General features: G+C 69.1%; 56 protein-coding genes, 1 tRNA gene and 11 pseudogenes (2 of these 68 running past the window's edge). 36 read left to right on the top strand and 32 right to left on the bottom strand.

The features are described from left to right. Window positions 1-71, top strand: a protein-coding gene (locus IE241_RS05275) for an IS5 family transposase (protein WP_190020350.1); it begins 747 nt to the left of the window's first position. Within the gene, window positions 1-71 belong to an annotated coding region that runs on past the window's edge; the region does not span the whole gene. A 193-nt stretch (window positions 72-264) separates the two neighbouring features. Here IE241_RS05275 and IE241_RS05270 read toward each other — a convergent pair. After that, the gene (locus IE241_RS05270) at window positions 265-1,503 is read right to left on the bottom strand and encodes a hypothetical protein (RefSeq protein WP_229898757.1); all 1,239 of its coding nucleotides are present in this window, start codon (window positions 1,501-1,503) and stop codon (window positions 265-267) included. A 327-nt stretch (window positions 1,504-1,830) separates the two neighbouring features. Here IE241_RS05270 and IE241_RS05265 point away from each other — a divergent pair, with 327 nt between their 5' ends. The 3 genes and pseudogenes from IE241_RS05265 to IE241_RS05255 all read left to right on the top strand — a co-directional run. Next, the gene (locus tag IE241_RS05265) at window positions 1,831-2,181 is read left to right on the top strand and encodes a hypothetical protein (protein WP_190020349.1); all 351 of its coding nucleotides are present in this window, start codon (window positions 1,831-1,833) and stop codon (window positions 2,179-2,181) included. A gap of 49 nt (window positions 2,182-2,230) precedes the next feature. Further along, window positions 2,231-2,362 (top strand): Tn3 family transposase, encoded by a 132-nt coding sequence (locus tag IE241_RS05260; protein ID WP_190020348.1) that lies wholly within the window; start codon window positions 2,231-2,233, stop codon window positions 2,360-2,362. A 12-nt stretch (window positions 2,363-2,374) separates the two neighbouring features. Next, window positions 2,375-2,704, top strand: a pseudogene (locus tag IE241_RS05255) (Tn3 family transposase); the annotation flags it as partial. A gap of 169 nt (window positions 2,705-2,873) precedes the next feature. Here the strand turns inward: IE241_RS05255 and IE241_RS05250 are convergent. Further along, a complete protein-coding gene (locus IE241_RS05250) occupies window positions 2,874-3,848 on the bottom strand; it encodes a LysR family transcriptional regulator (protein ID WP_190020347.1) in 975 nt (324 codons plus the stop codon). 110 nt (window positions 3,849-3,958) lie between these two features. Between IE241_RS05250 and IE241_RS05245 the strand changes: the two genes are divergently transcribed. After that, window positions 3,959-4,585 carry a LysE family translocator gene (locus tag IE241_RS05245; RefSeq protein ID WP_190020346.1) on the top strand — a complete coding sequence of 209 codons (627 nt, stop codon included), beginning with the start codon at window positions 3,959-3,961 and terminating at the stop codon, window positions 4,583-4,585. Between the two features lie 73 nt (window positions 4,586-4,658). Beyond that, window positions 4,659-5,364, top strand: a pseudogene (locus tag IE241_RS05240) (alpha/beta fold hydrolase); the annotation flags it as partial. Window positions 5,365-5,553: 189 nt separating this feature from the next. Here the strand turns inward: IE241_RS05240 and IE241_RS05235 are convergent. Beyond that, entirely contained in the window at window positions 5,554-5,976 is a 423-nt protein-coding gene (locus IE241_RS05235; protein ID WP_229898756.1) for a DUF4190 domain-containing protein, read from the bottom strand. A 624-nt stretch (window positions 5,977-6,600) separates the two neighbouring features. Here IE241_RS05235 and IE241_RS34030 point away from each other — a divergent pair. After that, window positions 6,601-8,046 (top strand): NHL repeat-containing protein, encoded by a 1,446-nt coding sequence (locus IE241_RS34030; protein WP_229898755.1) that lies wholly within the window; start codon window positions 6,601-6,603, stop codon window positions 8,044-8,046. 93 nt (window positions 8,047-8,139) lie between these two features. Here the strand turns inward: IE241_RS34030 and IE241_RS34025 are convergent. Both IE241_RS34025 and IE241_RS05225 read right to left on the bottom strand, forming a co-directional pair. Further along, window positions 8,140-8,403: pseudogene (locus IE241_RS34025) on the bottom strand (transposase); the annotation flags it as partial. Window positions 8,404-8,724: 321 nt separating this feature from the next. Continuing rightward, window positions 8,725-8,907 carry a DUF6192 family protein gene (locus IE241_RS05225; RefSeq protein WP_190020344.1) on the bottom strand — a complete coding sequence of 61 codons (183 nt, stop codon included), beginning with the start codon at window positions 8,905-8,907 and terminating at the stop codon, window positions 8,725-8,727. A 15-nt stretch (window positions 8,908-8,922) separates the two neighbouring features. Here IE241_RS05225 and IE241_RS34900 point away from each other — a divergent pair. Together IE241_RS34900 and IE241_RS34020 are read left to right on the top strand one after the other, a co-directional pair. Continuing rightward, window positions 8,923-9,054, top strand: a pseudogene (locus IE241_RS34900) (hypothetical protein); the annotation flags it as partial. 49 nt (window positions 9,055-9,103) lie between these two features. Beyond that, window positions 9,104-9,274 (top strand): winged helix-turn-helix transcriptional regulator, encoded by a 171-nt coding sequence (locus IE241_RS34020; RefSeq protein ID WP_229898754.1) that lies wholly within the window; start codon window positions 9,104-9,106, stop codon window positions 9,272-9,274. A 185-nt stretch (window positions 9,275-9,459) separates the two neighbouring features. Here IE241_RS34020 and IE241_RS34015 read toward each other — a convergent pair whose 3' ends face one another. The 4 genes and pseudogenes from IE241_RS34015 to IE241_RS05200 form a co-directional block, all read right to left on the bottom strand. Continuing rightward, a complete protein-coding gene (locus IE241_RS34015; protein ID WP_268254348.1) occupies window positions 9,460-9,636 on the bottom strand; it encodes a transposase family protein in 177 nt (58 codons plus the stop codon). A 102-nt stretch (window positions 9,637-9,738) separates the two neighbouring features. Next, a complete protein-coding gene (locus IE241_RS05210) occupies window positions 9,739-9,960 on the bottom strand; it encodes a helix-turn-helix domain-containing protein (RefSeq protein WP_190020343.1) in 222 nt (73 codons plus the stop codon). After that, window positions 9,960-10,451, bottom strand: coding sequence for a DUF2975 domain-containing protein (locus tag IE241_RS05205; protein WP_190020342.1), 492 nt, complete (start codon window positions 10,449-10,451; stop codon window positions 9,960-9,962). Before IE241_RS05205 ends, IE241_RS05210 begins: the two co-directional genes overlap by 1 nt. A 189-nt stretch (window positions 10,452-10,640) precedes the next feature. Next, window positions 10,641-11,427: pseudogene (locus tag IE241_RS05200) on the bottom strand (IS5 family transposase). A gap of 26 nt (window positions 11,428-11,453) precedes the next feature. On the opposite strand from IE241_RS05200, the pseudogene IE241_RS34895 reads away from it, so the two are divergent. Beyond that, window positions 11,454-11,732: pseudogene (locus IE241_RS34895) on the top strand (transposase family protein); the annotation flags it as partial. Window positions 11,733-11,751: 19 nt separating this feature from the next. Here IE241_RS34895 and IE241_RS05190 read toward each other — a convergent pair. Further along, a pseudogene (locus IE241_RS05190) lies at window positions 11,752-11,964 on the bottom strand (diaminopimelate epimerase); the annotation flags it as partial. A gap of 219 nt (window positions 11,965-12,183) precedes the next feature. Here IE241_RS05190 and IE241_RS05185 point away from each other — a divergent pair. Both IE241_RS05185 and IE241_RS05180 read left to right on the top strand, forming a co-directional pair. After that, window positions 12,184-13,329: an eCIS core domain-containing protein gene (locus IE241_RS05185; protein WP_268254339.1), complete on the top strand. Its 1,146-nt coding sequence runs from the start codon at window positions 12,184-12,186 to the stop codon at window positions 13,327-13,329. Then, entirely contained in the window at window positions 13,326-14,351 is a 1,026-nt protein-coding gene (locus tag IE241_RS05180; RefSeq protein ID WP_190020340.1) for a hypothetical protein, read from the top strand. Before IE241_RS05185 ends, IE241_RS05180 begins: the two co-directional genes overlap by 4 nt. 267 nt (window positions 14,352-14,618) lie before the next feature. Here IE241_RS05180 and IE241_RS05175 read toward each other — a convergent pair whose 3' ends face one another. Next, window positions 14,619-15,611 carry a GlxA family transcriptional regulator gene (locus IE241_RS05175; protein ID WP_190020339.1) on the bottom strand — a complete coding sequence of 331 codons (993 nt, stop codon included), beginning with the start codon at window positions 15,609-15,611 and terminating at the stop codon, window positions 14,619-14,621. A 52-nt stretch (window positions 15,612-15,663) separates the two neighbouring features. Here IE241_RS05175 and IE241_RS05170 point away from each other — a divergent pair, with 52 nt between their 5' ends. Then, window positions 15,664-16,059 (top strand): cupin domain-containing protein, encoded by a 396-nt coding sequence (locus IE241_RS05170; protein WP_190020338.1) that lies wholly within the window; start codon window positions 15,664-15,666, stop codon window positions 16,057-16,059. Between the two features lie 608 nt (window positions 16,060-16,667). Here IE241_RS05170 and IE241_RS05165 read toward each other — a convergent pair. The 3 genes from IE241_RS05165 to IE241_RS05155 form a co-directional block, all read right to left on the bottom strand. Further along, window positions 16,668-17,006: a thioredoxin family protein gene (locus tag IE241_RS05165; protein ID WP_190020474.1), complete on the bottom strand. Its 339-nt coding sequence runs from the start codon at window positions 17,004-17,006 to the stop codon at window positions 16,668-16,670. An 80-nt stretch (window positions 17,007-17,086) separates the two neighbouring features. Continuing rightward, window positions 17,087-17,311, bottom strand: coding sequence for a hypothetical protein (locus IE241_RS05160; RefSeq protein ID WP_190020337.1), 225 nt, complete (start codon window positions 17,309-17,311; stop codon window positions 17,087-17,089). Between the two features lie 243 nt (window positions 17,312-17,554). Next, window positions 17,555-18,397 (bottom strand): MerR family transcriptional regulator, encoded by an 843-nt coding sequence (locus IE241_RS05155; protein ID WP_190020336.1) that lies wholly within the window; start codon window positions 18,395-18,397, stop codon window positions 17,555-17,557. A gap of 207 nt (window positions 18,398-18,604) precedes the next feature. On the opposite strand from IE241_RS05155, the gene trxA reads away from it, so the two are divergent. Next, on the top strand, window positions 18,605-18,931 hold the full coding sequence (gene trxA, locus IE241_RS05150; RefSeq protein WP_190020335.1) for a thioredoxin: 327 nt from the start codon (window positions 18,605-18,607) through the stop codon (window positions 18,929-18,931). Window positions 18,932-18,965: 34 nt separating this feature from the next. Here trxA and IE241_RS05145 read toward each other — a convergent pair whose 3' ends face one another. After that, complete coding sequence (locus IE241_RS05145) at window positions 18,966-19,847, bottom strand: IS5 family transposase (RefSeq protein ID WP_190020473.1); 882 nt, start codon at window positions 19,845-19,847, stop codon at window positions 18,966-18,968. A 64-nt stretch (window positions 19,848-19,911) separates the two neighbouring features. Between IE241_RS05145 and IE241_RS34585 the strand changes: the two genes are divergently transcribed. From IE241_RS34585 to IE241_RS05130, 3 genes are all read left to right on the top strand, one after another. Beyond that, window positions 19,912-20,712: a transposase gene (locus IE241_RS34585; protein WP_268254347.1), complete on the top strand. Its 801-nt coding sequence runs from the start codon at window positions 19,912-19,914 to the stop codon at window positions 20,710-20,712. A gap of 534 nt (window positions 20,713-21,246) precedes the next feature. Beyond that, window positions 21,247-22,083 (top strand): esterase/lipase family protein, encoded by an 837-nt coding sequence (locus IE241_RS05135; RefSeq protein ID WP_229898752.1) that lies wholly within the window; start codon window positions 21,247-21,249, stop codon window positions 22,081-22,083. Window positions 22,084-22,621: 538 nt separating this feature from the next. Continuing rightward, window positions 22,622-23,498, top strand: a protein-coding gene (locus tag IE241_RS05130) for an IS5 family transposase (RefSeq protein WP_229898806.1) whose coding sequence is annotated in 2 segments (ribosomal slippage) — window positions 22,622-23,014 and window positions 23,016-23,498 — 876 coding nt in all. Because the reading frame shifts where the segments join, the coding sequence is not laid out codon by codon here. Between the two features lie 27 nt (window positions 23,499-23,525). On the opposite strand, the gene IE241_RS05125 is transcribed toward IE241_RS05130, so the two are convergent. Beyond that, on the bottom strand, window positions 23,526-24,425 hold the full coding sequence (locus tag IE241_RS05125; RefSeq protein WP_229898751.1) for an aminoglycoside phosphotransferase family protein: 900 nt from the start codon (window positions 24,423-24,425) through the stop codon (window positions 23,526-23,528). Window positions 24,426-24,498: 73 nt separating this feature from the next. Next, window positions 24,499-25,272, bottom strand: a complete 774-nt coding sequence (locus IE241_RS05120; RefSeq protein ID WP_190020333.1) for a glycosyltransferase family 2 protein — start codon at window positions 25,270-25,272, stop codon at window positions 24,499-24,501. Between the two features lie 89 nt (window positions 25,273-25,361). Here IE241_RS05120 and IE241_RS05115 point away from each other — a divergent pair. Together IE241_RS05115 and IE241_RS05110 are read left to right on the top strand one after the other, a co-directional pair. Further along, window positions 25,362-25,603: pseudogene (locus IE241_RS05115) on the top strand (UDP-N-acetylmuramate--L-alanine ligase); the annotation flags it as partial. A 146-nt stretch (window positions 25,604-25,749) separates the two neighbouring features. Then, window positions 25,750-25,823 (top strand) — tRNA-Met (locus tag IE241_RS05110). 171 nt (window positions 25,824-25,994) lie between these two features. On the opposite strand, the gene IE241_RS05105 is transcribed toward IE241_RS05110, so the two are convergent. Next, window positions 25,995-26,201: a DUF397 domain-containing protein gene (locus IE241_RS05105; RefSeq protein WP_229898750.1), complete on the bottom strand. Its 207-nt coding sequence runs from the start codon at window positions 26,199-26,201 to the stop codon at window positions 25,995-25,997. Window positions 26,202-26,393: 192 nt separating this feature from the next. Here IE241_RS05105 and IE241_RS05100 point away from each other — a divergent pair, with 192 nt between their 5' ends. Further along, on the top strand, window positions 26,394-26,849 hold the full coding sequence (locus IE241_RS05100; protein WP_229898749.1) for an HIT family protein: 456 nt from the start codon (window positions 26,394-26,396) through the stop codon (window positions 26,847-26,849). Between the two features lie 334 nt (window positions 26,850-27,183). Here IE241_RS05100 and IE241_RS05095 read toward each other — a convergent pair whose 3' ends face one another. Further along, on the bottom strand, window positions 27,184-27,489 hold the full coding sequence (locus IE241_RS05095; protein WP_190020332.1) for a DUF1330 domain-containing protein: 306 nt from the start codon (window positions 27,487-27,489) through the stop codon (window positions 27,184-27,186). Window positions 27,490-27,677: 188 nt separating this feature from the next. On the opposite strand from IE241_RS05095, the gene IE241_RS05090 reads away from it, so the two are divergent. Then, on the top strand, window positions 27,678-28,580 hold the full coding sequence (locus IE241_RS05090) for a LysR family transcriptional regulator (protein ID WP_190020331.1): 903 nt from the start codon (window positions 27,678-27,680) through the stop codon (window positions 28,578-28,580). A 399-nt stretch (window positions 28,581-28,979) separates the two neighbouring features. On the opposite strand, the gene IE241_RS34000 is transcribed toward IE241_RS05090, so the two are convergent. Beyond that, window positions 28,980-29,312, bottom strand: coding sequence for a hypothetical protein (locus IE241_RS34000; protein WP_229898748.1), 333 nt, complete (start codon window positions 29,310-29,312; stop codon window positions 28,980-28,982). A 780-nt stretch (window positions 29,313-30,092) separates the two neighbouring features. Next, complete coding sequence (locus IE241_RS05080; protein WP_190020330.1) at window positions 30,093-31,121, bottom strand: DUF6624 domain-containing protein; 1,029 nt, start codon at window positions 31,119-31,121, stop codon at window positions 30,093-30,095. 362 nt (window positions 31,122-31,483) lie between these two features. Between IE241_RS05080 and IE241_RS05075 the strand changes: the two genes are divergently transcribed. Further along, window positions 31,484-31,975: a hypothetical protein gene (locus tag IE241_RS05075; protein ID WP_190020329.1), complete on the top strand. Its 492-nt coding sequence runs from the start codon at window positions 31,484-31,486 to the stop codon at window positions 31,973-31,975. Next, window positions 31,941-32,354, top strand: a pseudogene (locus IE241_RS05070) (transposase); the annotation flags it as partial. The gene IE241_RS05075 and the pseudogene IE241_RS05070, both read left to right, overlap by 35 nt. A 35-nt stretch (window positions 32,355-32,389) precedes the next feature. Here IE241_RS05070 and IE241_RS05065 read toward each other — a convergent pair. Together IE241_RS05065 and IE241_RS05060 are read right to left on the bottom strand one after the other, a co-directional pair. Next, window positions 32,390-32,602: a DUF4287 domain-containing protein gene (locus IE241_RS05065; protein ID WP_190020327.1), complete on the bottom strand. Its 213-nt coding sequence runs from the start codon at window positions 32,600-32,602 to the stop codon at window positions 32,390-32,392. Between the two features lie 33 nt (window positions 32,603-32,635). Beyond that, window positions 32,636-33,274 (bottom strand): dihydrofolate reductase family protein, encoded by a 639-nt coding sequence (locus IE241_RS05060; protein ID WP_229898747.1) that lies wholly within the window; start codon window positions 33,272-33,274, stop codon window positions 32,636-32,638. A 92-nt stretch (window positions 33,275-33,366) separates the two neighbouring features. Here IE241_RS05060 and IE241_RS05055 point away from each other — a divergent pair, with 92 nt between their 5' ends. Then, window positions 33,367-34,011: a TetR/AcrR family transcriptional regulator gene (locus IE241_RS05055; RefSeq protein WP_190020326.1), complete on the top strand. Its 645-nt coding sequence runs from the start codon at window positions 33,367-33,369 to the stop codon at window positions 34,009-34,011. Window positions 34,012-34,187: 176 nt separating this feature from the next. Here the strand turns inward: IE241_RS05055 and IE241_RS05050 are convergent, their stop codons facing one another. The 7 genes from IE241_RS05050 to IE241_RS05020 all read right to left on the bottom strand — a co-directional run bounded on the left by IE241_RS05050 (window position 34,188) and on the right by IE241_RS05020 (window position 40,216). Beyond that, on the bottom strand, window positions 34,188-35,492 hold the full coding sequence (locus tag IE241_RS05050) for a glycosyltransferase (RefSeq protein ID WP_190020325.1): 1,305 nt from the start codon (window positions 35,490-35,492) through the stop codon (window positions 34,188-34,190). Window positions 35,493-35,609: 117 nt separating this feature from the next. After that, complete coding sequence (locus tag IE241_RS05045) at window positions 35,610-36,548, bottom strand: alpha/beta fold hydrolase (RefSeq protein ID WP_190020324.1); 939 nt, start codon at window positions 36,546-36,548, stop codon at window positions 35,610-35,612. Further along, window positions 36,545-36,790, bottom strand: a complete 246-nt coding sequence (locus IE241_RS05040; RefSeq protein WP_190020323.1) for an acyl carrier protein — start codon at window positions 36,788-36,790, stop codon at window positions 36,545-36,547. The genes IE241_RS05045 and IE241_RS05040 overlap by 4 nt, the downstream gene beginning before the upstream one ends. A 97-nt stretch (window positions 36,791-36,887) precedes the next feature. Continuing rightward, entirely contained in the window at window positions 36,888-37,901 is a 1,014-nt protein-coding gene (locus IE241_RS05035; protein ID WP_190020322.1) for a 3-oxoacyl-ACP synthase III family protein, read from the bottom strand. 85 nt (window positions 37,902-37,986) lie between these two features. Next, window positions 37,987-38,862: an alpha/beta fold hydrolase gene (locus IE241_RS05030; RefSeq protein ID WP_190020321.1), complete on the bottom strand. Its 876-nt coding sequence runs from the start codon at window positions 38,860-38,862 to the stop codon at window positions 37,987-37,989. A 45-nt stretch (window positions 38,863-38,907) separates the two neighbouring features. Beyond that, complete coding sequence (locus IE241_RS05025) at window positions 38,908-39,192, bottom strand: acyl carrier protein (protein WP_190020320.1); 285 nt, start codon at window positions 39,190-39,192, stop codon at window positions 38,908-38,910. Between the two features lie 10 nt (window positions 39,193-39,202). Beyond that, window positions 39,203-40,216, bottom strand: coding sequence for a beta-ketoacyl-ACP synthase III (locus IE241_RS05020; protein WP_190020319.1), 1,014 nt, complete (start codon window positions 40,214-40,216; stop codon window positions 39,203-39,205). Between the two features lie 388 nt (window positions 40,217-40,604). On the opposite strand from IE241_RS05020, the gene IE241_RS05015 reads away from it, so the two are divergent. Beyond that, window positions 40,605-41,327 (top strand): cytochrome P450, encoded by a 723-nt coding sequence (locus tag IE241_RS05015; RefSeq protein WP_190020318.1) that lies wholly within the window; start codon window positions 40,605-40,607, stop codon window positions 41,325-41,327. 334 nt (window positions 41,328-41,661) lie between these two features. After that, on the top strand, window positions 41,662-43,293 hold the full coding sequence (gene glsA, locus IE241_RS05010) for a glutaminase A (protein WP_190020317.1): 1,632 nt from the start codon (window positions 41,662-41,664) through the stop codon (window positions 43,291-43,293). 203 nt (window positions 43,294-43,496) lie between these two features. Here the strand turns inward: glsA and IE241_RS05005 are convergent, their stop codons facing one another. After that, complete coding sequence (locus IE241_RS05005; RefSeq protein WP_190020316.1) at window positions 43,497-44,336, bottom strand: SDR family oxidoreductase; 840 nt, start codon at window positions 44,334-44,336, stop codon at window positions 43,497-43,499. 91 nt (window positions 44,337-44,427) lie between these two features. Here IE241_RS05005 and IE241_RS05000 point away from each other — a divergent pair, with 91 nt between their 5' ends. The 4 genes from IE241_RS05000 (at window position 44,428) to IE241_RS04985 (ending at window position 48,193) form a co-directional block, all read left to right on the top strand. After that, complete coding sequence (locus tag IE241_RS05000) at window positions 44,428-44,799, top strand: winged helix-turn-helix transcriptional regulator (protein ID WP_190020315.1); 372 nt, start codon at window positions 44,428-44,430, stop codon at window positions 44,797-44,799. 243 nt (window positions 44,800-45,042) lie between these two features. After that, window positions 45,043-45,453: a hypothetical protein gene (locus tag IE241_RS04995; protein ID WP_190020314.1), complete on the top strand. Its 411-nt coding sequence runs from the start codon at window positions 45,043-45,045 to the stop codon at window positions 45,451-45,453. Continuing rightward, complete coding sequence (locus IE241_RS04990) at window positions 45,450-47,327, top strand: GMC oxidoreductase (RefSeq protein WP_190020313.1); 1,878 nt, start codon at window positions 45,450-45,452, stop codon at window positions 47,325-47,327. Before IE241_RS04995 ends, IE241_RS04990 begins: the two co-directional genes overlap by 4 nt. After that, window positions 47,324-48,193, top strand: coding sequence for a hypothetical protein (locus tag IE241_RS04985; RefSeq protein ID WP_190020312.1), 870 nt, complete (start codon window positions 47,324-47,326; stop codon window positions 48,191-48,193). The genes IE241_RS04990 and IE241_RS04985 overlap by 4 nt, the downstream gene beginning before the upstream one ends. Before the next feature lie 54 nt (window positions 48,194-48,247). Here the strand turns inward: IE241_RS04985 and IE241_RS04980 are convergent. After that, a pseudogene (locus tag IE241_RS04980) lies at window positions 48,248-48,603 on the bottom strand (sugar phosphate isomerase family); the annotation flags it as partial. 183 nt (window positions 48,604-48,786) lie between these two features. Between IE241_RS04980 and IE241_RS04975 the strand changes: the two are divergent. The 6 genes and pseudogenes from IE241_RS04975 to IE241_RS04950 all read left to right on the top strand — a co-directional run. Beyond that, complete coding sequence (locus IE241_RS04975; RefSeq protein ID WP_190020311.1) at window positions 48,787-50,109, top strand: RICIN domain-containing protein; 1,323 nt, start codon at window positions 48,787-48,789, stop codon at window positions 50,107-50,109. 32 nt (window positions 50,110-50,141) lie between these two features. After that, window positions 50,142-50,554 (top strand): annotated as a pseudogene (locus IE241_RS04970) (alpha/beta fold hydrolase). A 300-nt stretch (window positions 50,555-50,854) separates the two neighbouring features. Further along, complete coding sequence (gene gnd, locus IE241_RS04965) at window positions 50,855-52,315, top strand: NADP-dependent phosphogluconate dehydrogenase (RefSeq protein WP_190020310.1); 1,461 nt, start codon at window positions 50,855-50,857, stop codon at window positions 52,313-52,315. A 259-nt stretch (window positions 52,316-52,574) separates the two neighbouring features. Next, window positions 52,575-53,084 carry a DUF6643 family protein gene (locus tag IE241_RS04960; protein WP_190020309.1) on the top strand — a complete coding sequence of 170 codons (510 nt, stop codon included), beginning with the start codon at window positions 52,575-52,577 and terminating at the stop codon, window positions 53,082-53,084. 138 nt (window positions 53,085-53,222) lie between these two features. Beyond that, window positions 53,223-54,056, top strand: coding sequence for an MOSC domain-containing protein (locus tag IE241_RS04955; RefSeq protein ID WP_190020308.1), 834 nt, complete (start codon window positions 53,223-53,225; stop codon window positions 54,054-54,056). A 154-nt stretch (window positions 54,057-54,210) separates the two neighbouring features. Then, on the top strand, window positions 54,211-54,850 hold the 5' portion of the coding sequence (locus IE241_RS04950) for an Rv1733c family protein (protein ID WP_444545142.1). Its footprint extends 11 nt past the window's final position; the window shows 640 of its 651 coding nt (coding positions 1-640); it begins with the start codon at window positions 54,211-54,213; its stop codon lies off the right edge, out of view.

Raw genomic sequence — 54,850 nt, 5'->3', positions numbered from 1 at the left:
ACTACCTGGCCTTCCTCGGGCTCGCCGCCGCCATCTGCTGTTACAAGCGCCTCGTCCGCCTCACCACATAGGACACGGTCTAAGCCCTCGGCTGATCCACCACTGATCGACCCGTGCCGACGGCCCCATCTTATGCAACAGGGGGCGTTCGGCCACGGGCACCGGTCCCCAAGGCTGGGCTCGGGGCAGAGACGCGGAAAGCCCCGCACGGAACCGGTAGGCCGGAGGTTCACGTGCGGGGCCGCGCTCACGGGGTGGGGGCCGTCAGACTGCGGTCAGGGTGTACGTACCCGTACCGTCCTGCCTGCCGCTGGAGTACTGGCGGATCAACTCCCCGTCCGCGTACCGGTCATGGCCCATCATGGAGCCGGTGTACTTGTTCTGCACGCCGATCTTCGAGCTGCCGGGTACGTCGCGGTAGATGTAGAACCGCTGGAGGTCGTCCTCCCCGCAGTTGGCCGTCGTCAGGTAGGCCTGCTCCTGGTTGGCGATGTTCGCCGGGATGGTCGCGCATCCGCCGTTGCCCCAGTTCCACAGGGACGCCTCGATGACCCCGTTGCGCTCCGTCACGTTGCACAGCCGCCAGTTGTCCAGGTGGGCGCTGAAGAAGGTGGATTCGCGCAGGCGGATGCCGTCGTTGGCCAGGAGCGGTGCGCTCCAGTTCAGGGGCTTGCCGGGGACGTCGATCTTGTAGACGGCGGATTGGCAGTTCAGGGCGGCCTGCGTGGCGGGGGCCGGGCTCCCGGTGGCCTTCACGCTCTTCTCAGCCTTGGCGGCATTCTCGGCCTCGTACCTGGCCTTGGCGGCCTCGGCCTTCGCCGAGGGGACGGGCCCGGCCGGGTGCTTCGCGGTGGCGGTGGCGGAGCCGCAGTCGAGGAGGTCCTGCGCCTTGCGCATGATGCTGCTGGCGGGGACCTTGTCCTCGCAGCGCACCGCGCCTTCTTCGAGGGTGGTGTAGGTGGTGTAGCTGCCGGTGTCGGCCCCTTCGATCCACTTCAGCGCCCAACTGCCGTCGCCCTGTTGGATGCGGTTGCAGTTGAGGCTGCCGTACGTACCGGTGACCTTCTTGGTGCCCTTGTAGAGGCCGTAATAGCCGGGATTGCCGAAGTTCCACGTGACGGACGTCGACGTGCTGCTGGTGGAGGTGTAGCTCACCTGCACGTTCAGGCCCAGGCTCGCGCCGACTTTGCCGAGGGTCTCGACGGCGAAGCCGCCTTCGACGTTGCCGGTGAGGCCGACGGACACCGAGATGGTCGTCTGGACGCTGGTGTTGACGGTCTGGGTACCGGTCGAGCCGCTGGTGACGTACCAGCCTTTGAAGTGGGTGATCGTCGGGGTCACCTCGGACGTTTTGATAACCGGGTGCCGCGTGCCGAGGTCGGCCGCCGTACAGGACTGGCCTGCCTGGGGCGCCTGCGCGGTGGCGGCGGGTGCGGCGGCGGCCGGCGAGGTCGCGAGGCCTACGGCGGTGATGGAGCAGGCGGCCGAGGCGGTCATGGCCATGAGTGCTCTGCCTATGCGGCTGGCGGGTCTTATCGGGCGCATCGTTGCGCTTCCCCCCTGTGGGTGGTGTGTGTTCGGTCAACGGGTGAACGTAGCGGCCACGCGGGTGGGGGTGTGAGCCTGCAACGGGTCAAAAATGATCGTGGAGGGGCTTATTCCGATCTGGCACGCGCACACACCGCGCCGCTTCGATCCGGGGTCACGAAAACGAGCCGGCCGCCTGCTGGCGGCGATAGCCTCGCTCGCCCTCACCGCAGCCCTCCTCGCCGGGGGCGCCCAACCGGCCGCCGCCGCACCCGCCAAGGCCGCCCCCAAGCGCTACGGCGCGTGCACAGCCACCGCCCTCGGCTCCGGCTCCGGCTCCGGTCCCACGGCACGGCATGGACCTGCACCGAGGTAGAGCCCGGCGCCCCCGCCAGCCGGGCTCGTGCCACCGCCACCGCCCGCAGCAGCCCGGCGGACCTGTGCGGCAAGCTGACCGACAACCAGGTCGAATCCACCCGCCACGCGTACTGCACACGGAGTCTGATCAGGTACAGGACCATCAACGACAAGAGGGAGGAGACCGGCCACGCCCTGGTCATGGTCGTGGCCGCCTCCCGGCTCAGCTCTTCGGCGGGCGATCACCCGTCACCGGGCGGAGATCCGTACGGCGTTCGGCTTCCAGGAGCCCACTGAGGAGGTCCAGGAGAAGCCGGCGGAGTGGCTGACGGCGGAGCTGTGCCCGGTGGAGCTGTCCCGGGAGCGCCTGGTCGAGGCGGTGGTGGCCCCGGTGCGGACCTCGTTCGTCTGCGACTACCTGGCCGACGTCGAGATGCGCCAGGAGATCGGCGAGGGCCTGCAGGTGGTCGAGAACTGAAACTCGGCGAACCAGGACCTGTTCTACGACAAGGACGGCGACCTGACCGGGGCGGACAAGGAGAGCCAGGAAGTCAGCATGCTGGCGCTGCACCTGCTGCACCTGCTGCAGTCGGCGCTGGTCTACGTCAACTCCCTGCTGATGCAGCAGGTGCTGGCCGATCCGCAGTGGGCGGACCGGCTCACCGACGCCGATCGCCAGCGCCTGTCGCCGCTGTTCTGGACTCACGTGAACCCGTACGGCCGGTTCGGGCTCGACATGAACAGCCGTCTCGAGCTCGCCCTCGCCACGCCCGTCCCGGGCCGGCGGACGGAAGAACCGCAGCACGCAGCCGCCGGGTGAAGCGTAGACGACGCGGCGGAGTGATTGAATCCGGCTGCCGTGGCTTCGACCACCCCGGGACTCCGGCTACGGCGGGGCCGACGCCGAGCCGGCTGCCGGCGTCGATGGTCGGTCGGAGCGGTGCCGTCTGCTCCGGACCAGGCGGTATCGATTCAGAACCGGGAGCTTTTCAGGCTCCGTACGGTGAGTTCGATGGGCGTTGTTTTTCTTGCAGGGGAGCCTCCCAGGTGGCGGTGATGTCGCGGGCGACATCGCGTAGAAGGTCGATGAGCATGTCTGCGAGTGGTGTGAGGCTGGCGTCTGTTTTGGTCACGGCGTAGAGCTGGCGATAGGGCCTGGGGTGGGCCAGTTCGCGGTGGGTGGTGCCAGGCGCATGGGTCAGGGCCAGGCGCGAGACCAGGGCCACTGCGCTGCCTGTGCCGACGAGAGCCTGGGCGACATCGTAGGACTCGGTCTCGAACCGCACCGTGGGAGTGAAGCCGGCCTCGCGGGCCGCGTCGTGGAACTGTCCGCGGGCGGCATGGCCGGCCAGGATGGAAACCCACGATTCGTCGCGCAGTTGTTCCAGGTGAAGTTCGGTGTCCGCGGGCTGCCCGGTGGCCAGTGGATGGTCATCGGGGAGAACCACGACCATCGGGTCCAACAGGAGCGAGTGGGCCCGTATGTGTGGGGGCGGCGCGAGCGGCGTGCCCCAGGACGCGACGATGGCCACGTCGAGGCGCCCCGCGCTGATCTCGTCCGCTCCGCGTCCGGACACCACGTCTACGACCGAGACGTCGGCGTCCGGATGACGGTGCCGCAGGGCCGTCAGGGCGGGTGGCAGCAGGTGCAGGGCAGCCGCCTGGAACGTTCCGATCCGCAACCGTAGGGAGAGGTGGCCGAGCAGTGCGGCCAGTTCCGCCTCGGCCTTGTCCGACGCCTCCTCCACGGTTCGACCGTGGGCGGCCAGCAGCGCACCGGCCACGGTGAGCGTTGCCCCACGAGGACCACGGATGACCAGGGGCACCTGCCAGTCGCGCTCGGCCTTGACCACCTGCTGTGTGACCGCCGCGGGCGTGAGTCGGAGGGCGTGAGCCGCCGCCGTCAAGGAGCCGTGCCGCTCGATCAACGCGAGAAGCCGGAGCTGTCCCGGGTCCACCACCATTCACTAATCCTAACGCTGCACCCTTCTCTTTTAACTTCTCTTATGAGTACGGGAGAGGAAGCCTGGTGGTGCACCCATCGGCCGCAATCCCCGGAAGGGGTTCTTTTCCCATGCCCACGCATGTGCCCGTTTTCATCGCCACCACCTTGCTGCTGGCGATGCTGCCAGGCGCGAGTGCAGCCCTGATGATCCGGCAGGTTCTGGAAGGCGGCCAACGTACGCTCCAAGGCACGCTCGCGGGCAACGCCACCGGCTTCCTGCTGTGGTCCACGGCCGCCGCAGCCGGTCTGTCCGCCGTCCTGCTGGCCAGCCCCACCGCGTACACGGCGCTCCGGATCGCAGGCGGCATCGTGCTGGTGTACCTCGGGGTGAAGACGCTTCGGACCACGATCAACACCACCGTCTCCACCACCCCGACCGACAAGGGCGAGCGCCGCACCGGCTTCGCGAGCGGATATCTCATCGGCCTGAGCACCAACCTCGGCAACCCCAAGGCGGGCGTGTTCGCCATCTCGGTGCTGCCCCAGTTCGTGACCGCGAAGGGCCCGGTGTTCCTGTCGACCGTCGCCCTGGGAGTCGTGTGGGCGCTCGTCAGCGCCTCCTGGTACATGTTGCTCACCTGGGCCGTCAGCCGAGGGCGCGACCTGGTGTCGAAGCCGACCGTCCTGCGGGGACTCAGCGTGACCACCGGCGTCGTCCTGCTGGGGCTGGGCGCTGCGGTGGCAGCAGGTATCTGAGGGCCGGGCCGGTACTTCTTCCAGCGCCCGACCGCGCGGGCCATCTGCCGCCCTTGTGTACCGGCAGCCATGAAACAACCACCACTGGTGGGATGTGGTTCGTGCCGACTTCCATCCCGCGCGCAGTACCCTCACGCTCGACTACCGCGGCACCGGCGACAGCGACAAGCCCGACACCCTTACAGCACCGAACTGTTCGCCCAGGACGTCATCGCCATCAACGCCGTCATCGACGAACTCGGCATCGACCGGGCCGACGTCTACGGCACGTCCATGGGCGGACGGGTGGCCCAGCAACTCGCGGGCCGCCACCCCCACCGGGTGGGCGCCCTGGTTCTCGGCTGCACCTCACCCGGCGGCCCGCACAGCGTCGAACGCGAGACCGACGTCCGCCAAGCCCTGGCGCAACCTCAGCCCGGAGCCGCGCGACAGGTCCTGCTGGAGCTGATGTACGCCCCTCGATGGCTCGCCTCCCATCCCGGCCCACACCACACCCTCGGCAATCCCGGCATGCCCGCCCGCGCTCGGCGCCGGCACCTCACGGCCAGTAACCGGCACAACGCTTGGGACCTCCTGCCGGACATCAGCGCACCCACCCTGGTCGTCCACGGGAGCGGCGACCTGCTCAACCCCACCGCCAGCGCCCCCTGCTCGCCGGCCGCATCCCCGACGCCCGACTGCACCTGATTCCCGGAGCCCGGCACGCCTACTTCGAGGAGTTCCGCACCCACGCCAGCCCCCTCGTCCTGGACTTCCTCACTACCGCGCACAAGCCGTAGGAACAGCCCAGTCGAGAGCGATTCGGGCGCCAACGCCGCAAGGGAAGCCGCCGCGAGGCCGGCGGCGAGCAGGGCGGCCATGCGGGTGTCTCTGTTTCGCACGGTGATGCTCGCCCTTGTCGAGGAGGTCGAGAAGAATGAGGAGATCGAGGAGAGTGGGCAGCCGATTCACCGGCGAGGGAAGGCCGGTCAGGTGCCGGTCAGGTGCTGGCGGACGCACTGCGTGTAGTGATGGAAGCTGTCGGGCTGGTAGCACTCCTGCGTCTTGTTCGCGTACCAGACCATGAAGACGGCGACCAGCCCGGACACCACGATCGCGAGGGACGACGTCACCAAGGCGGTGACGGCCTTGCCCCGGCCGACGCCAGTCCGCTTGGCCGTCATCAGCGCGGCGATGCCCAGGATCAGGCCGATCACGGCGAGCGGGCCGCCGATGAAGACGACCGAGGTACACAGGCCCATGATGCCCAGTGTCATGGCGGCCGTGGCCAGGCTGTTCTTCGGCGCTGTCAGGCCCGGCTCCATTCCGTTCGGTGCCGTCCGAGTCCGTACGGCCTGGTCCTGAGCGGACACCGTGTGGTTCAGCGGCGTCTCGGTTCCCTGGGCGTTCATCAGCCTGTCCTTCCGTCCCGTCAACTGGTAAGACCCCGATTCTGGTTTTCGGGGCCCACGGACACATCGCGGGAAGGCGGGAGAATCCGCTCCCCCGATCGGGGGAGACCGCCGGTGGGCCGTTCGGTCATACTTCCCTGGCCATGTTCAGAGGAGTCCGGCCGCTGCTGCGCGGCTCCACGTATTCAGGTGCGCTCTTCGCCTATTGCGGCGCGCCGGCGATCCTTCCCTTGCTGCCTTATGCACCACTACCGGCGGTGGCGGGGCCATGGACAACGTGGACGGCGGGGCCTTCAAGCTGAAGGTTCCCCCGGGGGGCTGCCGGTGACACAGGGGAAAGGAAGGGATGAACCGCTTACCCCCTCCTCATGTCCCCTGCTCGCTCTGGCTGGACAGCTGCGCCCATACACCTCACACACACCCGGAGCCGCACTCTGACACAACATTCACAGCGGCATGTGTTATGGATATGCCACACAGAGGGCCGCAAGGCGCGGAGGAATCACTTCGCCAACAGTCACCTGAGAAATACCTGAACGCGCACCTCACGGCGCGTGTTCAAGCCAATCTTCCAACGGCCGCTTGCACGGTAGCCATGCCGGGCCGATAGTGGACACTTCATTCTTGAGCGGCATCTCGAAGGAGTGGTCCAGAATGCCGGGCGTTGGCGAACCCGTGGAATACCCACTCCTCAATGGCATCTCTGATCCGCAGTTCGTCACCGTCGGACCGGATGGATACCTTTGGGTGACGACCGAGTGGAGCGGGCTCGTCCAGGTGAATCCGACAAGCCTTGCCAACCAACTCGCGGTCACCGACGAAGTCCCCACGCCCTGCATCGGAATCATTCCGGACCCCCGCCCGACGCGAACGGACGGGAGGAAGGCCGTATGGTTCACCTGCGTCTCCGATTGGGCCGGAGACTCGGTCGTCCAATACGACATCGTGAACCAGAGGCGACTCTCCGGGGTCAAGCTTGCCTACGAATCCTGGGTTCAGACCCTCACGTGGCTGCTGATCGACACGGGTGCCGCCGGGACACCCGCGTATTCCTATTGGATCATATTCGTCGAGCCCCTGCATACTGTGGCCGGATACTATGACGCGGAAGACGAGTCCGGCACTCCCGGCACGTATCCGTTTCCGGACGCCCAGCAGAACCCGGTCTACGACACGTGGCTCTGGTCCGTGGCCGTCACCGCTCCGGCGAACGCGAAATCACCCGGCGATTGCACCTATTGGGTGACGGGTCAGGCCAGCGCGGGAGACTATCCGCGGAAGACGAACAGCCTTTACAGGTATACCCCCGCCAAGGACGAGCAGCCTGAGCCCATTCCGCTCCCCGGGGGAAGCGGCCAGAAGCCGGTTCACGTCGTCGCCAGCCCCAATGGGGACGCGATATGGGTGGGCACCGAACATCCAAGCCAGATCTGTCGGTACGACATAGCCCTCCGCAGCTGGACGCAGCGGTTCGTCTCCGGATTCGGCGCGCCTCGACAAATGATGCTGGGCACGGACGGAAATCTCTGGGTAGCGACCAGCAAGGGAATCTCACGCTTCCGTACGGACAAGAGCATTACCGAGCTCCCGGGCCCGTCACTGCCGAACGGCGGCGACGCCATGGGGCTGTGCGTGGACAAGCACGGCAAATGGGTCTGGTACACCAACCCGACCAACAAGTCGATCGGGCAGTACCCGATTCCCGATGACCCCGAAAGTCCCTGCGGGAAAACCCAGTTCGTGTCCCAACTGGTGACGGAGACAACGCCGGGGCAGCACACCGACATGTCGGGCGTGGTTCAGTACATCAGCAACGGCCTGCCCATCCCCGGTGTGCCGCTCACCTGCCGTGTGGTCTCCGACGGAGGCACGACGTTCAGCGACGGAACGACAGAGACCCTCCTGACCACGGACGCCCGGGGCCGGGCGGCGCTCCCTGCGCTGCGGGCCGGCCGGGAGGAGAACCGGGTGGTGCTGAAGGTCGGCCATGGGGACTCGGAGCCTCCCACCGCGATCTCCCTCTGCGTGCGGCCCGATCCGGGCAAGGATGCTGAAGCGAACGAATCGTGACCTCTCCGGGGAATGGAGGATCATCGCGACCGTGCAGGGGTTGAGCCCGTCGTGGAGACGGACCCTCTGGTGAAGCTCGCTGTGGATACGGGCCAGGACACCGCGCTCGCGCCAGCGCTGGAAGAATCCGAATACCGTGTCGCCAGGGAACGCTGCAGTCGGGGGGGATTGATCGCCATTTGCAGCCGTTGTCGTTGGCGTGCGGATGGCGTCGGCGATGTTGCGCCGCGGGTACTTCTCCGGCCTTCCGGCCGGCGGTGGCAGCAAGGGCTCCAGGTTGGCCCATTCGGCGTCCGTTGTGTCGCTCGGGTAGTGCCGGGGCCAGACAGCCGCAACCGCAGGGACCTTGGTACGGATCAGGAATGCGGTGCAGCTCGGCCCGGAAGGTCGCCCGTTCGTAGGTGATCCAGACCTCGGGCTCCTCGGACAGCTGGAAGCTCTCGGCCCGGCTGTAGGTCATGGGTGGGAGCTCGGCCTTGACCGCGACCTTCCGCCGGAACCGGATGGCCGTCCACACCTGCGCCGGGGTCCGCCGGGTGGCCTTCACCAGCTGCTTCAACGTGAGCCGGGCAGGGCGGGCCTCCAGCAGGCCTTGTGCACCGCCTTCCCGTGCTCATGAGCGGGCTGTCCCGCCCGCCGCTTCATGGCTACTGGCCCCGCAGCGACTCGACCAGGGCCTCATCCAGGTTCCACCCTGCCCGTGGAGACCGCCGTCTCGATCCAGTCGGCCGTCACCCTGGCCTTCTCCACCTGCCGCGTCACGAGAGCGAGCTGCGACTCGGTGAACTCCCGGCCGCGCAGCTTCGGCACCAGCCGGCTCGCCCCGGCCACAAACCCCTGACAGACCCCGATCAAGTCCATGAACTCCATCGCCCGGTGGAAGCCCCGCGCTATCCGGGCCGGATCACAATCCGGCCCCTCGTCCTCGCCTTCGAGCTCGGGCTCTTCCCATCAGTCCTCGACAAGGCCACTCGGTTCAACGAAATCAAGCGCCGTCTTGAGGGCGTGACCCAGCGGGTCTTGACCCAGACCCTGCGCCGCCTGGAGCGGAACCGGGATGGTCGTGCGCCGCGTGCTGCCGACCTCGCCGGTCGGGGTCGAGTACTCTCTCACCCCGATCGGCGAATCCCTGCGGGAGCCGTTCGGCCGGTTGCACGACTGGACGGTCAACAACGCGGATGAGATCCGGGCGCACCAATTGGACTATGACCAACGCGTTCAGAGCTGAGAAGGCGTGCCCGAGAACCCCATCGTCCTGAGCTGACTCGCTCCGGGCACCGCTTCGGCGTCCGGGTCCCCCAAACCTGCGGTCCCGATGCCGGCATCTCACGCTGCGGCCAGCGCTTTCCCCCGGGCCTCGAACCCACTCGACATCGATGAAGCCACTCTCGCGGTTGTCGACGTCGATGTGGGTTATGAGGCATCGGCATAGGCGAGATGGGTGCCGCAGACGGTGCAGCGGAAGAGCCGCTCACCCACAGCCGGCAGGGAGGTCGCTCCGGCCGGAACCGCGCACGCGGTCAGCGCAAGCGTGACGACCAGAGCATGCCGTACGCCGCGCGGATCGCGAGGGTCGGGCACCTCGGCCAGACGTTCCAGCAGGCCTGGGATGTCCCCGGGTGCAGCCCCGGGATGCTCGCGGAGTTGGTCAAAGGCAAGCGGGATCAGCGATGACGCGTCGGCAGGCGCGGTTCATTCGCCCGCGGTGTCCTCGGCCTCCCAGCGAAGCAGGTCGCCCGGCTGGCACTTGAGCACCTCGCAGAGCGCAGCGAGCGTCGCAAAGCGCACCGCCTTGGCGCGGCCGTTCTTGAGTACCGCCAGGTTGGCGGGCGTGATCCCTATGCGGTCTGCGAGTTCACCCACGGACATCTTCCGCCGGGCCAGCATCACGTCGATGTCGACGGCGATCGGCATCAGATCACCTCGTCCAACTCGGCCTGCATCTGAGTCGCTTCGACATCGCGGGCGACGGCCTGGGCGAGCAGCATCCGCAGCACGAGCACGATGAGCGCGACTCCCAGGATGGCCACGCCGATCCCGCCCATGATGAGGGTGACGCCCGGATCGTCCCGCTGGCCGGGCGCATTCAGGGCCGTGACCGCGAACCACACGAGAGCAGCCGCAACGATCGCGCCGATGATGACGTCCACGTACCGGAAGGCGGCGTGGGAGAACACGGTTCCGCGTCGCACCATCGTCACCAGTCGCCATATGCAGACCAGGGCGACCTGGGCCGTCCCGATGCCCAGGATCGTGATCACGCGCAGCGGGGTCAGCGGGAGCGACCCGTCCTCCGGGTCACTCCCGCTGACCAACGCCCACACCATCAATGCCTGTACGAACACGGTGCCGGTGAGCACCACCACGAGCACGGCGCGCAGCGCGCGCACTGCCAGCTTTCCCATGACCCATCCTTACATCGAGATACGATGGGAATCTATCGAATTTCGATAGATGACGCAAAGGCTGGGTCGGAGGGCAGGCGTCTGTTTCACACCATGGCGCCATGGCGCCGCCCCTCTCCCGCGGCATGGTGCGATGCGAAGGTTTTCGATCTTGCCGAAGTCGACCTCGTTTAGGCCGTTTCTTTTGGATCAGTGTGCTGACCAGAGGAAGCTGCCTGCGAGGTAGACGGTTGCGGTCTTGTCGTAGCGGGTGGTGATGCCGCGCCATTGCTTGAGACGGTTGATGCAGCGTTCGACGGTGTTGCGTTGCTTGTAGGCCTCGCGGTCGAAGGCGGGTGGCCGGCCGCCGTAGCTGCCGCGTCGCCGGCGATGGGCCTGCTGGTCGGCGGGGATGGGGATCACGGCCTTGATCCCGCGCCGTCGCAGGTGATCGCGGATCGCGCGCGACGGATACGCCTTGTCGGCCAGGGCCGCCTCCGGCCTGACGCGCGGCCTTCCGACGGGCCGCGGCACCAGGATCGCGGCCATGCCCTGTCCGAAGGCGAGTGCGTCGCCGGCCTGTCCGGGCGTGAGGACGAAGTGCAGCGGGCGGCAGCGGCCGTCAGCGGCCAGATGGATTTTGGTCGTCAGTCCGCCGCGGGACCGCCCGAGGGCGTGATCGCCTGGCTCGTCGGCCGGGGCCCCGTTTTGCGGGCCCGGCCGCGTGCTGGTGCACACGCACGATGGTCGAGTCGACTGCGCCCACCCACTCCAGGTCCTCATCCGCGTCAGCCTGGGCGAGCAGAGCGGTGAAAACACGTTCCCAGGTGCCGTCGATCGCCCAGTTCCGCAGCCGCGCGTAAGCGCCCTTCCACGAGCCGTACTTCTCCGGCAGATGGACCCACTGCGACCTGGTCCGGAACTTCCAGGCGATCGCGTCGATCACCCCACGGTGATCACGCCACCGACCACCCCGTTTCGGGCTCCGGGCCGGCAGGCCGGCTCGAAAGCGAGCAGGCCTGCCGACCCGTCGATGCCGCGGACCGGTTGTGGTTCGTGGACGGCACCTTGATCCCCGTGCATGACCTAACGGTCGGCGCCTCGAGCCGCAACTACCGCTTCTCAGCGAACGTGCAGGTCATCATCGATGCCGACACGAAACTGGTGGTCGTCACCGCCCGGCTGGCTCCGGGCAACAAGGCCGACACCCACGTCTGGCGGAACTCAGGGCTGCCCGCCCAGTGCCAGGGCGTCATGGCTCGCGGCGTCGGCGCTTACGTCAACACCGGACTCATGGTCCCGCTGGCAACATGACCAGAACCACCGGAAACCAGCCCTGACCTGCCAGGCCGCTGTCGACGAGGTAGCGGGTGAAGACGCGGATGCCGTTGCCGCACATGGCCGCGCGACTGCCGTCGAGGTTGCGGTAGTCCATGAACCACCCAGCCTCATCGGCCATCGCGGCGGCCTCGGGGTCGGCGGCGGACCGTACGGCGCGCAGGCGGCCGTCGGGGGCGGGTAGGGGAGCTCGGCGTCGTCGACGTAGCCGAGGGCGTCGGGGAGGTAGGCGGTGACGGCGGGGCGAGGACGTGTGCGTGGTGGCACTTCTGCTCGCGGGTGTTCCTGGTAACTCCTCTGGAGCAGTCTTCCGCCGCGATCACCGTGGGGACGGCACCGTCCGTGAGCATTTCCGCGGCTCTGCAGCGCCGTGCTCCACCGAGCACGACGCTCGCGGGCGCCGCAGACTTGGGTGATGACGGAATTCGCTCGCCTCCGTGGTGCCGCGGCACGCGCCACGGACCCCGCGCGCACGCTGCTGCCGACCTTCACAGCCAGAAGGCCGTATGGAGGCGGAGCGCCTCTGCGCCCCACTGTCCGGGCGGCTATGGAGCACCGGCTGGGGTACGACTTCGGCGCGGTACGGGTGCACACGGACCCCGCGTCGGCGGCGGAGATGCAACGCCTTCGAGCGGCTGCATGCACGATGGGCACGCATATCGCCTTCGCGCCCGGAACCTATGAACCCCACACGCGAAAGGGCGCCGCCCTCCTTTTGCACGAGCTGGTGCACGTGGTGCAGAACACCTCCGCGCCGGCCGTCGAGGACACACCACTGTTGAGTCATCCCGGGGATGCCTCAGAGCGTCAGGCTCACGAAGTCACCGACCGCTTCATGAAGGGCATGGCCCAGCCGTCGTTCCATCCGGTTCGGCCTGCGGCGTGCATCGGCCTGGTGCCGGAACCTTGGTATCGCGGATACGCGGAAGGAGCGCCGCCGCCTGAGAAGGGCTGGGTGCACGACCTGGGCGAAGGCCATTATTTCTCGGACAGGCCGGACGCTGCCGAGGAATACGCCACCACACGGGCAGAGGGCAACCCTGCTGTGCGACGGGTCGCCAGTGGCATGGTGGATCCGGAAAAGCTGGGCCGGGTGCTGGACCTCACCAAGGAAAAGGACTTCATGACCCGCTTCAAAGATACGAAGGAGGGTGTGCCCGGCGTCAGCAAGGGGCTGCCCAGCGTCAGTGGAGAGCCCTACGCGAACCTTGTCAAAAATTTCCTGCAGAGGAAGAACCTGAAGCTGGAAGACTTCGAGGTCATCATCGGCCCGGAAGGGGTCCGGGGCGGTCGCCAGATGTGCATCCGTAACGCCAAGACTGCCGGACAAGTCCTGGCGGGGATGAAGCACGCAAGGCCCGGCGGTGGTGNCCACCGCCCCAGGAGGGCGGAGGGGGCACACCGGGTTCCGCAGCGAAGCCGTCGGCGACCGGGACCGCACCGACGACCGTCCCGAGCGGCCCGGCGAAGAGCGGCCGGGCCCCCGCTCCGGGCCCGGCCCGTCCCGCAGGCCGCCCTCCGAATCGTCTGGTCGGCGGGATCAAGACCTTCGGCCCGATGATTCTCGGCGCGATCAACTCCTACTTGATGGCCAGAGAAGAGGCCAAGCGTGTTCCGGGACGAGTGGAGAAGGCGCTGGCCAATCAGGAGCTCCAGGAGCGCAGCGAGGCCCTGGCCGAGAGGAAACGGCTCGAGATCGCCCGCGCTCAGCGACACAGGCAACAGCGATACCTCACCGTCCAGGTCCGGCTCGTCTTCACCAACGGCATTCAGGACAGCCTGACCGTCTCCGAACCAAGCATCACGGAAGGCGACTGGACCGAGACGTCTGCGCCCGTCCGCATGAGCGACGACCCGATCCTCGGCACCGAGACGTCGGTCGGCTGGGTCATTACATCCGCCCTGCTCGAACCGGTGCGCATCAGCCGATCGGAAGAAATCGGATTCGACATCGAGGACCTGCAAGCCCGGTCGGCCGATGCCTCTCCAGACAAACGCGGCGAGAAGGAGAAGGAGATCACCCGGCTACGAGCCGAACAGCGCGCGGCCCTCCAGGAGGAGGACCAGGCTGCACTGACGGAACTCTGCCGCCCGGAAGTCGTCGCCGACCCCCGCGCCCGCGCCCGTCAGCAGGCCCACATCGCCGACATCCTCGGCCGGCTGGGGAAAGCCGCCCCCGCACCCCAGACCACGACCCCGCCCACCGCTCCCGCACCGCAACCCACCGCACCGGCCCCAGCCCCGGCCCCGCCTTCCGCAACGCCGGCCCCTCTGCTCCCGGGAGCACCCACGGGGGATGTTGTCGCACAGGCCGCCGCCGTAGTGGGGGAGCTTCGCCGTGAAGGAAGCCGCCTGGAGGCGGAAGCACGAGCTCTCGAGTCCCGGATGGGCACTGCCACCCCGCCCTCCCCCGCCGAGCGGAAGGACTTCCTCGACGCCGATGCGCGATGGCGGCTGACGGTCAAGTACGCCATGAACACGTACAAGGACACAAACCGCCCGGAAGCCATCGACGCGCTCGCCGCTCTTCTCGACCGCCTCGGCTCCACCCTCACCCGCACTCGAAGCTACCTCGGCGGGTGATTCCTCAGTCAGCGCCTCGCCTTGTCGGTGGACAGCACCTGGCCCAGTCCAGCGCCAAGGAGCTGGTCACGACGGCCCGGGAACAGGGGGCGGAGCTGTTCGACGACGTCCAGGCGGCGCACGCGCTGCCACCCGCGGCGCAGGGCGCCGCCCCGTCGAGCAAGGGCCTTGGGTCCGGGCAGCCGGTAATACCTCCGGCGAAGCCCGGCCCCCGGCAAGGTTGTCAGCCCGCTTTCCTGTGCCGCGTGGAAGGGCGATGCCCCGCCGTCAGTTCGCCTGTGGCCCGAACCGGGCCTTGTATGCCGACGGAGAGATGCCGGTCTCGCGGCGCATCAGCGTGCGCAGATTGGCAGCGGTGCCGATCCCGCTGCGCCGTGCGACCACCTCGAAACGGGACTCACCTCGCTCGATCAACCGGCATGCCAGGGCGAGTCGTTCCCCCGTGAGCCACGCCAACGGTGTCGTTCCCAGCTGCGCCCGGAAGCGGCGATGCAGCGTCGCCGGACTGACCGCTGCACGTGCCGCCAGGTCAGAGACCGTGAGCGGTGAGTCCAATCGCTCTTGGGCCCAGGCCAGGACAGGCGCCAGGGACTCGTCCGGCAGGTCGGGAATGGGGCGCTCCACGAACTGCCGCTGCCCGCCGTCCCGGTGCGCGGCGAAGACCAGCCGCCGGCTCACGGAATTGGCGACCTCCGCGCCGTAGTCACGGCGGACCACGTGCAGCCCGAGGTCGAGTGCGGCCGCGCTGCCTGCGGCGGTGAGGATGTCGCCGTCGTCCACGAACAGCACGTCTGATTCGAGGTGGACAGAGGGGAAGCGGGCCCGGAAGGAATCCGCCCACTGCCAGTGCGCGGCGGCCCGGCGGCCATCGAGGACTCCGGCCTCGGCCAGTGTGAAGGCGCCGCTGCAGAAGCCGACCAGGCGCGTACCGCGTGCGTGCGCCCGTCGGACGGCATCGAGCACGGCGGGACGGCGGGGCACCTCGACGTCCGGGCGGTTGGGGACGATCAAGGTGTCCGCCGCGTCGGCCGCCTCCAGACCGGCGACTCCCGTGAGCGTGAAGAACCCGTCTCGCATCAACGTGCGGGGCTCGGGAGAGCAGAGCCTGAAGTCGTAGAGATCACGACCGATCTCCGGCCTGCGCAGACCGAACACCTCGGTCGCGCAGCCGAGCTCGAAGGGGTTCGAGTTCTCGTCCACGATCACGACGACCCGGTGTACGCCCGCCGCTCGAACTGCATGCGAGGATTCTTTCGCCATGTGCAATTCCTAGCACTCACGCCGACTGTGCGAAACGGTCCAGGATGAGCCCATGAGCAACGAACCCATCCCTCTCGGCAAGGCTCTGGCCTCCTTCGATGCCCTGTGGAGCCCCCGCATCGTCACGCGCGTCAACGACTACGACGTCCGCATCGCCAAGGTCGAGGGCGAACACATCTGGCACGTCCACGACGACACCGACGAGTTCTTCCTGGTGCTCGACGGAGAGCTGCACATCTCCTTGCGCGAGCCCGATGGTGAGCGCACGGTCCTGCTCCCGCAGGGCGCGGTCTTCACCGTCCCCCGAGGCACGGAACACAAGCCGTACGCTCCGTCCGGCGCCGCAATCCTCATGTTCGAGCCCGCCGGGACACTGACCGTAGGCGATCGCCACGACGAGGTCCCGGACCACGTGGACTCAACGGCCGGGCACACGCTCAACACCTGAGCCGACGGGCTTCGGGCAGCCGCCCGACCCTGCCCGACAGCCGGGGGGAGAGAACCTCCCGGCTTACCGTCGACGCCCTGGAGGTCCTGGCCACCGCGCCAGTGCCGGTTGCTGCAGACATGCTCCTCGACCGGTACGGGCCGTACCTCGTGATCTGCGACGGCGAAAAGGAGACCGTGCCGGTCTTCACCGCACACGACGCCTGGGTCGATGGGGCCGAGAACCCCGACGCATCAGCGCCCTCATCGACGCCTTCGAGGGCGGCCGGCGCCCGGGACACGTGAGGGAGGCACCGCGCCGATCCGCACCAGGATCCTCTGTTGCCAACCAGCCGACTGGCCCGAGAGCAGCGAGTGGATCACTCCGCCGCACCTTTCGGTACCCGCGGGCTCAAACCGCTGCGCAGCTCCCCATCCCCCATCCCCCATCCGCCATCCCCCAGTGGGATACCTGAGACACGGCGCGCCGTGCTGGAGCGCTTCCCCGACTGTCGCCCGTTCCGCCTGGCGGGGTGGCGGAGGACACGAGCAACCCCAGCCGTCTGTAGCCGCCAAGGACGTTCATATCGGGGAGCCGCCTCCCCGGCCGGGGAAGGGCGGGGCGGCCGGTCACAAGTGCGCGATCAGGAAGTCCCGGACCTCGGCGTGGGTCATCGGCCCCGCGCTGCGTGCCGCCACCGCACCTTCTTTGAGGAGGACGACGGACGGGGCCCCGGTGACGCCGTACCGCTTGGTCGCCTCCGGACAGCGGGTGATGTCAATCTTGATGGCCGTCAGGAGGTTCGCGTACTCCTCGGCGATCCGACCCACGACAAGATCCATCGCCCGGCACGCCTCGATCGCCTTCGGCCACGTCCCGGAAAAGTAGGCGAGGACCGGGCCATCGCTCATCCTGAGAACAAAGTCGACCTCCGCATCCTCCAGTGGCTGATGAACGCGCCTAGGCATCGGAGCTCCTGACCTCGTGATCGACATATCGGGGCACCATCATCGCCTAAGGCCTGTCCGGGCAGGTCAGAGAGCAGCTGTCACTCCTCCGGCTCGTCTCTCCACGCCTTGGTTTCGCCTTGGGAGTTCTTGCGTTGCTTCTCCGCGGCATCCAGGTCCCGCTTGATCTTGTCCCCGTGCCGCCGCGCGAACTCGGATTCCGTATCCTTGGCCGGCGCCAGTTCGGCTTTGAGATTGTCCTTGAAGCCCAGATTCACCATCCTCATCCGGAGCCATACGCGGTCGCCGACATCAGATGCGGCCACCCTCCTCTGCTTCCGTCCTGCTCAGGAACGGCTTCACTGCAAGCTGGGCACTTCCGATTCGTTCTCCGTTCCTGCCTCAGCGCTCGCACCGACCCCACCGCGCCCAGACAGACCGTCGAGGCGATGTCGATCCGTCAGGCGTCGCCTATGATGCCCCGCGGACTCACCGGTAGCTCCTAAGGCGTCTCCCATGAGTCGAGTGCCCGGCCGGCTGCCGGAGCAGTTGGCGGCGGGCGCAGACGATCAGCTGTCTGCGGAGGCGTCCTGGCCGAGGAGGTGCGCCGTGAGTTCGATGCAGCGCATCCGGGCCGGGGAGTAGTCGTAGGGCATCTTGGTGACTGCTTCGAGGGCGCCCATCTGCGTGTCCTCCGCCCCTTCCAGGCCGGCGTCGTAGGTTTCGAAGAGCTCCTCGTCGGCCGTGTCCAGTCCGGCTTCCTCGATGGCCTGCTGCAGGGCTTTGTGGTGGGCGTATTCCTGTGCGGCGAGTTCTTCGACGCGCGGGTCGTGGGGATCGACGCTGTCGTCGAGGGCGGCCTCGGCTGCGTCGAGGCGGTCCTGTTCGGCCCGCAGGCCGGGGTGGGCGGCCAGCACGATGAACACGCCGGCCTGCATGGCGGCGCCCAGCGGGCCGAAGATCCGTTCCGTGACCAGCAGGGCGTCCAGGTCGGAGGAGCGCAGCGCGCCCGGCGGCAGGTTGCTGAGGCGGTCCGTCACCGGTTCGGAGAGCAGCCCCAGCGGGCTGCCCACGGCCCGCAGGCGCTGGACGGCGGCGCGCTGGCGTTTGATGTCGGCCTCCTTGGCGGCCAGGGTCTCGTCCAGCCGTCCCAGGGTCTCCTCGATGTCCCGGGCTTCGTCGAAGGCAGTCCGCATGTCGTCCAGGCTGATGCCGGCGTCCGCCATCTTGCGGATCCACAGCAGTCGGATCATGTCGTCGTAGCCGTAGCGGCGGCGGCCGTCCCCGCCCCGCTCGGGCTCCGGCAGCAGACCGATCTGGTGGTAGTGGCGAATGGCGCGCGGGGTCGTCCCGGCGAAGGCGGCAGCATCACCGATCTTGACCTGGCGGGGAGGCGTGACGGAGGGGTACATCGCAGAAGGAGCCTTTCGTGCCGTAGTGCCTCGACGACACCACATGCCGCTACGGCATGTGCAACACCACGGCGGCCAGACAGCTCCCCGCCAAGTGACCGCCACCGGGGATTCCCATCTCGGGCTGAGTCGGCATTTGCAGCCCCTCTCCGGCGTCGAGGTGCTACCGGCAACCCGCTGTTTCTTGATCGTTAAGGGGAGGGCCGCATGGCCGGCGAGATTATCCACGTGGGTGACGCCTCGCTCGAAGGAGACGCCATAAAGTCCGATATGACTGTCATTCTGCACTTCTGGGCCGAGTGGTCCGGACCGTGCAAGACGCTGGCACCACTTCTGGAGGACATCGCTCCGGAGTATGCAGGCAAGGTGACCATCGCAAAGATCAATGTGGATGATAACCAGGCCACACCGGCACAGTTCGGCGCCCGCAGCATCCCCACCCTGATCCTGTTCAAGAATGGGGCGGCGGCCGCGCAGAAGGCAGGCGCCATGAGCAAGTCGCAGCTCAAGGCGTTCCTCGACTCGCACCTCTGACAGGTCACGCCTGGAGTCTGGATCTGTCCGGCGGTCAGGAGCGCAGCCGCAGGCTTACGGCTGCAACGGTCACGGTGCCATGAAAGACGTACGCCCTCTTGTCAGAACGCGTAGCCACGGCCCGGTGGATCTTCAACCGGTTGACCATCCGCTCGACTTCGTTTCTGCGGGCATAGCGTGCCGCATCGAAGCCGGTGGGCCTGCCGCCATTGCTGCCTCGGCGTTGGCGGTGGGCCCGCGGGTCCCGGCGTTCAGGGATGGTGTGCTTGATCTGCCGACGCCGCAGGCATCGGCGGTTGCAGCGTGGTGAGTACGCTTTGTCACCACTGAGATGGTCCGGCCTGGTGCGCGGGTGGCCGCCTGCCGGGCGGGGCACGCGAACGCGTTCCAGGACCGCGATCATCTGCGGGGCATCGTCCCACTGTCCGGGTGTGACCAGCATGGCCAACGGCCGCAGTCCGCCCTCCCCGGCCAAGTGGATCTTCGTCATCAGCCCGCCGCGCGAACGGCCGAGGGCTTCATCCGGACGATGCTGAGCGGGCCGGGTGCGCCTGCCCGGCCTGTGCGGCGCCTGCTTGCGTGCACCGGCAGCGTGCTGGTGAGCACGGCACACGGTGGAGTCCACGCTCACCATCGACCAGTCGATACGACCTTCCACGTCGGCATCCGCCTGGGCGACCCTCAGAATCTGGTCCCACATGCCGTCGGCTGACCAGCGGCGATGCCGGTCATACACCGTCTGCCACTTCCCGAACCGTGCCGGCAGATCTCGCCATGGGATGCCGGCACGCAGCCGAAACAAGATTCCGTTGATCACCCGGCGATGGCTCTTCCAACGCCCGCCCCGGCCGGCATCCTTCGGTAAGCAGGGCTCCAGCCGAGCCCATTCTTCATTCGATAAGTCACCCCGCCCCACGCAGACCGGAACGATCATCACCGCTCGGCAGTCACGCGACTCATCGGACACGCCCTAGGCTCGGCTGGAGCCGCACTTGCCGAAGAACATGGGACGAGGCGGTCGTTGGAAGAGTCATCGCAGGGTGATCAACGGCGTTCTCTTCCGGCAGCGGACCGGTGTGCCGTGGCGTGACCTGCCGGCACGGTTCGAGCACAGCGACCGCGCCCGCGACAGCGTCAAACCTTTCCTGATGTGGTGCGCGTCCAACAGGCTCACCCGGCGATTCCGGCTCCCTGGTGCACAGATCCGCCGGGGCACCCAGCTCACCCAGCAGCAGCGAATGAAGATGCTGGGCCAGCTTTTTACCAACGAAAGCCTGCCGCTTCGGAGCCGGGTCGCTGCGGTCATCGTGCTCCTTTACGCACAGCCGGTCACTCGCCTCGTCCGGCTCACGATCGACGATGTCACCACCGACAGCGACCAGGTTCTGCTACGGCTCGGCGAGCCGCCGTCGCCCGCCCCTGTCCCGTTCGCGGATCTTCTGCTTCGCTACATCGCCAGCCGCGCCAACATGCGCACAGCGACGAATCCTGGCTCCCGCTGGCTGTTCCCTGGCCGCCGCGCGGGTCAGCCGATGCACCCTGAGGCGCTGTCGGCCCTCATCAAGGTACTGGGCATCCCGACCATCGCCGGCCGAGGCGCCGCGATCCGCCAGCACGTCCTGGAGGTGCCCGCCCCGGTCGTTGCAGACGCGCTCAGATACCACCAAGTCACCGCGACCAGGCTCGCCACCCAGGCCGGCGGACCCTGGAGCCGGTATGCCCCCGGTGACCACACACGGTCACCTGCAAGCCCATCAGAACCACGAACCCGCGATAGTTGATTACGCAAGCTCACCGGTCGTCGAAGGACGCCGCCGACGAGGTATGGCAGGGGCGGGGGCCACGGCCAAGGCGTTCTCCGCGGAACTCAACTCCGGGGCGTGCCGGTGGCGTCGAGGTCACTCGCGGCCGCACGACCCCGGAGAGGGGCTTTGCCGGCAGCCCCACCTACCCCCTTCGAGGTTTGTGTTCCCTCCCTTCAGAACCTCCCGCCTCGCGTGCATACTGGGGGCCCGGAAAGTTACCCGGGGTACGCGGCCGACGGTCCGGGATTCTCCTCGGGAGTTACCAGGGGCGGGATCTGACGGTGCGTCATCCGGTGGGGGGTGTCGGAGGAGGTCACCCGAGGTTCCCTCCTCGGTCGGCACCCATGTGAAACATCGCGCGTGGCCCGAGTTCCACACTTCTCAGGAGCCGTCTTGCACATACCGAAATATGTCACCGCCGTCTGTGCCACCGCCGCGGCGACGGTCTTGGCCACCTCCACGTCCGCGGCCGCGGAGACCGGCCCTGAGCAGGACAATTTCCTTCCCGCCATGGTCCATTCCATCCTCCACCTCGACATCGATCCGCCGGGCGCCAATGACTGGAACTGCCGTCCCAGCGCCGCCCACCCGCGTCCGGTCGTCCTGGTGCACGGGACCTACGAGAACCGCTACAACAACTGGGCCCGGATGTCCCCCGAGTTGAAGGCCCAGGGCTACTGCGTCTACGCCCTCGACTACGGCGACACCGACGACGCCGGAGTGGCTCTCGCTCCCACCGTCAAGGGTTACGGAGACATCAGGAAGTCCTCCAAGGAGCTGGCCGCCTTCGTGGACAAGGTGCTCGCTGCCAGCGGCTCCGGCCAGGTGGACCTTGTCGGCCACTCCCAGGGTGGGACCCTGGCCCGCTGGTATCTCAAGGCCGACGGAGGCGCGAACCCGACCGACCCCTCGAAGAACAAGGTCAAGAAGGTCGTCCAGCTCGGCGCGACCAACCACGGCACCACCATGAGCGGCATCGAGACTCTCGCCGACAAGCTCCACATGCTGGGCCCCGGGGAGAAGCTCTTGGGGAAGGCGGGAATCCAGCAGTACGAGAAATCCGACTTCATCAAGGAGCTCAACGCCGACGGGGACACCGTTCCCGGGATCGACTACACCGTGATCGGCACGAAGTACGACGAGATCACCACCCCCTGGCAGAGCACGTTCATGACGGCGGGCCCCGGAGCAACGGTGCAGAACATCACCTTGCAGGAGGGCTGCGTCGTCGACCTCTCCGCCCATCTGAGCATGACGTACAGCCCGCGTGCGATCGGACTGGTCAAGCGGGCCCTGGACCCCTCAGCCCCGGCTGCTCCCTGTGTGCCGAGGGCGCCCGCCTTCTGATTCCGGCCCGAAGTTCCGCCTTGGCCCATCTCGATCGTCAGTCGGCCGCCGGAGGTTACCGGAAGGCAAGGCGGCCGACTCCGCCCTCCAGTCCCGTGAAGAGCTGGCGGCCGCCATTCTGGACGGTCTTCAACGCCCTGGTCCACCCCAGGAAACTCAACCGCACCTGGCAGTCCCGGTTGTCCCTGTTCGGCCACGGCGCTGGAGATGCCTGCCCCCGTCGTCGCCGATGCCCGCGGTTACCACCAGGTCACCACAACTCGCCTCACATCCGAGGCCGGTGGGACCTGGAGCCGATATACCATCGGCGACCACTCACGGTCACCAGCAGGAAGGGTTCCGCGGGGAACCGGCGACAGTTGAATAGGCGAGCTCGCCAGTAGCCACTGCCCGCGTTGTCACCCAGTTGACGGAGCGGCTCCAGGTCGGGGGGCCGTTGCTCGTGATGGCTCCTTCCGGGGCGGGTAAGTCTTCTTTGCTGCAGCGGTGCGTACAGGGTCTTTTGCAAAAGTGGATCAAGGCCGCGGATGATCCGGCCGTGGGACGTGGTGATCTGACGCACGCCCAGTGGGCCCGACTTGAGCCGTTGTTGCCGGTGGGCAAGAAACCAGGCCGTCCCCGGACGTGGACGCGTCGGCAGCTGATCAACGAGCTACGGTGGCGGACCAGGACGGGTGCACCGTGGCCCGATCTTCCGGAGAGGTACGGTCCGTGGGACCGGGCCTACGACCTGTTCCGGCGCCGGCAGCGCGACGGCACCTGGAAGCGGATCTTCGAGCAGCTGCAGGCCGAAGCCGACGCCAAGGGCCTGATCACATGGGATGTGAGTGTGGACTCCACGATCGCCCGGGCTCACCAGCATGCGGCCGGTGCGCGTAAAAAAAGGGGCACTGCAGAAGGAACCTCCCGGCGGCGTCGACGCCGAACCCGACGATCACGGCCTCGGTCGCTCGCGCGGCGGGGTGACGACCAATCTGCACCTGACGGTCGAGCAGGGGCAGAAGCCGCTGTCCCTGCTCGTCAGTGCCGGGCAGCGGCATGACAGCCCGCAGTTCCAGCCGGTCCTGCAGGGCATCCGGGTGCCCCGAATCGGGCCGGGCCGGCCACGCACCAGGCCGGACAAGGTCCGTGCCGGCAAGGCGTACGGTTCCCGTGCGAACCGCGCCTACCTGCGTAGACGAGGTGTGCTCTGCACCATCCCGGAGAAGTCCAACCAGGTCCGCAACCGCAAGAAGCTCGGCTCCCGCGGCGGCCGTCCGCCCGAGTTCGACAAGGAGGACCACAAGAGGCGCCACGCGGTGGAGTGCGGAATCAACAGACTCAAGCGCCACCGGGCCGTGGCCACCCGATACGACAAGCTTGCAGTCCGCTACCAGGCCACTGTGCTGGTCACATCCATCAACGAGTGGCTGTGACCAGCACGATCCCCACACGCGCCGGGCTCAGCCCTCTCCCAAGACCGCCCGGATCACGTGCCGGGCACTGTGCGTCATCGCCGGGTTCGTCTTCCGGTAATACGGCAGCGCAATCAGTGCCTGCGAGAGCGTCCGCCCCCGGCCGCGGATCCAGGTCGCGTCGTCCACGTCCACCGCCTCGCGGAAGACTTCCCTCGCATCGGCCGGCAGCAGATTCCACGCCGGGAACAGATCGCAGGCCGGATCGCCCACCCCCATGCACCCGAAGTCGATGACCGAGGTCAGCCTGCCACCATCCACCAGCAGGTTGCCCGGCATGAGATCGGCATGCAGCCACACCGGCGGCCCGTCCCAGCCCGGGGCCCGCAGCGCCTCCTCCCATACGGCGGTGGCGGCATCGCAGTCGACGCCCTCCTGCGGGATCCCTCGCAGTTCCTCGATCGCCGACCGGGTCGCCGCGTCGAGCGAGGCCACCGGCCCGCCGCGATGGGCCTGCGGCGCACCCGGCAGAGTGATGTTCCGCATCGCCGCCACGAACTCGGCCAGCTCCCCGGCCAACAGCACCGGTTCACTCAGTGCCCCCGCCTCGGGATGCTCCCCCGCCAGCCACCGGTACACCGACCACGGCGATGGGTATCCCTCGGCGGGCTCCCCATCGCCGAGCACCTCGGGGATCGGTGTGGGCAGGTGGGGCGCGAGCAGGGGCAGCCACGTCCGCTCCATCACCACGTCGTCGGCCCCGCCCTTCACCAGCGGCAGTCGTGCGACCATGTCGTCGCCCAGCCGGTACATGGCGTTGACCGTGCCGCCGGACGGAAACCGCTCAACCGCCAGCCCCGCCCACTGCGGGAACTGCTCGGCGACCAGCCGCCGCACAAGGTCGTCGTTGATGGGGTGCATGCCGGGATGCATCTGCCCTGTGTTCATGGCACGTCATCCGACCGCCGGATGCCGACGAGCGTCAAACGCTTTTCCGGCAGCGCCACATTCACAACACGCCCTAGATGCGCGACTTCCTCACCGAGTGCCATGCCGCCCCGGCCAGAGCCCGAGCCGACCGGAACACCGAGAGCTGCTCGTGCCGGCGGTAGAGGTTCCAGTTGTACGGGACGAGCGACAGCTTGTTCGACGAGAGCGACCCGGCCCGTTGAGACCGGTACACCGCCAATGGTTCCCGCAGAGCACGGGCAGGGGTCCCGTCCCGCATGATCGACAACCAGAGCGCGTAGTCCTGCCTCTTCGGCATGTCCGGCATCAGCCTCGTCCCGACCACCCTGCGGTCGTACATGGCGGTCAGGGCACCGATGTGGTCCTGGACCAGCATCGCGCTGTAGTCCACGCGCTCCGGCGCCCACACCACACGCCCGTTCGGGACGAAGTCGGCGGCCTCGCCCGCGTACAGGGCGTCGACCTTGTAGTAGGAGGTGAACGTGAGGGGTGTCCCGGCCGTCGCGGCGAAGGCGAGCTGCTTCTCCAGCTTCGTCGGGAGCCACATGTCGTCGCTGTCGAGAAAGGCGATGTAGTCACCCCGGGCCCGCGCGATGGCCAGGTTCCGGGCCCGGGCCGCACCCCCCTGCCGGGCTGCCGCCTCCGGCAGGACCCGCTCGTCCTGCCGGGCCAGCTCTTTCAGCAGATCCATCGAGTCGTCCGAGGACGCGTCGTCGGTGATCAGCAGTTCGAGATCGGTGTGGGTCTGCGCCAGCACCGACCGAACTGAGGGCCCGAGCGTGGCCGCCGAGTTGTGTACCGGCATCACCACGGAAACCAGGGGCACAGCCGCTCCTTACCCAGATTGGAGTCGTCATGGATGTTGTCGTCGCAGGCCAAGGCTACGTGGGACTGCCGCTCGGCGTGCGCGCCGCCGAGGCGGGCCAGGCCCTCGCCATCGTCGACGCCTCCGTGGTCCTGGACATCTACCCCGCCCGCGAAGACCCGATCCCGCGCATCACCAGCACCCTGATCATCGACGCGGCGGTGCCGCGGGCGCCGCCGTGCGCGCCGAGCACGACATGGCCGCCATCCCGGACATCGTCGCGGGAATGGCCCGCCCCGGAGACCTCGTTCTGACCATGGGCGCCGGCAACATCACGGACCTCGGCCCGTAGATCCAGGCCCGCCTCGAAGCCTGATCGCCTCCCACTGCTCCGACCAGGGCCCCCTGGGCAGCAGGCTGTGTCCGGAGTGGTGCTTCCGTAGCGGGGAAATCTGGTTCGCCGCCACGCTGGCCATGCCGTACTGTTCACCGTACCGACGCGGGGTGGAGCAGCTCGGTAGCTCGCTGGGCTCATAACCCAGAGGTCGCAGGTTCAAATCCTGTCCCCGCTACTCACAGGTGAAGGGCCCGGCAATCGCCAGGCCCTTCGCTGCGTTCTAACCGCCCCTTGCAGATCTTGCTGCCTGAACCTGCGCTCGACCCGCGGGGCAGAGGGGCCAGTTATCCCTGGGCGATCTTCTCCCCACCGTGAATTACGAGGGCACGGTGGCGTGATGTCCAGGTCAGTCGGTCTTGATCTTCGTGATGAAGGAGCCCCAGGCGGGAGCCCCGAAGGTGAGCGCGGATCCGCTGGGACGCCTGCTGTCGCGAACGGGAACAACACCGGGCATATCGTCAGAGACCTCGACGCAGTCGATCTGGGCCTGGCCATACGTGCTCTTGCGCCAGGTCACAGCAGCAAGCAGGCCTGGCAGGGTCGGTGGGGTCACGTCATGCTCCTCAACGACGGCGCGAGTGAACCTTTGTGGATTTCGGCCGACGGCAGTACTCCAAGGACGTATTTGGGGGGTCAGGCGGTGCGTTCCAGGAAGTCGCAGACAAGGGGAACCTCCTTGCGGACGGCGAGCTTGATCCGCGGGTCGTCCAGGGTGGAGGTGCCGCGGGCTGAGGAGACACCACCCATGTTCGACTGCCTGGTGGGCGGTCTCGACGGCACCGTCGAGGTCGTCGAGGGAGATCCGGGCCTCGGCTTCACGTGCGAGGTAGATAGCGGCACCGCGGGGGAAGTCGTCTTCTTGGTAGGCACGCCCGTCACGGTGGTGGCGGAGACCGATGCGGTGCTGGCCTTCGAGCACACCCGGCCTTCGTACCCGGTGCACATCGTGGTCGTGCCGAAGCAGCACACGCCCTCGCTCGTCGACCTCGGCGAAGGCGGCGAGGAGCTGCTGGCGGAGGTCATGCGGACTGTGCGCGAGGTGGCCAAGCAGGTGGAGCAGGAGTACGGCGCCTGCTCTGTGACCACGAACCTCGGGCGGTATCAGGAGTCAAAGCACCAGCACTGGCACATCTGCTACCGCGGGGAGACCGACGCCGAGATCACGGCCATGCATGGCGCCCACGAGGGCAAGACCCCGTGAGTACCGGGGGCACGACCGCGGGGCCATGTGCAACCTTCCTTGTCGGGGCGGGCGTGCTCTTACGGCGCGCCGACGGGCATGTCCTGCTCGTGCACCACGCGAAGACGGGGTGCTGGGTCATCCCGGGCGTTCATCAGGCAAGTCGGTTGTCGGGCAATGATGTGCCGGCTGCCCCGAACTCCGCTTCGCGGCACGCCCGACAGGGATCAGGCCGTCGAGGACGTCGACGACGAACTGGGACGCGGGGCATGGCTTCGAACTCGTCTCGTGAGTCGTCGTTCAGCACCGTGTGCGTATCAGGTGACGGATGCTCAGCGATGGCTGGGCCCGCCGGTCAGTCGATGCCTTCGATGATGCGGAAGTCGCGCTCGACGCCGTCGGGGAGGGCTACCAGCGCCTTCTGGTATGCCTCGCTCTCGTATGCCGCGACGGCCTGTTCAAAGCTGTCGAACTCGATCAGAACGACGCGTTGCGTGATTCCGGCCTCGTGGGCGACGACTCGACCGCCACGGGACGGGATCCGGGACAGGGTGCGCCCGCCCCCAGCCTGGACAGCCGGACCGGCCAGCTTGTCGTAGGCAGCCAGCGCCTCAGGGTCGGAAATGGCGGGGTAGACACTGACCCAGTAGCCCTTAGCCATGAAAACCCCCTGTGTTCGGCCTGACACGTCCGACTTCGAATTGCCACTCGGATCGATCGATCCCGGCGACGGGTACCGCGGCCAGTGGAATCGTCATATGCGCAGGTTAGGGCTTGATGTGCGGTCGAGGGAAAGACCGGTACGGCATAGACTCAGAACGGATCGTTATCAATCGGCAGGGAGGGCGCGTGGCGCCGGATACGGCGAGCCTGCGGTACTTCCTGGTGCTGGCACAGGAGTTGAACTTCACCCGCGCGGCCGCCCGGATCGGCATCGCGCAGCCCGCACTCAGCGCCCGGATGCGCCGATTGGAGGCGGAACTCGGTACGGCCCTGCTGGTCCGCAACACGCGGAGCGTCGTACTGACCACGGCCGGTGCGGCTCTGGCGGAGTCCGCGCCGCCCGCGCTGGCGGCGCTGGACCGGGCATGGGACACCGCCCGGAGCGCGGCGGCCGGTGAACTGGGCACGCTGCGCATCGGATACAGCCTCAGCGCCGGGGCCGAGACGGCACCGGCCCTGGTGGACAGGCTGATTCGCGGCAACAGCGGACTCGAGGTCGGCGCGGTCCCGATGGCGACACCGGAGATCTCCCCCGCGGTCGCCGACGGCCGCATCGATGCCGGGATCACCCGCGGTGAACAGCCGGGCCGTGGCGTGCGCCGGTACCTGCTGCGGCGTGCGCGCATCGGGGTCCAGCTGGCGCAGCACCATCCGCTGGCCGAACACCCGGAGATCGAGATCGCCGACGCGGCCGCGTATCCGCTGCGACTTCCCGACCGTGCGGCCAACCCCGTGATCCACGATCAGCTGTCCGCACTGTTCCGAGACACCCGACCACATCCCCGATTCCACACGCCCGCAGTCTCTTTCGACATGTCTCAGCGCGACCTGCGCGACGGGGTCACCCTCGCCCCGGCCGGAGAAGCCGCGGTCACGGCACAACCGCCCGGCATCACCTGGCGACCGCTGCGAGGCGCGCCCAGCCTGACGATCCACCTGGTCCTACCACGCGAGCAGTCGCCGCTACACCGCCGCATCCGTGCCGTCGCCAAAACCCTGGCGCACGAGCTGCACTGGCTGCCGGACTGACGCGCAAGAAGTCAAGCGAGACGGACGCCTGCGGTGGCGAGGCCGAAGACCTTGCGCCCGGCGGACTTCGCGGTGATGACGACAACGGCGGTCTTGCTGAATGTCCGACACGACCTCGCTACGCCGGCGGATCAGCATCCGATGATGGCCCCGGGTCCGGTGCGAGTCGTACACCGCGGCGACGTCCTCGCCCAGCCCGAGATCTCAGCGGATACCGCGCCTTCGCCGACGCCGAACCGGACAAGCACGGGGTAACCGGCGGGAACGCCCGCCGTCAACGGCGTCCATGACGTCGGTCAATGCTCAACGCCCACCACTGTTCCATTGCTCCCCGAGGCCGGGCCACTCACCACGGGCTGCCGATTCGGCTACCGTCCGTTGATCCTTCCCGGAGGCTGGTCAGGCGCGGGTGGGGTCGGTGGCGAAGTGTTCGGGGTGGGCGGCGCGGGTGCAGGCGACGGCGGTGTGGGCGGAGATGGCGAACAGGTGCATGAGGTGGAGGGGGTCGGCGGTGTGGCGGGCCTCGTCGAGGATCCGGTCCCGCTCCTCCTCGCTCAGCTCCCTGGGGAGTACGGCGAAACAGAAAGCGCCGCTCATCTGGAGCCAGCACGTCCAGCGCCAGCGTCGCGGGCCCCTCAGCGCCCTCGACGTGCAGTTCTCCGGTCCGGCGGCTGTAGCTGGTGACGATGCGTACCCCAGGCAGTCGCTCGTACCGGCCTGCACGCTGGGCACGGCGGATCGCCTCGGCCCGCGACCCCTCAAGAGGATTCGCGTAACCCTCGACTGACTGCAGTACCCGCCGCGGAATCCAGTACGTCCGCCCTTCCTCGGCTCCCTTGACGCATTTCTCCGCCGGCCAGGCTTCCCCTATGCGTTCGCTTCCCGACGGCGGAAGCTCCACGCCCAGGTGCGGTGTCACTCTCGTCCGTAGCGTCGGCGTGCACGATCGGGACGGGGTTGAAGATCCCGTAGCGCTTTCTCGCCCATGAATAGAAGGAGTTGAGGCCAGCCCGATCTGTATCGAATGACGTCGACCTGATCCGTTCTTCGTTGCGCAGATCCGTGAGTCTCCAGTCCTTGAACGCTTCGACGTCCCCCACCGTTGCGCTGTCCCATTCGAGGTCTCCGCGACCCGAAGCAGCATGGCCGTATCGCGGTGCCGGACGGTGAGCTGCTGGGGTGGGGCTGGTTCTCTCCGCAGGAGGGCGTCCGGCTGATGGACGCGACGAACGGCCCTCTGTTCATGGCCGCCGTCCGGGCGTCCGATAGCGGGATGACCGCGTACTTGGAGGATCTGGCCGAGTGGCCTTCCACCGAAGACGGGTTTTCAGGCGTCGGCTTACCAGGCGTCGGCGGATCAGGGATTATTACTAATACCCAGACCAAACATCCATAGAGAAGAACCCCCCTACCCCCAAGGGCAGGGCTCCTGACGGGCCCTCTGATCAGCTGAGACCACCGACCCCGGAAGGGCCTCAGCGGCCCCCTGCGGGCCTTGGAGGGGCGTCGACGTCAGTTGCTGTCGTTGATCCTTTTGGTGTTCTCGGACAGCGACTCCAGGCCGTTCTCGGCCCGCCTCTGATCGACTCCCTCCAGATCCCGGACGGAGATGGGCTCCCACTGCCCGGTGAGCGACTTGTGATGCTGAGTGCCGAACCACTGCTCGCGGGTGGCCCGGACGGAGATGCGGTCCTCCAGGAACGCCAGGTGCCTCGGCTCGGCATCTCCCGCTGTCACTGCCTCGGCCAGCAGATCGACCCACGCCTCCTGGAGGTGGGGCCGGCGGTCGGCGTGCTGGGCCAGCAGCCACGCCGCGTCGGATGCCTCGTCGCCGCACAGCGATCGTCCAGGCCACCCGGCGCGGTCGATGACCTGCCGCAGCCACTCGGTGTTGTCGTTGTCCATCGCCGCCCACTGCGCCGCCACCTCCTCCGTCACGGTCGCGGGAAGGCTCGTACGAAACGCCTGGTCGATGTCGCGGCGGCGCAGGAGCTCGCGGCGCAGGTCATCGTCCAGCGGCGTACGGGAGCGGCCGGCGGCGGTCGTGGCCGGCATCAGCTCGAAGAGGGCGGCGCCGAGGATGCGGTTGTCCGCGGGCGCGTCCAGCGTCTCCAGTTCGCTGGCGGTGACCCAGCGGAACGGGTGCTCCGCCGGCCCTCGGGGCCCGTACGGGCGGTCGACGACGCCGACGTGGACATGGTCGACGTGGGTATGGCGCTCGGGGTGCCGTCTGTCAGGGCCGGCCGGGATGGCGACCGCCCACCACGGCGCGCTGCCCGGGGGCGGCTCCGCCGGCATGGCCTCCGGGTGCGGGTAGTCCGCGGGCAGCGTGCGCCCAGCAGCCGGGAGGAGGCGTGGCCGGTAGCCGGTCTCCTCGATGGTTTCCCGCACGGCCGCCTGCTCCGGGCCCTCCCCGGGCCTCGTATGGCCGCCCGGGACCATCCACCCGCCGTGACGGGGGTGCTCGATCACGCCGAGGCGCCACAGCGGGCCGAAGCGGGCGAAGAGGTACACGCTGGCTGTCTCGTGCCGCACGTCCATCGCGGCAGCGTCCCACGCCCCCGGCCCCGCGGTACACACCGCCTGGTCGCCTACCCTGAGAGGCGGGCGCGAGGCCGACGAGGGATACCTGCTGGTGGGCCTGCCCCGATTCCTGATCGACGCCTGGTCGTGGCTGAACTACAAGCCCGTCATGGCCTCCACGCATGATGGCCGCCCGCACCGCGTTCTCGCGCCGGAGATCCAGGCCACCTGGCTGCCGGACGAAGCCGTGCGCCGCCTGGCCGCCTGGCCGCCTACAAGCTCCTGGCCGCGTACGACTCTCTCCAGGCCGGCGAGCTGGCCACCTTCGCGGGGAACCCGACGCGGCCGAGCGGCGGGAGTTCGGCGACCCGTCGGCGTCCGTGGACACCACCCTCGCGCACCTGCTCGGCAAGTCGCAGCAGATCGTGGTGCCCGGCGCCGAGCACGCCAAGGACGACCAGGCCACCCCCGAAGCTGTGGCCGCCGCAGCCGCCCAGGAGCGCCTGCGGCAGTGGGCCGAGACCGAGCTGCTGCCGCTGCGCATGCAGGCCTGCGAACGCAAAGCCGTCCTCCTGGGCGACGGCGTGTACCTCCTCGCCTGGGGCCCCGAGAAGGGGAGGGTGCGGCTGCCGACCATCGACCCGGGCTTCTACTTCCCCGTCCTCGAGGACGACCCCGACCCCGGGGACTACCCGACCCGCATCCACCTCGCGTGGGAGCTCCCCGAAGACCCGAAGCGCGGCATCAAGGCCCGCCTGCGGCGCAGGCCTGCGCCACCTCCGGGCTCGATGTGTGGGTCCGGCTGGAGCCGCACCTGCCCAACGCCCCGGCCCATCCTTGGCGTTCGCCCTCACCTCTGGGCAGTGGGGTGAAGCCCCGCAGATGATCGAGGTTTTGGGGCGCGTCCGCGTTCCTCGCCCGGGTGGTGGCCGTGCGCGTACTCGGCCGGACCGCTTGTGTGCGGACCGGGCCTACAATTCACGCCGCAACCGCCGCTGTCTGCGTCGGCGGCAGATCAAGTACACCATCCCCGAGCCGAAGAACCAGCGGGCCAACCGCCGGCGTCGCGGTAGTGCGGGTGGCCGGCCCTGCGGGTTTGGCCGGCCAACCTACTGCAGCAGGAACGGAGTCGAGTGCACGATCTTGACGCTCAAGGGGTTTGGGGCCGTGGCCACCCGACACGAGAAGCGGGCCTGCGTCTTTCACGGCACCGTCACCGTTGTCGCGATCCGGCTCCGGCTCCGGGGCTGACCGCCACGGAGCTCTCCCTGGGCTCTCCAGGGGATTCACTTGCCGCTTGCCTCGGCGAGGGTGTGGGCGACCAGGGCGTTGGCGTGGCCGTGGCCCAGGCCGTGTTCGGTCTTGAGCCAGGTCACGAGTTCCATGTGCTTGGTCAGCGGCGAGGCGCGGATGAGGTCCTTCCATTCGGCGATCGGGCGGCCGTACTTCTTCTCGATGGAGGGGAAGTAGCTCGCGGGGCCCTTCACGGGTGCGGTCACGGCGGGTTCCGTCCTTCGTTGTGGTGGTGGAGGTCAGGAGGGCCGGGCGGTGCGCTCGTGGCGCAGCAGGACCACCTGGGAGTCGAAGGTCCTGGTTTCGGTCAGGGTGACGTCGATGCGCTGCTGCGGGGTGGTGAAGACGGGCTTGCCGCCGCCGAGCACGACGGGGTGGACGAAGATCTGGTACTCGTCGATCAGATGGTGCTCGGTGAGGAAGCCGGCCAGCGTGGAGCCGCCGAACAGCAGCAGGTGGGCGCCGCTGTCCTTGAGGGCGGTGAGCTGCTCGACGACGTCGGTGTTGATGACGCGGGTGTTCCAGGCGGCCTCGGTCAGTGTCGAGGAGACGACGACCTTGGACGCCTTGCGCCAGACGGGCGCGAACGCGAGGTCGTGCTCGTGGGTGGAGTACTCCTCGGCGCGGGGCCAGAAGCCGGACATCATGTCCCACACCACGCGGCCGTACAGGAAGATGTCGGCGCTGTCGGTGAGGGCCTGCGAATAGGCGGACAGTTCGCCGTCCATACGGGGCCAGTCGAACTCTCCGTTCGGGCCCTCGATGAAGCCGTCCAGCGACTGGTGCACGAAGTGCGTGATCTTGCCCATGAGTACCGGGCCCCCCTTGGCGACAGGCATCCGGGCGGCCGTCGACCGCCCCTTGTGTACGATGTCCACATTCGGAGGGTGCGGTGATCCGCACCCTCCGAGTGATCACGCGAGAGCCTAGACGACCTAAGTGGATGCTGTCCACATTGGAGGCGGCAGCCATGGCGGCAGCCGGGAACGAGAAGCCCAAGCGGGACACCTACCGCCACGGCGACCTGCGCAACGCCCTGATCGAGGCCGCCCTCGAACTCGCCCGCCAGGGCGGCCCGGAGGCCGTCGTGCTGCGCGCCGCCACGAGGCAGGCCGGGGTCGTCCCCAACGCCGCTTACCGGCACTTCGCCGACCGCGGCGCCCTGCTGCACGCCGTCTCCCAGGCCGCCATGGCCCGGGTGGCCCGCACTATGGAGGCCGAGCAGGCCGCCCTGCTGCCCGCCGAGGACCCGGTGACCGACGCCCGGGCCCGCTTCCGTGCCGTCGGCACCGGTTACCTCCGCTTCGCCCAAGAGGAACCCGGCCTGTTCCGCACCGCCTTCCACGTCCCCGGCGACATGACCCACGCCGCCGCCGACACCGCCGCGGGCGTCACCGGCAAGACCCCCTTCGAGCTGCTCGGCGAGGCCCTCGACGGTCTCGTGGAGCATGGCCTGCTGCCCGAGGATCGCCGCCCCGGCGCCGAGTTCCTCGCCTGGTCGGCCGTCCACGGACTCGCCACCCTGCTCATCGACGGCCCCCTCCGCGGCCTCCACCCCGCCCAGGCCCACGACGCAGGCCAGCACGTCATCGACATGATCGAACGCGGCATCTGACACCACCAGGCCGGGGAGAAACCTTCAACACCCTCGACCCGTCAGACAGGGCCTAGGGCGATCGCCGCATCTGTGTCACCTTCTACCCGATCGCTCTTCAGATCGCGGGTTACGACATCTCGCCTTTCCTGCGGGATCTTGCTGTTCGGGTCGGCTGAGCATCTGGGCTGGTCCGCCTATGCGTCCGATGCCGGTTGCCATCGCGTACACCACGGCGGGCTATGGCGGGGCTTCTGCTCCGCCCCAGTGTGGCCGAGTGCGCGGACGACCCCCGCGGTGCCGTCCTGCTGTTCGATCATCGCCCCGATGCGGCGGGTCCGTTCGCGGTAGCGGCCGTCGGCAAGGAGCCGCGCGAGGGCGAGGCTGAGTACGTCGCTGTCGAGGCGGGGCATCGGGACGGCGGCAGGGGTGAGGCCGAGGGATCGGAGCCGGGCGGCCCAGAAGGGCTGGTCGAACGTGAAAGGGACGGGGAGGGTGGGGAGCGCGGCTTGCAGGGAGGCGTGAGTGGTCCCCGCTCCCGCGTGGTGCACGGCGGCGGCCATGCGCGGGAAGAGCCAGGCGTGCGGGCATTCCCCGATGGTGAGGATGTCGGCGCCTCCGTCGTCTGTCAGACCGGCCCAGCCGCTTTGGACGACGGCGCGGATCCTGAGCCGGCGAACGGTGTGGGTGATGATCCGGGACAACCGTTCCGCCTGGTCCTGGCCCATGCTGCCGAAGCCGAAATACACGGGTGCGGGCCCGGAGGCGAGGAAATCGGTGAGACGGTCATCAGGGCGCCGGTCCGGCGGCCGAGCGGGCCGCCAGATGCCGACGGTCTGGTGCGCGGCGGGCAGAGGCATGCGGTCGGGCAGCAGAGCGCTGCTGAAACCGTAGTAGACGGTGTGGCGACGGGCGGACGAGATCCGGACATCGCCGGTGAAGGCGCCGCCGGTGAAGCGGTGACGCAGGCCGAGTTCACGTCGTAGGGCGGTGATCACCGGTGCATACAGCGGGCTGAGGATGCGTCGGACCAATACGTCGGCGACTGTGTAGCGCAGGCGCGGGGTCCCGGCGATGAGCCGCGGAAGCATCATGGCGTGCGAGACGGTGTAGACGCCGTGGCACGGCAGGCGGAGCCCTTCGCCGATGACGGCAGCCTGCGGGTGCATCAGGGGATGGGCGAGGAGAACGTCGGTCCCTTCACCGGCTGCTTCCAGAAGCACGTTGCCTGCGGTGAGCGCCATGTCCCGGCCGTTGTCGATCCGTGCGCGGCGCGGTTTGTGCGCTCCGACCGCCGCTTCCTGTTCGTTCAGGGGCATGGCCCGTACCCGGAGCCCGTGTTCGCGGAAGGGGACCGCGTACCGCTGTGAGGTCACCACGGTCACCTGGTGGCCGGCCTTGCTCAGGCCGGTTGCGAGGCCGGTGTAGGGGGCGATGTCGCCGGTGGTCCCCCAGGTGGCCAAGAGGATGCGTTGCGGCGTGGCAGCTGGTCGGGGCTTCATGGGGGATTCCACGGCTGCAGGCTCCTGAGGGAGGGGGCGGGTGCGGCGGAGTGCTCAGGGTCCACGGCTCACGGCTCACGGCTCACGGCTCACGGCTCACGGCTCACGGCTCACGGCTCACGGCAAAGTCTCGATCGTGCAGTGCTGCAGGGCGCCCAGTGGCCTGCCGTCGAGGAAGAGGGTGATGAGCGTGGCGAAGTCGGCGTCGCGCTCCATGTGCAGCAGGTGGTCGGCGTTCTGCATGACGATGAAGGTCGCGCCGCTGATGGTGGCCGCGACGGCCCGGTTGTCGGCGACGGTGGTGGCGGTGTCGAACTCGCCCACTGCGACGAGCGAGGGAACGCCGCGCACGCCCCCCGGAGGCAGCGGATCGCGCAGCAGAAGGAACCCGCGGTCGTGGACGTAGCGGATGAGGGGGTCGCCGGCGGACGCGGCGAGCTGGTCGAGCACGACGCGCCCTGCGGCTTTGATCAGCAGGTGCCGTTCTGCCGCCTCGGTGTTGGTCAGGACGCCGACCAGCTCGCGGGCGGCTCGCAGTCGGTCGGACGGGTCTTCGGCGGAGTGCGGGCTCCGGGCGTCGGCCTCCCGGTGCAGGCCTTTGCCGATCAGTTCCGCCAGTCGAGGGGCGGGCCGCGGCGAAGCGCCGAAGAGCATCAGCCGCGTGACGCGATCGGGGTGGCGCTGGGCGAGCCGGTATCCGATGGGGTAGCCGGAGGAGACGCCGAGTACGGCGAAGCGGCGGATGTGCAGCTGGTCCACGGCGTGCAGGGCGGCGTCGGTGAGGTCGTCCCAGCTCAGGCTCTGCGCTGCCCGCCCGGGTGTGCGGGCGGGTGGAAGGTCGGGGATGACGAGGGGGAGCCGGGAGGCCACGTGGCGCTCGAAGCGTGCCCACGAGTGCCTGGTCTGCAGGCCGCCGCTGAGAACGAGAAGCGGTTCGGCGCCGGCCGGGCCGTGCGGGACAACGATCCTGCACGGGTAGTCCGCGGCCCTCCAGGTGACACGGTGGTCGCGCGCGCCGGCCCGGGCGGAGAGAGGCGGGGAGCCCGGCCGGCTCACGCCTTCGCCGCCAGGTGCCTTCCGATGAGTGCGGCGAGGTCGGCGACGGTGGAGTTCGCCGACAGATCGGCTTCGGTGATCACCAGTCCGTACTCGTCCTCGATGACCATGGCGAGTACGGCGACGGCCATGGAATCCACGCCGGCTTCCGTCAGTGTGGCCTCCGGGGTGACCGGACCGGGTGGCAGTCCGGCCTTTTGCGTCAGAATGCCGATGACCGTCTCCTGCATGTTGTCGTCCATGCGCCTGGCCTTCCGGAAGTGACGGGTGGGGCTGCGGACCGTGTCTGACAGCTGGGGGATGATGCCGTGAGTCACGCGTGGGGGAAGAGGCCGTGAGTCACAGGTGGGGAGTGAGGGCGTGCGGCCACGTGGCGGTGGTGGCAGCCCATGACAGGCCGCTGCCGAAGGCCACCATCAGCACCCGCTGATCGGGTTTGATCGCGCCGTCGGAGGCGGCGTGTGCGAGCAGGATCGGAACGGACGCCGCGGCCGTGTTGCCGACGTGCTCGATGTTGGTCGGCATGCGGGCGGTCGGGAAGGACAGGGTCGCGGCCACGGCCTGCGTGATCGCCGCGTTCGCCTGGTGCGCGACGAGCACGTCGACGTCCTCCAGACTCCAGCGCGCGGCCTCGGCGGCGGCGATCGCGGCGGCGCTCATGCGCTTGACGGCGTTGCGCACGACTTCGGCGCCGCGCAGGTGCAGGTAGGCATCGGCGCCGCCGAGGTCCGGTGCGGGCGTGCGCCGCCGGGAGCCGCCGGCGGGGATGGCGATGGCGTCGGCGAGGGTGCCGTCACTGCCCCATACCGACGGGCCGAAGGTGGGGAACTCACCTGTTTCGGCTCGCCGTAGCACGGCTGCGCCTGCGCCGTCGCCGAAGATCGGGGCGGTGCTGGAGTCCCGGGGATTGATCATGGTGGAGGAGCTCTCGGCGCCGATCACCAGAACCGTTCCCGCAGTGGCGGCGGCGATCAGCCCGCGGGCGAGCTCGCAGCCGTAGAGGAACCCCGAGCAGCCGGCGTTCAGGTCGAAGGCGGGGACGCCGGTCATTCCCAGGCGGCTGGCGACTTCGGGCCCCCCGGCGGGGCAGAGCCGGTCCGGGGTCGTGGTGGCCAGGACGAGCGCGTCGACGCGCGACGCGCCGGCCGAGGCCAGGGCACGGGCGCCTGCTTCCGTGGCCAGGTGAACGGTGGCCTCGCCGTCACTGACGCGGTGCCGACGGGCGATGCCGATCCGCCGCCGTACGAAGTCGGCCATCACGGGGCTCATGAGATCTGCATTGGTGACCACGGTCGGCGGCAGCCAGCACCCCAGCCCCGCCAGCACGGTGTTCGTCTTCTGCTCTTCTGCCACGGTTCCTTCCGTTGGGGCGGGGTGGTGGGCTTTCCGCCGGGGCAGGGCGGTGGGCTTTCCGTCGGGACGGGATGGTGGGTGGTCGTCACCCGACGGCCACGGCCGGTTCGATCAGGTAGTCGAGACCGGTGAGCGACCGGCCGGTGAAGAACCGCATCACCAGGTCACTCGCTTCGTAGCGGCGCTGCAGGAACACCCAGTGATCGGCTTCACCGATCGACGCGAACGTGCAGTCCCCGATCGTGGCTGCGAACTCCCTCTGCTCCTGCAGGGAGCTGATGGTGTCGTGCTCGCCGCAGAACACCAGCGTGGGAACACCCTTCAGCCCGCCCTGGGGATCCAGGTTCTCCAGGACCGAACGCTCCATCGTCCGGAACCCGTGCGCGCTGTTGGTGACGGCCCGCAGGGTCATCCGCTTGACCAGCTGACGCACCACATCCCGGTTTCTGACGGTCGCCCCGGTGTCGGAGCACAGGAACATCTCCGCCAGGACGTCGACGAACCCGTTCGCATCCCCGGACAGCATCCGCTGGGCGCCGCGCATCCACAGGTCGATGAGTTTGTCGCTGATGCGAACGGGCACGCCGCCCAAGGCCAGCTTGGCGTACCGGTCCGGGCGTCTTTGCGCGCACCGGAAGGCGACCGCCGATCCGAAGGAGTAGCCGAGGAAGTTGACGCGCTCCAGGCCCAGGTCGTCGATGATGATCTCGGTGGCCCGGCACATGGTCTCCATGTCCTGCTCGGGCCGCAGCGGGGTGGATTCGCCGGCGCCGGGGAGGTCCACCGAGATCAGGCCGGCGTAGGGCAGCACGTGGCGCTCCATGATGGACCAGCCGTGCATGCCTTGCAGAACGCCTCCGAGGACGAGCACGGGCTCGATGACGGGGGCGTCACTGTTCACCACCTGGTAGGAAAACGACAGTCCGTCCAATTGCAGGGTGTGGGTGATCGCCTCGGTCACAGCTCTCCATCGCAGGGTCGGGCAGGTGCTTCGGGTCGTTCGGAGTCAGCCGATCGCGGACGCGTCCTGCTGCCGGCCGCCGGCCGCGTCCAGGGCCTGCTGTACGAGATCGGCCGTCTCCTGGAGGGTGGTGTTCCCGGAGGCCATCGAGTCGTTCAGCTGGATCCTGTAGTGGTCGGAAACGGTCACGAACATTTCCACCTGCGCGATGGAGTCCAGCTCAAGGCTGTCGAACGAACGGCCGCCGTCCAGTTCCCCGGGATTCAGGTCGTAGGTGGTGACCAGGTAGTCGCGAATGAAGTCGAACGGCCGCTGGACCGGCTCCCCCATGAAAAACTCCCTACCGTCGTGCGGGTTTGAGATCGGGCCAGGACAACGCGACCGCCCCCCACACGGCGCCGCCTCCGAACGCGGTCAGCAGCGTCCGCGTACCGGGGGCGACGGCCCGGGCCTCGACCAAGTCGTCCATGACCAGAGGAATCGATGCCGAAGAGGTATTTCCGACCCGGTGAATGTTCCCGAAGCGGCTGGCATCGGGCACGCCCACCAAGTCGGCCACCTTGTCCAGGATCCGCTGGTTGGCCTGGTGGCCGATGAATGCGCCGATGGAATCCACCGGCCATCCCGCTCTCTCCAGCAATTCCCGGGACACCTCGGTCATCCGGCGCACCGCGTGGGCGAACATCTGCGGGCCCTGCATCCGCAGACAGCGCTCCGCCCCCGACGCGGCGCCGCCGGGGTCGGGCCGGCGGGAGCCGCCGGCTTCGACCACGGCAAGGTCCTTCTGGGTGCCGTCGCTGCCCAGGCAGATCGCCCGGACGGCGCCGGGCTCGTCGGGCTCGCCGCTGCGCAGCACCACGGCCCCGGCCCCGTCGGCGAAGACCACCGCGGTGCCGCGGTCCGAAGGATCGGTGATCGTCGACAGCGTCTCCGCGGCCAGGATCAGGACACACTCCGCCGACCCCGACCGGATCCACGCGTCGCCCACGGCCAGCCCGTAGGTGAACCCCGAACAGGCGGCTGCGACGTCGAACGCCGGCAAGGTGCCCAGCCCCAGCTGGGCGGCAACCCATGGAGCCGTCGCCGGTGAGTGGTGGTCAGGCGTCGTGGTCGTCAGTACGACGAGATCCACGACCGGATCGCCGGCACTCCGCAAGGCCGCACGGCCCGCTTCGACCGCGAGGTCTCCGGTGCCGGTCCCCGGCTCCACCCATCGTCTGCACTCGATCCCCGTCCTGCTGCGGATCCACTCGTCACTCGAACCGAGGCTCGCAAGCGCCGGGTCGTCGTTACGGATCTCGCGCGGAGGGAGGTGAGAACCGACACCGGCCACTACGGAAGCGGAACTGGCCATACGAACCCCCCGGATCGACAGCAAGCCTGCGATCGTGCGTCAATCGAGCGTCACTGTATTTCACGCATTAAGCGCCCGTCAAAGGAGTCGGAGATTCCCTCGGGCGGATCGCGTTTACCGTGCAACGAAAGTGCGACCATCGAACGAGTGGGCATCAGAATTCCTGTTCTGACACTGGGTGTATGTGGCCATGAGCTGTTTGATTTCCCGTCATCCGGTATTCGGGGATGCTTGCGCCCTGACCGCTTCAGACCGGTGGTGCCGCGTCCGTCACCGTGCGCGGACCTACCCGACCCGTATGCCTCGGAGGCGCGAATCATGGCGGCCGAATGTGATGGCGCAGAGCTGATGCGCATCGACGAATCAACCTACGGGGAAGGCCGGCCTCATGGCATTCGCCATGGAACTGGTTTCCCACATGCTCAATTCCGACCCGCCCGACCACACCCGCCTCCGCAGCCTCGTGAACAAGGTCTTCACCGCCCGCGCCGTCGAGCGCCTCCGGCCCAGGATCGAAGCGATCACCCACGAGATGCTGGACGCCATGGCCCGGCAGCAGCCCGCGGATCTCATGCGCGACTTCGCCTACCCCCTGCCCATGTCCGTACTGTGCGAACTGTGCGAACTGTGCGAACTGCTGGGCGTCCCCGTTCCCGATCGCGACCACTTCCACGGCTGGGTCCAGGCCCGGATGTCCGACGACCCGGCACGCATGATGACCGCAGCCCCCAGCCTCCTCGGCTACCTCCGCGAGCTCGTCGACGCCAAGCGCCGCACACCCGCCGCAGACCTCCTCACCGACCTGGTCCATGCCGGCGACGACGACGGCCACTTCCCCGACGCCACCCGCCTCGACATCACCCGCACACCCACCGGCCACCTCGCCTTCGGCCACGGCATCCACTACTGCGTCGGCGCACCACTGGCCCGCCTGGAAGGACGCATCGCCTTCACCGCTCTGCTCGACCGATTCCCCGAGATCCACCTCGCCTGCGACGAGGACGATCTCCGCTGGCGCGGCACCATGTTCCGGGAGTTGCAGGCACTTCCCGTGCGGTTTCCGCTATGCCTTAACCTGACTGCCCGAAGGGGACGACGGCGGTGTGGGTGAGAGACCGGCTGGACGCCTTCTCGGCCTGGCGCTCACGCGCTGCAGGAGGCCGGACTCGTGACCGAGCGCGCCGGACACTTCGTCAAGACGGTGCCCCCTCCGGGCGCACTGCCCGTCGAGACCGTTGTGAGCAGCGTTCCGGGAATGCTGCCGCCTCCCGGTGCTATGTATCCGCCGGATCGTCCCGGGGTGTGCGGCGCGCAGCATGAAGTACGCACCGGTATACGCAACCGCACTACCGGCCTGGGGGCACGGGCCGCCAACTGGCTGGTTTTCGTCTCTGACGACTGGGAATCGTCGGTGCGGTGGAGATGTCCGGGGCCGGAGAGGTGCCATGCCTGCTGCGAAGAGCGGGAAGCGGACCGCGACCCGTTCCCGTGCGCCCAGCGCCGCCGACCGGGGCGGGGAGACGCACGCGGATGTCTTTGCCTGCTTCGCACAGGACTCGTCGGGCCGGCTCTCTCCCGACCGGTTGCTGAAGGCGCTGCATGAGGCGGGCATCCTGCGCGACGACCCCAGGGTCGCCGAGACCATCGCCCACCTGGACCGCGTCCGGCCCGCACCGCCGGAGACCGGGCCGCTCCTGCTGACCACGGAGGAGTACGCCGCCGCGACCCGGCACAACCGGGGCATCATCGAACGGGCCGCCTGCGGGGAACTCGTGGTGCCCGACTTCCCGGCTCTGGTGGCCGACCTTCGGCGCATCCACCAAGAGGTCCGTGCCGACCGGAGCGGCGCCGTCGCCTCGTACATCCCCCAGCTCGCCCGGGTGAACCCGGACCAGTTCGCGATCGCGGTATGCACGGTGGACGGGCAGCGATTCTCCATCGGCGACGCCGACGTGAACTTCTGCCTGCAATCGGTGTCCAAGACCGTCGGCTACTGCCTCACCCTGGAGGAGCACGGGCCCGACACCGTCCACCGCCATGTGGGAAGGGAACCCAGCGGCCAGGGCTTCAACGAACTCACCTTCAACAAGGCGGGGCTGCCGCACAATCCGATGATAAACGCCGGTGCCATCATGAGCTGCGCGCTCGTTCAGCGCAGCCTCGACGCCGCGGACCGCTTCGACTTCGTCGCCGAGACCTGGAAGCGCCTCGCCGGCGGCCGGAGCGTCGGATTCAACAACTCCGTCTACCTGTCCGAGCGCAGCACCGCAGACCGCAATTTCGCCCTCGGCTACTCGATGCGCGAACGCGGCGCATTCCCGCCGGGCACCGATCTGCTGGCCACCTTGGAGTTCTACATCCAGTGCTGTTCCATCGAGGTCGACGCGCGGCAACTGGCCGTCGCGGCGGCCTCCCTGGCCAACGCCGGGGTCTGCCCCCTGACGGAGGACCCGGTGTTCTCCGCTCAGACGGTACGTCACTGTCTGTCGCTGATGTCCTCGTGCGGGATGTACGACTTCTCCGGCGAGTTCGCCTTCACCATCGGCCTGCCGGCCAAGAGCGGCGTATCGGGCGCGCTGATGCTGGTCGTTCCCCAGCTGATGGGGGTCGCCATCTGGTCGCCCCGGCTGGACGGTCACGGGAACTCGGTGCGCGGGATCGAGGTCTGCCGACGTCTGGTCGACTGCTACAACGTGCACACCTACGACCTGCTCACGGGCACCGGCGCCGAGACCGGCAAACGCGATCCCCGCCTCAAGCGCCATCAAAGCGCCACCGAAGCCGTCGTGGGCCTGTGCTTCGCCGCCAGCAGGGGCGACGTCAACGAGATACGCCGCCTGGCCGCCTGCAACGTCCCCCTCGACGCCGCCGACTACGACGGACGCACCGCCCTGCACCTGGCCGCGGCCGAAGGACACCGGAACCTCGTGGAATACCTCCTGTCCAAGGGGGTCGACCCCCGGCCGGTGGACCGCTGGGGCGGGACTCCCCTGGACGACGCCGACCGGTCCGGGCACCGGGATCTGGCCCGGCTGCTGACCCAGGCCGCCGGCACGCCCCGGAAGCCGGCGCCTTGAGTACGCGGTCTCGGTGACGGGCCGGTTCGTGTGTGCGAAGGCACGAGCCGGGATTCCGAGCCGTCGGCGCGGGGTGTGCCTATCTCCGTACAGAGTCCGTACAGAGTCTGTACGGACTCTGTACGGAGATAGGCGACGATCTCGAGGGCTGAGCGTTCCCAGCCCCCCCTTCCCGGCCTTTGTTCCAGCGGTGCTGACCAGTCTCAGCGGAACGCGGCGATATTGCGGGCGGCCCAGTCGGCGAATGGGCGCGGGGGACGACCGAGGACCCGCTGGACGTCCGGGCTGATGCGCAGCTCGGCCGGGTTGGGGGAGCCGAGGATGTCCAGGGTGTCCTCGGCGAGCTCGGCCGGCATGCTGTGGACCATGGCGGCCTTGGCTTCGTCGCGGGTGAGGTCGTCAAACCGTACTGGCGAGCCCAGCGCGGCGGCGATGTCCGCCGCCTGCTGGTGCGGCGTGATGACCTCCGGGCCGGTCAGTTCGTACACACCGCCGGTGTGCCGGTCATCCAGCAAGCAGGCCGCCGCGACCTCGGCGATATCCGCCGGGTCGATGATCGGCACCCCGATGTCACCGAAGGGCGCGGCCACGACGCGCCGCGCGCGGACGGACTCGGCCCACCACAGGGCGTTGGAGGCGAAGCCGCCCGGCCGCAGGATGGCCCAGTCCAGGCCGGACTCCCGCAGCACGTCCTCCACCGCGCGCATCCCGATCCGCGTCGGGCCGAAGGGCCTGGTCGCCACGCCCTGCGAGGAGAGCAGGACGACCCGGCGGACCCCGCCGGCTGCGGCTTGGCCGATGATGTCGGCCGGCCTGGCTCCGGCGGCGTGCATGTCGCCGGACAGCAGCAGGAACACCGCCTTCGCCCCGGCCAGCGCGGGCTCAAGGCCGGCCGACTCGGCCAGGTCGGCCGCCACATGGCGGACGCCGTCCGGCACCGCCGTCGCGTGCCGTGACACCGCCGTCACCTGCCGGCCCGCGTCGGCCAGCGCCCGAGTCAACGGCCGTCCCACATTCCCGGTGGCCCCGGTCACCACGATCATGATCAGCTCCTTGTCCAATGTCCTTGGTGGAGTTGACGCTAGGAGGCGGGCTAACTTTTGGTAAGGGCATACCTCTGGGTAAGCTCATCACATGACGGAAGGTGCGCAGCTCATACAGACCGAGACGGGGAAGGGGTATGAGGTGTTTCACACCGACTGCCCCGCGCGTGATGTGGTCGACCATGTGACCAGCAGGTGGGGTGTCTGGGTGTTGATCTCCTTGCGGAGCAACGACCTCCGGTTCTACGAGCTGCGCGAGAGCATCCAGGGCATCAGCGAGAAGATGCTCGCCCAGACCCTGCGCGCGCTGGTCCAGGACGGTCTGGTCTGGCGGAAGGTCGAGCCGACGACGCCGCCTCAGGTCACCTACGGGCTGACCGAGTTCGGCCAGGACGTCGGCGAGCCGCTCACGGAGCTGTTCGACCGGATCACACGGCGGCTGTCGCTGCGCGACGCGGAATAGGCCCTCCTCCCGTTTCGCGTGCTCGGCGAGCGCGCGGTAAATGCTCGCGACGCTGGGGGCCCGGCCCCTTGCGATTGCGGCCCGCTCGGGTCGTGCATCCCGGAGCTCAGCTGCCTCAGAAACGAGGCCGAACCCCTTATGGGTGTTGCATTCTGCAAAGATCCGGCCTTGCCCGGAGTCGCGAACAAACCTTTCCAAGGGCACAGCGCATGGACCGGCAGACAGCTGGGCACCGATGCCCGCGTGCCCATCACAGATGACTTACATCGCTTCACCGCTCTGTCGGCACGGCTGACCGGCTTCGACGTTGTGGCCCTGGAGGCCACCGGGCTGACCGAGGTGTACCGGGCGGTCGCCGCGGAACGGCTCGGCGCGGAGCGGTACGCGCGGCTCCTGCGCGAGCTGGGGGAACCCGACGACGCCATGGATGGCGAGCTGCGGGAAGCGGCCCAGGCGGTGACGTACCTCTGGTACACGGGCAGTTGGCCGGGCCCGCCGCCGACCGTGGTGTCCCCGCGCGCCTACGCCGAGGGCCTGGTGTGGAAGGCGGCCGGTCTCAAGGCTCCCGCCACAGATCCCGGGGGGTACGGAAGCTGGGGCGAGGCGCGCGACCGGTCCGGCCGGGGCGACGGGGGCGAGGAGAGCGGCCGGTGACGCGGTACGACGTGATCGTCGTCGGCGCCGGTGTCACGGGCTCGCTCGTCGCGCATCGGCTCGGCCGGCACGGCCGGCGGGTCCTGGTCCTGGAGGCGGGCGCCGGGGTTCCCGGCGACCACGAGCCGGCCGCCGATCCGCTCACCAGCTATCTGACGGCCGCCGCCAAGGTGCCCGGCTCCCCCTACCGGGCCCACCCGGTGGCCCCCTGGCCCGAGGTGACGGACCTCTCCGGCGTCTCCGCCACGGACGGGACTCCCGGCTTCCGGGCCTCTGGTCACCTGCGGCAGGACGGCCCGCTCCCGTACGCCAGCGGATACGTCCGCGTCAACGGCGGCACCGGCAACGTCTGGACGGGCCTCGCACCGCGCATGCTCCCGGAGGACTTCGACACCGAGTCCTTCGGGTACGGACGGCGATGGCCGCTCACGTACGACGAGCTGGAGTCCCACTACCGGGCGGCCGAGGAGGAGTTGGGAGTGGCCGCCGACGCCGACGAACAGCGCGCGCACGTCGGCCTGCCATTCCCCGACGACTACGTGTTCCCCATGCGCCCCCTGCCCGCCTCGGGGGTGGACCGTCTCCTCGCAGCCCGCCTCGATGGGCGGCGCGTCAAGGACCCCATCACCCGGGACGACGTCGAGCTGCGAGTGGTCGGCACCCCGCACGCGCGCAACAGCATCCCGGACCCCCGGTACGACGGCGGCCGCGGATACGTGCCGCGTGGGCGGCACGGGCGGCCCGACCCGGACAGCCGCTGCGTGGGCAACGCGAGCTGCGTCCCGCACTGCCCCTCGTACGCCAAGTACACCCCGCTCAAGACCCAGGGACGATGGAGTACGACCGTCATCCTCCGGGACCGGTCCGTGGTCAGCCGGGTCCTCGTCGACGGGCGGGGGCACGCCACGGGCGTGGAGTACCACGCGTACGACGGGCAGGTGTCCGTCGCGCACGCCGATGTCGTGGTGCTCGCCGCACACGCCGTGGAGAACGCCCGGCTACTGCTCCTCTCCCGGCTCGCCGACCGCAGTGGTCAGGTCGGCCGCAATCTGATGGACCACCCGGTCCTGCTGACCTGGGGCCTGCTGCCCGAGGACGCCGGGCCGTATCGGGGGCCCGGCTCGGTCTCCGGCTTCGAGGGCTTCCGCACCGGCGCGGCGGCTCGCCGGCTGCGGGCACCGTTCCGCATCGAACTCGGAGCGTGGGGCTGGGCCTGGGCGAAGGGCTCCGTCGATACCGACGTACACCACTTCCTCACCGAACGGGGCCTCTTCGGAGCGGAATTGCGGCGGGCGGTCGGGGACAGGATCCGCCGCCAGTTCACCCTCCAGTTCGAGATCGAACAGAGCGCCGACCCGGCGAACCGGGTCACCCTCCACCCGTACGAGCGCGATCCTCTGGGCCTGCCCCGCCCCCTCGTCACGTACGACCTCGACGAGCACGTGAAGGAGGGGATGGCGGCGGCCCGGGCGGTCTCCGACCAGATCTTCGCGCTGCTCGGCGCCGAGGACCACACGGACTACACGCCGGTGGCGGCCTGGCCGGGCCGCCTCGAGCACGGCGGCCGTACGTACGGCTACCGCGGGGCCGGCCATGCCGCCGGTACGCACATCATGGGCGACTCCCCGGCCACGTCGGTGGTGGACGCCTGGCAGCGCTGCTGGGACCACCCCGGCCTTTACGCGGTCGGCTGCGGCAGCATGCCCTCGGTGGCCACCTCCAACCCGACCCTGACCATGGCCGCGCTCGCGCTGCGCAGCGCGGAGCGCATCGAAGCGGACCTGACGGCCCGCGACCGCCCGGCCTCCCTCGCCCCGTCCCCGGCACCCCCTACGCCCAACGAGCCGTCACCCACCCGAGGAGCCTCGGAATGACCGCCCCCCTTCCCCTGCCGCCCGTACCCAAACCCTTCCAACTCCCCTTCCATTACGGAGCACTGCACCAGATCGGCATCGACTGGCTGGTCGACCCGGACCCGGCCCGCCGACTGCTCGCCAAACACCACCCGGGTCTGACCGCGGCCACCTTCGAGGACGGACAGGCGCTGGTCTCGCTCAACTACCAGCTGTACTTCGCGCAGTACGCGTTCGGCGGCGGCATCACCCAGGAGATCGAGTTCAGCATCATCGCGTTCCCGACGGACGAGGGCGACCGGCTGCCGAGCCTGACCTACGCCCAGTACGCGCAGGGCTGGGACCAGACGAAACTGCTCGGCATCGCCCGTATCCACGTCGTGTGCGACAACCCCTTCGCCATCAGGGCCGGGCACGAGCTCTACGCGGAACCGAAGTACCCGGGCTGGTTCGAGGTCGGCCTGCCGTCCCTCAACGGACCCGCGGGCGAAACCTGGACCGTACGGTGCAAGGCGGCCACGATCGGCCCGAACGACACCCTGGAGAAAGCCTCGGCCCCGCTGCTCGACGTCACAGCCGAGCTCGACGGGCTCGCCTCCGCCGCCGCCAACTCCGCCCCCATCACCGGCTACGGCACCGACCACGAGGGACGCCTGCTCGCCGGCCCCATGAACGTCTACCAGCCGTACCGCTGGTACGACCTGGCCGCCCCCGAACACACCGGCCGCACGCGGCTGGCGGTCCACGCCCCGGACGACGGCCTCGGCCACGACATCCGCACCCTCCTCGGCGACGAAGCACCGGCCGTCGGCGCCTGGACGTTCCAGTCTCCCCCGGTGGCCGCCCACAACCGCCCCTACTACCTGCCGACGCGGCCGCACCTCTGACCACCGGGCCTCCATGTGTGAGCGCCTGACCTGGGCTTTTGTCCGTCAGGCGGCGGCCTGCGCCTTGACCTCGCCGACCACCTGGTCGGGCGTGGTCAGCCCGTGGTCGCGGGAGATGCCGTTGGCGCGATGAACGCCAGATCGATCACGAAACCGGCCAGCATGTGCGTGACCCGGTGCCCCACGGCGGCGAGGGAGGCGGTTACCACGGTGAGCGGGCGGGAGCAGGGCAGCGCCTGTGCGATGAGCTGAGGAGTGAAGCCCTCGTCGACGAAGGTCGTCTCCGCGTCCCCGACGACCTCTCCGGCGGCGGCCGCGATGGGGCGCTTCTCCGGGACGTACCGGGTGGTTCGGAAGGCCAGAGTCGCCTCGTAGCCGGCGACGCGATGCCCGTTCGGGCCTCCCTGTGTGGCGCCGTGAGCCCTGTGGCTACCCCGGGACGGTGACCTCGCGGCTGTTCTACTAGCACGGTCGCGGGGTCACCAGGCCCGTTACAGCCCTGCATCGGCCCGGGCACGTCGGCCGCTCGGTGGTTTCGCGTCACTTTTCAACCACCCTGTATTTATGTGGAGTTGAGTGAAACACTGCCGGGCATGTTTTTCTCATTCACCCGAAGAGGCCGGTCTTTCACGCCTGTCTCAGGAGCCGCAGAAAACGGGTTACGCCGCCTGGGTGCGCTGCTGGCCACCGGGCTGCTCGCCCTCGGCCTGCTGGTCGCGGGCGGCGGTCCCGCGGCCGCCGCCCCGCCGGACACGCACCGCATGGCCACCTGGAACATGCAGGTCGGCACCACCCGCTGGGACGGGGTACGCACCCTGGCTCGTACGTTCGACGTGGTGGCCCTCCAGGAGGTGCCCGACAGGCCGCCCGCCGGAGCAGTCCAGGACGGGCAGACGGGCAACGTCACCTCGTACCTGTGGCCCATCGGCGGCGGCGCCTACCGCTACCTGTACATCCTGCGCCAGCGGTCACGGAACCTGGGCATCGTCACCTCCTGGGTACCCGACCGCGTGCAGGAAATCGGCGGCGCCTACCGCTCCGCGCTGGCCGTGACGAACACGGGCGACAACATCATGTTCGCTTCCATCCACGCCGCCTCCAACGGCGGCAGGCCCAACGACGCCGCCTACCTGGCACGCCGCGTCTCCGACACCGCTTTCCAGCAGAACGTCGGCAACTGGGCGGTGCTGGGCGACTACAACCGCGCCCCGGGTGACCTGCAGTCCGACCGGTACATGCCCGGCAACGGACTGATCTACAACAGCGGCCAGGCCACCCAGCAGAACAGCAACGAACTGGACTACATGGTCTCCAACGTCGACACCGACAACTGGCAGGCCACGGTCAACCCCAACTACGGCAGCGACCACTGGCCCGTCGGCTTCAGCGCCCTGCGGGCCGCGGCCGGACCGCGGCAGTTCACCGTCCACGCCGACAACAGCGACCGCCTGCTCGACGTCTACCGCGGCAACACCGCCAACGGCACCCACGTGATCACCTACCATGCCAACGGCGCCGCCAACCAGCGCTGGACGCTCCGCGCGGTCGGCCGCAACGGTGACTCCGGACAGCCGCTGTACAAGCTGGTCAGCGCCGGCAGCGGCAAGTGCCTCGACGTCAACCGAGGGCAGGCCAGCGGCGACGGCGACTGGCTGAACATCTGGGACTGCCACAACGGGGACGGCGCCCCGCTGCCGGGCGGCTACGCGCGCGACACCCAGAACTTCACGCTCGAACACCCCGAGCCGCGCTTCCCGAACCTCACCGTGCTGCGCGACAACGCCACCCACCGCTTCGCCAACATCCGCGGCAACGGCACCGGCGACGGCACCTGGGTCATCCAGTGGCCCTACCAGACCAACCCCAACGGCACCCCGGCCATCAACGAGACCTTCTACCTCCACCCGCAGTTCTGACGCGAGGAGTGGGTAGGACGGTGCTTTGCGGCATGAGCCCAACGGTCCGACCTCAAGACGTCCTCAAGCGGGACGGGTTTTCAACGTCAGCGTCGTACAGAACCCGGCTCTGTCCCTCGAAGGGGACGTCGCCGCGACGCGGCAGGTGATCGACGCCCAGGACGGGCAGGTCGTCCTGGTGGGACACTCCTACGGCGGCGCCGTGATCTCCGAGGCGGGACCCTCATCGCCGATCCCCCGCCCGACGCTCCGGTTCCGCCCATCCTGCCGCCCCAGGGACGGCTTCCTGTTACTGGACCGCGAGAAGTTCGCCGATTCCTTCGCCGGTGACCTGCCTGCCGAGCGGGCCGGCTCTCAGGTCGTCGAAATCGCCGGGAGCCACGCCGTCTACGTGTCGCAGCCGGATGAGGTGGCCGCCTTGATCAGGCAGACCCCCGAGCGCTGACCGCCTGCAGCCGGGCTCCGGCCCGGGGCCGCGCCCCTCGCCTCCGACGGCCGGCCGGGATCCGAATTTGTCCGAGTCACACAATCGGACCACGGGTGCGGATGCCTCCGTCAGAGAAGAAGGTGACAAGCCTGAGGTCACCTCAGCGCACTCCCGGCTGCCTCCCCATGGCCGTGCCACGATGACCAGGTGATACCCGGGCGGCCCGGCGGGAAGATCTTGATGTCCTCCGGCGTTGCCACCTCGCACCAGCCTTACACACAGCCTCACTGACGCACGTGACAGGAGTGGATCCCCGCAATGCCCAGCACCCCCTCCCTCAAGGCCACCGCGCAGATCGGCGTCACCGGACTCGCCGTCATGGGCAGCAACCTCGCCCGCAACTTCGCCCGGCACGGGCACACCGTCGCCCTCCACAACCGCACCTACGCCAAGACGAAGGCCCTCGTCGACCAGCACGGACACGAGGGCGACTTCGTCCCGGCCGAGTCCGCCGAGGACTTCGTCGCCGCCCTGCAGAAGCCGCGCCGCATCGTCATCATGGTCAAGGCCGGCGACCCCACCGACGCCGTCATCGGCGAGTTCGCCCCGCTCCTGGAGCCCGGCGACGTCATCATCGACGGCGGGAACGCCCACTTCGCCGACACCCGCCGCCGCGAAGCCGCCCTGCGCGAACAGGGCATCCACTTCGTCGGCGCCGGCATCTCCGGCGGCGAGGAAGGCGCCCTCCACGGACCCAGCATCATGCCCGGCGGCTCGGAGGAGTCCTACAACTCCCTCGGCCCGCTGCTCGAAAGCATCGCCGCGAAGGCGAAGGACGGCACGCCCTGCTGCACCCACATCGGCCCCGACGGCGCCGGACACTTCGTCAAGATGGTGCACAACGGCATCGAATACGCCGACATGCAGCTCATCGCCGAGGCCTACGACCTGCTGCGCAACGTCGCGGGCTACGAGCCTGCGCAGATCGCGGAAACGTTCCGCACGTGGAACACCGGCCGCCTGGACTCGTACCTGATCGAGATCACCGCCGAGGTGCTGTCCCACACCGACGCCGCCACCGGCCGCCCCTTCGTGGACGTGGTGGCCGACGAGGCCGAGCAGAAGGGCACCGGCCGCTGGACGGTGCAGACCGCACTGGACCTCGGGGTCCCGGTCTCGGGCATCGCCGAGGCCGTCTTCGCCCGCTCCCTGTCCGGCCACGGCGACCTGCGCCGGGCCGCGCGCGAACTGCCCGGCCCCGGGCGGGAGTCCCTCTCCCCGGAGGCGGCGGAGGAGTTCGCCGCCCGGGTCGAGGAGGCGCTGTACGCGTCGAAGGTCGTCTCGTACGCCCAGGGCTGGAACATGATCGCCGCGGCGAGCGCCGAGTACGGCTGGGACATCGACCTCGGCGCCGTGTCCGCCATCTGGCGCGGCGGCTGCATCATCCGGGCCGCGTTCCTCGACCGCATCCGCGCAGCGTTCGCCGCCGACCCGCAACTGCCCACCCTGCTCGCCGACAAGGGTTTCGCCGACGAGGTCGGGCGGGCGCAGGACGCCTGGCGCGCGGTCGTCGCCACCGCCGTCGGCCGCGGCGTGCCCACCCCGGGCTTCTCGGCCGCGCTCGCGTACTACGACGCCCTGCGGGCGGAGCGGCTGCCCGCGGCCCTCACCCAGGGCCAGCGCGACTTCTTCGGCGCCCACACCTACCGGCGCACGGACCGCGAAGGGTCGTTCCACACGCTGTGGGGCGGCGACCGCAGCGAGGAGCAGACCGGCTGAGAGCCCGAAACCGGTCGGCCGAAGAGCGGGAAGCCGACCAGGCCGGAGAGGTCCGGAGAGGTGAGGAGCCGGTCGGCCGAAAAGAGGAGGAACAGGCCAACTGAAGGGGGTACGCGCCGCGATACCCCCGGATGGCCGTACGTAGGGATGTGTCCGGCCTTGTCGGTTCTGCCCTGACCTGGGTCTTTGCAGGTCAGGGAAGCGTTAGTGCCGACCTTGGCGTAGACCGCGCGAGGGACGTGGGCTTAACTTATGCGCTATGACCTCCCCCCGCAGCACCTACGGCGGCGGCTACTACGCCTCGTCGTCGTTCCCGGACACCCCGATTTACGACAGCCTCGTCGCCGAGCGGGGCACCCCGCAGATCGCCCCGATCCGCGTGTCGTCCCCGTACGACACCGGCAGTCACAGCAACCTGCCGGCGCTCCCCGCGCTCCCCGCGCTGCCTTCCGGCCCGTCCGGGGCCCAGTCGCACCAGGCTCCGCAGGCTCCTTACGGCAGCCAGGGCGGCGCCCCGTACGGCTATCCCGCGCCCGGCCCGCAGCAGCCCTCGGGGCTGCAGCAGGCGCCCGCGCCGCACATCCCGCAGCAGCAGCCGCCGCGCGCCTATCCGGCCCCGCAGCCGCAGCAGTACCAGCAGCAGCGGCCGGGAGCGGCTCCGGCGGGTCCGTCCGGTTATGACGCGATGCGCCCGGTTGCGCCCCGCCCGGCGGCCGCGCAGTACGAGGACCCGTACAACCGTCAGTATCCGAATCAGGGGGGTTACTGACCGTTCGAACCGCTGTGACTGCTCTGCCGGGTTCTGCGGGGCAGCCCGGCAGCGCGTTCCGGCGGCAGGTGCGGGGGTCCCGCCGCAGTGCGGGGAGGTATTCGTTCAACCGCCCGAACAGGGTGGCAAGATGACCGTATGTCCACACCCGTGCTGACCGCGGTCCATTTCTATCCCGTCAAGTCGCTGGCGGGGTGCGCCGTCCGCGAGGCGGCCGTGGAGCCGTGGGGTCTGTCCGGGGACCGCCGGTGGATGCTGGCCGACGCCGACGGCACGGTGATCACCCAGCGGCAGCAGCCGAGGCTGGCCCTGGCCTCGGCGCGCCCGCTCCCCGGCGGCGGCATCCGGCTCGCCGCACCGGGGGCCGACCCGGTCGACGTCGCAGTGCCCGATCCCGCGGCGGCGGGCGGCACGGTCACGGTGCAGGTGTTCGGGGACAAGATCGAGGCGGTCCCCGCGGGAGCCGCCGCCGACGCATGGGCCGGTGCGTACCTGGGGTTCGCGGCCCGGCTCTTCCACATGGACGAGCCGGCGAGCCGGCGCCTCATCGACCCCGGCTTCTCCCGCCCCGGCGAGACCGTGAGCTTCGCCGACGGCTATCCGCTGCTGGTGACCACCCTCGCCTCGCTCGACGCCCTCAACGCACTCATCGCCGCCGGCGACCTGCCCGGCGAAGGCCCGCTGCCCATGGACCGCTTCCGCCCGAACGCCGTGGTCGGCGGTACCGAGGCGTGGGCCGAGGACGGCTGGCGGCGCGTGCGGATCGGCGAGGTGACGTTCCGGGCGGCCAAGCCCTGCGCCCGGTGCATCGTCACCACCACCGACCAGCACACGGCAGAGCGCGGCAAGGAGCCCTTGCGCACGCTCGCCCGGCACCACCGCATCGGCGGCAAGGCCGTGTTCGGCCAGAACCTCATCCCGGAGCACACCGGGACCCTGCGCGTGGGCGACGACGTCGAGATCCTCGGCTGAGGCCGCCGCCTCCCCCTGTCCCTCCCCTCCCGGCTATCCCTCCCCTTCCGGCTCCGCACGCCCCTCCCCACCGCCCGCCACCCGTCAACGCACGGCCCCGGACGGCATCCGGAGGGGGTGATTTTGCTCTCTCCGCCGTCTTCCTCCGCATGCGATGCCCTGTGTGAGGTATTTACGGACCCGGAAGGGGGTGAGCATGGTGCGCGCTACGGCACTCGCATGGCGATGGCGGCGCAATCCCCTGCGTCGCCGGACCGATGTCCTGGAATCCTGGGTGGGATTGGCCGCCGTGGTGCTCATGCTGCTCGCGGGCCCGGTCACCGGCTGGGTCACGGGGTCGCTCGCCCACGAGGCCCTGCGGCACACGGTCCGCGAACAGCACCGGCACCGGCACCTGGTGACGGCGACGACCCTGCGGGCCCTGCGCGGCAGACCCGCCGAGACCGCCGACCGCGAGACCACCGCGAGCCGCGAGGGACACCATCGGGTGGTCGCCCGGTGGCACGGTCCGGACGGCAAGGAGCGCTCCGGCGTCGTCTCCGTGCGCCACCGCACACGCCCCGGGCAGCCGTTCCCGCTGTGGACGGACGACCACGGACAGCTCTCGGGCCGCCCGTTGGACTACGACACGGCCGCCATCCATGCGGGCCTGGCGGGCGCCGGAGCGGCCACCGTCGCCTGCGGGCTGGTGGAGGCGGTGCGCCGGCTGGTCGTATGGCGGCTCATGCAGCGGCGGTACGCCCGCTGGGACCGCGCGTGGGAACGGGCCGGGCAGACCTGGGGCCGGGCGGACG

It is taken from the genome of Streptomyces hiroshimensis (assembly GCF_014650335.1).
In the GTDB taxonomy this organism is placed as follows: Bacteria; Actinomycetota; Actinomycetes; order Streptomycetales; family Streptomycetaceae; genus Streptomyces; species Streptomyces hiroshimensis.
Note: the sequence above shows the minus strand (reverse complement) of the source record. Positions and strands in the feature narration are given on the sequence as shown.

Bases quoted from the DNA above. Each gene is read 5' to 3' on its own strand.
- IE241_RS05100 (WP_229898749.1), top strand. From the start codon at position 26,394: ATGTTCGACTGCCTGGTGGGCGGTCTCGACGGCACCGTCGAGGTCGTC.
- trxA (WP_190020335.1), top strand. From the start codon at position 18,605: ATGGCCGGCGAGATTATCCACGTGGGTGACGCCTCGCTCGAAGGAGAC.
- IE241_RS05175 (WP_190020339.1), bottom strand. From the start codon at position 15,611: ATGGCGAAAGAATCCTCGCATGCAGTTCGAGCGGCGGGCGTACACCGG.
- IE241_RS05245 (WP_190020346.1), top strand. From the start codon at position 3,959: ATGCCCACGCATGTGCCCGTTTTCATCGCCACCACCTTGCTGCTGGCG.
- IE241_RS05125 (WP_229898751.1), bottom strand. From the start codon at position 24,425: ATGAACACAGGGCAGATGCATCCCGGCATGCACCCCATCAACGACGAC.
- IE241_RS05040 (WP_190020323.1), bottom strand. From the start codon at position 36,790: ATGGACGACAACATGCAGGAGACGGTCATCGGCATTCTGACGCAAAAG.
- IE241_RS05025 (WP_190020320.1), bottom strand. From the start codon at position 39,192: ATGGGGGAGCCGGTCCAGCGGCCGTTCGACTTCATTCGCGACTACCTG.
- IE241_RS05005 (WP_190020316.1), bottom strand. From the start codon at position 44,336: ATGATCGTGGTGACCGGGGCCACCGGGAATGTGGGACGGCCGTTGACT.
- IE241_RS05015 (WP_190020318.1), top strand. From the start codon at position 40,605: ATGGCATTCGCCATGGAACTGGTTTCCCACATGCTCAATTCCGACCCG.
- IE241_RS05225 (WP_190020344.1), bottom strand. From the start codon at position 8,907: ATGGACTTGATCGGGGTCTGTCAGGGGTTTGTGGCCGGGGCGAGCCGG.
- IE241_RS05000 (WP_190020315.1), top strand. From the start codon at position 44,428: ATGACGGAAGGTGCGCAGCTCATACAGACCGAGACGGGGAAGGGGTAT.
- glsA (WP_190020317.1), top strand. From the start codon at position 41,662: ATGCCTGCTGCGAAGAGCGGGAAGCGGACCGCGACCCGTTCCCGTGCG.
- IE241_RS05205 (WP_190020342.1), bottom strand. From the start codon at position 10,451: ATGGGAAAGCTGGCAGTGCGCGCGCTGCGCGCCGTGCTCGTGGTGGTG.
- IE241_RS04955 (WP_190020308.1), top strand. From the start codon at position 53,223: ATGTCCACACCCGTGCTGACCGCGGTCCATTTCTATCCCGTCAAGTCG.
- IE241_RS04960 (WP_190020309.1), top strand. From the start codon at position 52,575: ATGACCTCCCCCCGCAGCACCTACGGCGGCGGCTACTACGCCTCGTCG.
- gnd (WP_190020310.1), top strand. From the start codon at position 50,855: ATGCCCAGCACCCCCTCCCTCAAGGCCACCGCGCAGATCGGCGTCACC.
- IE241_RS05050 (WP_190020325.1), bottom strand. From the start codon at position 35,492: ATGAAGCCCCGACCAGCTGCCACGCCGCAACGCATCCTCTTGGCCACC.
- IE241_RS04975 (WP_190020311.1), top strand. From the start codon at position 48,787: ATGTTTTTCTCATTCACCCGAAGAGGCCGGTCTTTCACGCCTGTCTCA.
- IE241_RS05165 (WP_190020474.1), bottom strand. From the start codon at position 17,006: ATGCCTAGGCGCGTTCATCAGCCACTGGAGGATGCGGAGGTCGACTTT.
- IE241_RS05180 (WP_190020340.1), top strand. From the start codon at position 13,326: ATGATTCTCGGCGCGATCAACTCCTACTTGATGGCCAGAGAAGAGGCC.
- IE241_RS05235 (WP_229898756.1), bottom strand. From the start codon at position 5,976: ATGAACGCCCAGGGAACCGAGACGCCGCTGAACCACACGGTGTCCGCT.
- IE241_RS05250 (WP_190020347.1), bottom strand. From the start codon at position 3,848: ATGGTGGTGGACCCGGGACAGCTCCGGCTTCTCGCGTTGATCGAGCGG.
- IE241_RS34020 (WP_229898754.1), top strand. From the start codon at position 9,104: ATGGTCGTGCGCCGCGTGCTGCCGACCTCGCCGGTCGGGGTCGAGTAC.
- IE241_RS05055 (WP_190020326.1), top strand. From the start codon at position 33,367: ATGGCGGCAGCCGGGAACGAGAAGCCCAAGCGGGACACCTACCGCCAC.
- IE241_RS05080 (WP_190020330.1), bottom strand. From the start codon at position 31,121: ATGGACGTGCGGCACGAGACAGCCAGCGTGTACCTCTTCGCCCGCTTC.
- IE241_RS05270 (WP_229898757.1), bottom strand. From the start codon at position 1,503: ATGGCCATGACCGCCTCGGCCGCCTGCTCCATCACCGCCGTAGGCCTC.
- IE241_RS05155 (WP_190020336.1), bottom strand. From the start codon at position 18,397: ATGTACCCCTCCGTCACGCCTCCCCGCCAGGTCAAGATCGGTGATGCT.
- IE241_RS05135 (WP_229898752.1), top strand. From the start codon at position 21,247: ATGGTCCATTCCATCCTCCACCTCGACATCGATCCGCCGGGCGCCAAT.
- IE241_RS05210 (WP_190020343.1), bottom strand. From the start codon at position 9,960: ATGCCGATCGCCGTCGACATCGACGTGATGCTGGCCCGGCGGAAGATG.
- IE241_RS05095 (WP_190020332.1), bottom strand. From the start codon at position 27,489: ATGGCTAAGGGCTACTGGGTCAGTGTCTACCCCGCCATTTCCGACCCT.
- IE241_RS04985 (WP_190020312.1), top strand. From the start codon at position 47,324: ATGACCGCCCCCCTTCCCCTGCCGCCCGTACCCAAACCCTTCCAACTC.
- IE241_RS05170 (WP_190020338.1), top strand. From the start codon at position 15,664: ATGAGCAACGAACCCATCCCTCTCGGCAAGGCTCTGGCCTCCTTCGAT.
- IE241_RS05020 (WP_190020319.1), bottom strand. From the start codon at position 40,216: ATGGCCAGTTCCGCTTCCGTAGTGGCCGGTGTCGGTTCTCACCTCCCT.